Source organism: Halomonas marinisediminis, from assembly GCF_004347715.1.
Classification (GTDB): Bacteria; Pseudomonadota; Gammaproteobacteria; order Pseudomonadales; family Halomonadaceae; genus Halomonas; species Halomonas icarae.
In genome coordinates, this window is the sequence record NZ_SLTR01000009.1 from 57672 (window position 1) to 114728 (window position 57057).

A 57057-nucleotide genomic window follows, 5' to 3' on the forward strand; every position below is an offset into this window, starting at 1 on the left:
TACCCTCTTCGAGCGCTTCGAGGCCCAGCTGGAGAAATATCAGGGCAACCTGGTCAAGGCCGCCGTGGAGCTGGCCAAGGAGTGGCGCACCGACCGCGCCCTGCGCCGCCTGGAGGCGCTGCTCGCCGTGGCCAACAAGGACGCCTCGCTGATCATCACCGGCAACGGTGATGTGCTGGAACCCGAGGGCGGCATCATCGCCATCGGCTCCGGTGGCAATTTCGCCCTGGCCGCGGCGCGTGCCCTGATCGAGAACACCGACCTCGGAGCCCGCGAGATCACCGAGAAGTCGCTCGAGATCGCCGGCGATATCTGCGTGTTCACCAACCATAACGTCACCCTCGAGGAGCTGCCTGCCAAGGCGGGCTAAGGCCGACACCATGACCCAGATGACCCCCCGCGAGATCGTTCACGCCCTGGACCAGTTCATCATCGGCCAACAGGATGCCAAGCGCGCCGTGGCCATTGCCCTGCGCAATCGCTGGCGGCGCATGCAGCTCGACGGCGATCTTCGCCAGGAAGTGACGCCCAAGAACATTCTGATGATCGGTCCCACCGGCGTCGGCAAGACCGAGATCGCCCGCCGCCTGGCCAAGCTGGCCCGTGCCCCCTTCATCAAGGTCGAGGCCACCAAGTTCACCGAAGTGGGTTACGTGGGCCGCGACGTGGAGTCGATCGTGCGCGACCTTACCGAGGCGGCCATCAAGCTGGTTCGCGAACAGGCCAAGGAGGAGGTCGCGCATCGCGCCGAGGATGCCGCCGAAGAGCGCATCCTCGATGCCCTGCTGCCACCGCCCCGGGGCCAGGAAGACGAGCCCCGCCACGACAGCTCCACCCGCCAGATCTTCCGCAAGAAGCTTCGCGAAGGGCAGCTCGACGACAAGGAGATCGATATCGAGGTCTCCCAGCAGGGGCCCAATGTCGACATCATGACCCCGCCGGGCATGGAGGAGATGACCAGTCAGCTACAGAGCCTCTTCTCGGGCATGGGCAAGCAGAAGACCGAGACGCGCCGCATCGCGGTGAAGGATGCCTTCGCCGTGCTGCGCGACGAGGAGGCCGGCAAGCTGGTCAACGAGGAGGAGATCAAGGCCCGCGCCATCGAGTCGGTGGAACAGAATGGCATCGTCTTCCTCGACGAGATCGACAAGGTCTGCAAGGGCGGCGGCCAGTCCAGCGGTGGCGAAGTCTCCCGCGAGGGCGTGCAACGCGACCTGCTGCCGCTGATCGAGGGCTCCTCGGTCTCGACCAAGTACGGCATCGTGAAGACCGATCATGTGCTGTTTATCGCGTCCGGCGCCTTCCATCTGTCGCGCCCCTCGGACCTGATTCCTGAGCTGCAGGGCCGCCTGCCGATCCGCGTCGAGCTCAACGCCCTGACCCCGGATGACTTCAAGCGCATCCTCACCGAGCCCTCCGCAGCGCTGACCAAACAGTACCAGGCACTGCTGAACACCGAGGGGCTGGAGGTCGCCTTCACCGAAGACGGTATCGAGCGCATCGCCGAGATCGCCTGGAAGGTCAACGAGGGCACCGAGAACATCGGCGCACGCCGCCTGCACACCGTGATGGAGCGACTGCTGGAGGAGGCCTCCTTCCAGGGCAGCGATATCGGCACCCCGTTGACCATCGACGCGGCCTACGTCGACTCCCAGCTCGGCGAACTGGCGATGGACGAGGATCTGTCGCGGTATATTCTCTAACCCCCCAGCCGTAAGCAGTAAGCGATAAGCTGTAAGTACCCCCTCGATGGCGCAGCCCTGATAGCATTACGAGCACAGAGCTGCGCCACGGCAAGGCGTTACGAGCAGAAGCTGGACGAAGTCCACTTACAGCTTAAAGCTTAACGCTCCGGGCGAAGCCCGGTACCGGAGGTGCCCATGACCGCCCCTATTCCCGCGAATGTTCACTACCATCGCAAGGCCCGTGAGCTGGAGCTCGGCTATGCCGATGGCCAGAGTTACCGGCTCGCCATCGAGTACCTGAGGGTCTTCTCACCCTCCGCCGAGGTACGCGGCCATGGCAAGGGCCAGGAGACCCTGCAGACGGGCAAGCAGTTCGTCGGCCTCAAGGACATCACGCCTGCCGGTCGCTACGCCCTCAAGCTGCACTTCGATGATGGCCACGACAGTGGCCTGTTCAGCTGGGACTACCTGTGGTGGCTGATCAACCACCGCGAGGCCAACTGGGCCGACTATCTCCAGCGTCTGGAGGCGGCCGGCGCCAGCCGCGAGCCACTGGGCATAGAAATCAAGCAGCTGTAACCCGCGTCAAGACAATCGCCGCTGCAGGAGGCTACAATGGCGCCCATCCGAGGCCTTGACCTCTCCCATGCAGCGATTCGGGAGCCCCATCGCATGAGCGCCAACTCCAGCTCCAGGGACCAGCAGACCACCGATTTCGGCTACCAGGAAGTGCCTCTCGACGAGAAGGCCTCCCGGGTCGCCGATGTGTTTCACTCCGTGGCGGCTCGCTACGACGTCATGAACGACCTGATGTCGTTCGGCATCCACCGCCTCTGGAAGCGCCTGACCATCGAGCGTGCCGGCGTGCGCCCGGGGCACAGTGTGCTCGACATCGCCGGCGGCACCGGCGATCTGACGCTGAAGTTCTCGCGCACGGTGGGGCCTCGCGGACGTGTCGTCCTGGCCGATATCAACGAGTCGATGCTGCGCGTCGGCCGCGACAAGCTGCTCGACCACGGCGTGGGCGGCAATGTCGAGTATGTCCAGGCCAATGCCGAATGCCTGCCCTTTCCGGACAATACCTTCGACTGCATCACCATCGCCTTCGGCCTGCGCAACGTGACCGACAAGGATGCCGCCCTGCGCTCGATGGCCCGGGTACTCAAGCCGGGCGGCCGACTGCTGGTGCTGGAGTTCTCCAAGCCGCGCAACCCCCTGCTGACCCGTGCCTACGACGAGTACTCCTTCCGTCTGTTGCCGAGAATCGGGCAGGTGGTGGCCAGCGATGCCGACAGCTACCGCTACCTGGCCGAGTCGATCCGCATGCATCCCGACCAGGAGACACTCAAGTCGATGATGGAGGCGGCCGGCCTCGAGCGGGTGGAGTACACCAACATGACCGGGGGCATCGTGGCCCTGCACCGCGGCATAAAGCTCTGAGGTGGGCATGGCCGTGACCCCGACCCTGCTGCTCGCCGCCGCCGAGAGAACCCTGAACGCCCTGCTGGCCCGCGACCCGGCGGCGCCCTCACGCCTCGCCCGCCTTGCGGGCCAGCGCCTGCTGCTGCGCCTCGAGAACCCCGAGCTGGCACTCGCCATCCACTTCCATCCCGGTGGCCTCGACCTGCTGCGTGCCGAAGACGGCGCCGAGGAGGACCATGATGCCGTGGTCGAACTTGACGCCGAGAGCCTCGGTGCCCTGCTTGGCGGCGCTTCCATGGAACGCCTGATGTTCCAGGGACGGCTGGCGGTGCGTGGCCGCATCCCGCTGCTGGAAGCTACCCGCGACCTGTTGCTGGACCTCGACCTGGACTGGGAGGGGGAGCTGGCCCGCTGGCTCGGGGATATCCCGGCCCACAGCCTGGCCGAGGGTCTGCGCCGCCTGGGCCGCTTCGGGCTGCGCTCCCGCGACGAGTTCTATGCCGACCTCTCGGAGTACCTGGTCGAGGAGGCGCGCCTGCTGCCGGGCCGCCCTCAGCTCGAGGTGCTGCGCGACCACCTTACCGAGCTCGAGGTGGCCTCCGACCGCCTCGAGGCACGCCTGGCCCGCCTGCACCGGCGCCTGGCGGACAGGGTGACGGCATGATCCTGCTGCGTCTGCTGCGCATCCTGTGGGTGATCACCCGCTACCGTCTCGACACCCTGCTGCCCTTCGAGCGCCTTCCCTGGCCGCTGCGGACCCTGTTCAGGCTTTCGCCGCTGCGACTGGTCCCCATCGGTGAGCGCTCACGCGGGGAGCGCCTGCGCCTGGCCCTCGAGTCGCTGGGTCCCATCTTCATCAAGTTCGGCCAGGTACTCTCCACCCGCCGCGACCTGTTGCCCGAGGACGTGGCCGACGAGCTCAAGCGGCTACAGGACCAGGTCCCCCCCTTCCCCGGCCAACAGGCCCGAGAGGTGGTGGAAGCGGAGCTCGGGCTATCGGTGACCGAGGCCTTCGCCCGCTTCGACACCGAGCCGCTGGCCTCGGCCTCGATCGCCCAGGTACACGGTGCCCGGCTGCACGGCGGCGAGGAGGTCGTCGTCAAGATCATCCGCCCCGGCATCGAACGGGTGATGCGCCAGGACATGGCCCTGCTCTACCGTTTCGCGCGACTGCTGAGCCTCGTGCCCGAGGCGCGACGCCTGCGTCCGGTAGAGGTGGTGCGCGACTACGAGACCACCCTGTTCGACGAGCTCGACCTGCACAAGGAGGCCGCCAACACCTCCCAGCTCAAGCGCAATTTCAAGGACTCCCCACTGCTCTATGTGCCCGCCATTCACTGGGAGCTGACCCGCCAACGGGTGATGGTTCAGGAGCGTATCTATGGCGTGCCGGTCGCCGATATCGACGCACTCGAGGCCCAGGGCACCGACCTCAGGAAGCTTGCCGAGCGCGGCGTGGAGATCTTCTTCACCCAGGTGTTTCGTGACAACTTCTTCCACGCCGACATGCATCCGGGGAATATCTTCGTCTCCCGCAAGCACCCCCACGACCCCCAGTACATCGCGATCGACTGCGGCATCGTCGGCAGCCTGACCCGCGAGGATCAGGACTACCTCGCCCGCAACCTGCTGGCCTTCTTCCATCAGGACTACTACGAGGTAGCGGCGCTGCATATCGAATCGGGCTGGGTCGGCGAGCACACCCGCGCCAACGAGTTTGCCGCGGCGATTCGCACCGTGTGTGAGCCGATCCTCGAGAAACCGCTCAAGGACATCTCCTTCGGCCAGGTGCTTCTGGGCCTGTTCCAGACCGCCCGTCGCTTCGACATGGAGGTACAGCCCCAGCTGGTCCTGCTGCAGAAGACCCTGCTCAATATCGAAGGCCTGGGGCGTCAGCTCTATCCCGAGCTGGACCTGTGGCAGACCGCCAAGCCCTATCTGGAGCGCTGGATGCAGGAGCGCGCCGGGGTAAAGGGGCTATGGGCCTCTCTCAAGCGTCACGCCCCCGAGCTCAGCCACCAGTTGCCCGAGCTGCCAACCCTGGCCCACCAGGCGCTGGCTCAGGCCGAGCTGGAAAAGCGTCAGCGCCGGCGCCAGGGCGAGGCCCTGGGGGGCATCCAATATCAGCTGGAACGCCAGGGGAGGCGTCATCGCCGATTGCGACTGGGCCTGCTGCTGGTGGCGCTGGCCATGGCCTGGCAGCCTCTGGTCGAATGGGCCGATGGCCAACCCTGGCCGGCGCTGGTCGCCACTGCCATCGGGCTGCTACTGCTGGCCTGGTACTGACCCCGTTTCACGCCCCCCTTTTTTCACGGAGACGTCATCGATGAGCGATATTCTTGAGCGGCTTCAGGTTGTCCTGGATCAACGTCGCGAGGCCAATCCAGCAGACTCCTACGTCGCTGCCTTGCATCACAAGGGCTTGAACAAGATACTCGAGAAGGTCGGCGAAGAGGCTACCGAGACCCTGCTTGCGGCAAAGGACGCTGAGGACGGTGGTGACGCCGAACGTCAGGCATTGATCGCCGAAACCGCCGACCTGTGGTTTCATAGCCTGGTGATGCTGTCGCATCTCGGGCTCGAGCATGGTGCACTACTCGACGAACTGGCTCGTCGCTTCGGCATCTCCGGCCACGACGAGAAGGCCGCACGCGAGCCATAACCCGCTGGACACGACATCACTGGCCGTTCCGGGTGAGCCGGAACCCCCAACAAGAGGAAGCACTAATGTTAGGTGGCATCAGTATCTGGCAGCTGCTGATCGTACTCGGCATCATCATTCTGATCTTCGGCACCAAGAAGCTGCGCAACGTCGGCACCGATCTGGGTGGCGCCGTGAAAGGCTTCAAGAAGGCGATGAGCGAGGAAGAGAAGGGCGAGCAGGACGAGAAGAGCGGCGCCGAGAGCGAAGCACAGGCCCGCGTCGACCACAAGGAAGCGCCCAACACCTACGACGTTCAGGCCGAGCGAAAGCCCGAGGAACAAGAAGAGCGCAAATAAACCGCCATGTTCGATATCGGCTTTCTCGAACTCCTGCTGCTCGGCGTGGTAGGCCTGCTGGTGCTGGGACCGGAGCGGCTGCCCAAGGCGGCGCGCACCCTGGGCTTATGGATCGGCAAGATCAAGCGAACCGTTTCCGGCATGCAGCGCGAGATCAGCGCCCAGCTGGAGGCGGAGGAGCTGCGCCAGAAGCTCGACGAGCAGCAGAAGAAGCTGGACGACAGCGTCTCCCGGGTGAAACACGGCGTCGAGGGCCTCGCCAAGTCCGAGGATAGGACCCACGATGCCGTGAAGCCGCCTCAGCAGGCGCCCGCATCATCCCCGGAACAGCGCCTGGATGATGCCCTGGCACGCGCCCGCGAGGGTGCCGCCGACGCTGACGCCGCTCCCCAGCCCTCCCCCGTCGACAAGGACGCCCCACAACGATGAGCAACCCCGGTGACGGCCCGGAACAGCACCAGGCCCCGCTGATCGAGCACCTGATCGAGCTGCGCTCGCGTCTGTTGCGCGCGGTGGTGGCGGTGCTGGTGATCTTCCTCGGCCTCTACGCCTTCGCCAACGACATCTACCTCTTCGTGGCCCAGCCGCTGATGGCGCTGCTGCCGGAAGGATCACAGATGATCGCGACCGAAGTCGCCTCGCCCTTCCTGGCCCCCTTCAAGTTGACCCTGGTGGCGGCCGTGTTTATCGCCGTGCCCTATGTCCTGCATCAGGCATGGGCCTTCGTGGCCCCGGGCCTCTACGACAACGAGAAGGCCCTGGCCATCCCGATCCTGGCCTCCAGCGTGCTGCTGTTCTACGCCGGCGCGGCATTCGCCTATTACGCGGTCTTTCCGCTGCTGTTCGAGTTCTTCACCCAGACCGGGCCGGAGAACGTGACGGTGATGACCGATATCAATGCCTACCTCAACTTCGTTCTGAAGTTATTCTTCGCCTTTGGCATGGCCTTCGAGATCCCCATCGCCACCTTCCTGCTGATCGCCTCGGGCGCCACTACGGTGGAGAGCCTGTCGAAGAAGCGTCCCTATGTGGTGCTTGGCTGCTTCGTGGTCGGCATGCTGCTCACCCCACCGGATGTGATCTCCCAGAGCCTGCTGGCGATCCCCATGTATCTGCTCTACGAGGTGGGGCTGCTGTTCGGCCGACTGGCCCGACGCAAGAAGGAGCGGCGCGAGGTGGAGGACGACTCGTAAGCTGGAAGCTGGAAGCTGGAAGCTGGAAGCTGGAAGCTGGTCCGCAGCCTAGAACAGATCGCCCCCATGGCAACGCCATGGGGGCGATTTATCTTCCAGCTTCCAGGCGCGAAGCGCCGCTCTACAAGCTTACGGCTCCCGGCCCAGCTCGGTCAGAGGTCCATCAGCTCGTCGACCCTGTCGACCAGCTTGAAGATGCCGGTGGCGGCCTCGCTGATGCGGGTGGCGAGCATATAGGCCGGTGTGGTGACCACCCGGTGCTCGAAGTCGACCACGATATCCTCGACGCCGCAGCTGCGGTGCAGGCCCCCCATGGCGCTGATGGCACCCGACACTCCGGGATCCTGACCGATGGTGACGGCGATGCCTGTACCGAGCAGCTTGGGCACCATCACCGGGCTGATGCACATCAGCCCGATGGGCTTGCGCGCCTCATGGAAGCCCTGCAGCGTCTCCTTGAGCTCGTCGAGTACCCGCATCTCGGCGCCATCCAGGGCGAAGCTGGAAAGATTCTTGGCGGCACCGAAACCTCCGGGCAGAATCACCGCATCGAACTCGTCGGCGTCCAGTTCGTCCAGCGCCTGGATATCACCCCGCGCCAGGCGAGCCGACTCACTGAGCACATTGCGCGTCTCGCCTTCCACCTCCTCACCGCTTCGATGATCGATGACGTGATGCTGGGCAATATCCGGGGCAAAGCAGCGATAGCCCAGACCCAGCTGGTCGAGCCGCAGCAGCGTCAGGGTGGTCTCGTAGATCTCGGCGCCATCATGGACACCACAGCCCGAGAGGATCACCGCCACCTGTTTGCTCATGCCTATCTCCTTGCATAAGTCGCCTGCCAACGAGCGACAGGACCAATAATCGAATATGACACTCTAGAGCCATCCCTCGGGTGCGACAAGGCAAGCCTTTCGGCACCAGGCCACACTGATATACTCATGGGCCGTCCATTCCCATCCAAGTCATCAAAGAGCGCCGGACTTCCGTCGGTGGCGCCAGAGCCGGAGAGACGATCTTGAGCTTCACGACCCCACGCCACTTTCCCGCCACTCGCATGCGCCGCATGCGCCGCGATGCCTTCTCGCGCCGTCTGATGAGCGAGAATGTGCTGACGCCGGCCGACCTGATCTGGCCGGTCTTCGTCCTGGAGGGCGAGGGCCAGCGCGAACCGGTACCCTCCATGCCGGGTGTCGAGCGACTCTCGGTGGATCTGCTGATCGAGGAGGCCCGCGAAGCACTCGAGCTGGGCATTCCCGCCCTGGCCCTGTTCCCGGTCGTGGATGCCTCGCTGAAGAGCGAACTGGCCGAGGCGTCCTATAGTCCCGACGGCCTGGTGCAACGCAGCGTGCGGGCCCTCAAGGAGGCTCTCCCCGAGCTGGGCATCATCACCGATGTGGCCCTGGACCCCTACACCAGCCACGGCCAGGATGGCATCCTCGACGAGCAGGGCTATGTGCAGAATGACCGCACCGTGGAGACGCTGCTCAGGCAGGCGCTCTCCCACGCCGAGGCCGGTGCCGACGTGGTGGCACCCTCGGACATGATGGATGGCCGCATCGGCGAGATTCGTCAGGTGCTCGAGCAGGAACAGCGGGTCAATACCCGCATCATGGCCTACAGCGCCAAGTATGCCTCGCGCTACTACGGCCCCTTCCGCGATGCGGTGGGCTCCGCCGCCAACCTGGGCAAGGCCGACAAGAGCACCTACCAGATGGACCCGGCCAATGGCGACGAGGCCCTGCATGAGGTGGCCATGGACCTGAGCGAGGGTGCCGACATGGTGATGATAAAGCCCGGCATGCCCTACCTCGACGTGGTGCGTCGGGTGAAGGATGAGCTGAAGGTACCCACCTATGCCTATCAGGTCAGCGGCGAGTACGCCATGCATATGGCGGCTTTCGAGAACGGCTGGCTGGATGCCGATAGCGTGATCCTCGAATCCCTGCTGTGCTTCAAGCGCGCCGGCGCCGACGGCGTGCTGACCTACTTCGCCAAGCGGGCCGCACGACTGCTCACCGAGCAGTAGCGGCGTCAGGCGTCGGCCTCCGGGCAACACCCCCCGGCCGACGCCGATGACCTGCCGACTCGCGCTACACCGCGATCTGCCCGCCATCCTGCCTCTGAATCACCACGGTAGACGCCCGGGGCCGCACACTACCCTGGGCCTGCTCGGTGGCATCCTCCGAGGCCGGCCAGTTGCCTGGATGCTGGATATTGATAAACAGCGCCGTCCTGTCCGGGGTGGCGAAGATCCCGGTGACCTCGCAGCCATTGGGTCCCACCGCGAAGCGCTTGAGGTGCTGCTGGTTATCGGCAGTCATCACGGCCTGCTCGCCGCCCGTCCCCAGGGCCCCCGGCACCACCGCCAGCAGCTGATCATTGGTATGCTCGGCGACCCCGGCGTAGCCGTTATCGGTCTGGATCCACAGGATCCCCTGCCCATCACCACGGTCGTCGTACCAGAGGCCATCGGGGCTGGCGAACTGATTCATCTCGGTCAGCCCCGAGAGATTGTCGCTATCGGCGGCTGCCGCCCCGAAGACGAACACTTCCCATGCGAAGCGAGTCACTCCATCGCCCTCCCGCCAGCGGATGATATGTCCCGCACCGTTGTCGGGTCGCGGGTTGGCGGGGTTGGTCGGGGCGGTGGCAAACCCCACACCGGGCTCCTCGACCGCACCGCCGCCATTGGTGAAGGTCGCCTCGCTCCCCTCCCCGGTGCGCTGGCTGTTGTTGGTCAGGGTGATATAGACCTCGCCGGAGGCGGGGTCCACGCTGGCCCACTCGGGACGATCCATGGGCGTGGCCCCCATCAGATCGGCGGCGTCGCAGGTGTTGATGATGATGCCTGCCAGATCGTCGGCGGCCAGCCCCAGGGCCTGGTGGAGGCGGCGGCCGTCAACGGTCTGCGCCTCCGGGGTCAATGGCAACCACTCTCCTCGACCGTTGGCATCGAAGCGCGCGGCATACAGCACGCCGTGGTCCAGGTACTTGGCCCCGATGGTCAGCCGGTCGTAGGCCTCGCCTGGGCGGTTGGCATCGGCCGGTTCCCAGGCGGCGGCGGAGACGAACTTGTAGATATACTCGTTGCGTGCGTCATGGCCGGAGTAGAAGACCACCGGCTTGCCGGGCTCAAGCTTGCCGAGCCAGCAGCCCTCGTGGCGGAAGCGGCCAAGGGCGGTGCGCTTCACGGCGCGACGAGAGCCGTCGTAGGGATCGATCTCCACCTGATAGCCGAAGGTTCGCGCCTCGTTGCGATAGTCATCGCGAGCATCGGCGCCCCGCGGGGTGATATCGAAGCGGGCAAACTCGTCGTTCTGCTCGGAGGAGTCACCCGCCGAGGTCTCCCAACCATAGCGGGAGCGCTGTGTAGGGATTCCGATGCGAGCATCGTCCCGAAAGCGCTCGCCGGTATTGACGAAGATATTCGGCCAGTTCTCCTCGCAGGCCAGGTAGGTGCCCCAGGGCGTGAAGCCGTTGCCGCAATTGTTGTTGGTGCCGCGGGCAAGCCTGCCCTCCGGCGAGAAGCGCGTGCGCACATAGTCGCTGCCGGCGACCGGTCCGGCGAGTTCCATCACGGAAGCACTGGTAAGCCGACGGTTATAGGGAGAACCAGGCACATGGTGCCAGTGGCCATCGGCGGACGCCTCTACCTCCACCAGGGTCACCCCGTGGGCATTGATCTCGGTGCGCGACTCCTCGGCGGGGCGGACACCCTCCTCGGCATTGGTCGGGCCTCCCTCAGGCGCCCACAGCGCCTGCTGGTCGATATACTCGTTATTCAGCGCCAGCACGAAGCGCCGGGAGGCCGTCGACTCATCCAGCGCAAAGCCATGCATGCCATCATGGTGCATGCCCACGCTGGTGGCCTGACGCTCCGCGGTCATGGGCAGATCGTCATGCCACTCCTGGGTCTCTTCAGCGAGCGATGTGCCCCAGGGCACCAGCACCTGGGCAGTATAGCCCGGCGGCACCACCACGGCGTCGGTGCGCGAGCCGCGTACCGATTCGAAGGCCAGGGCCAGTGGCGTCTTCTGGTCGACACTCGAAGCCAGCACCCGAGCGGCCCCACCGAAACCCAGCATCGAGGCGGCCGCCAGCCCCAGGCCGCCACGCATCACGCTGCGCCGCGTGACATGACGCTCGAGAACGGAGGCGAAGGGCTCGTTGCCGCTGGGGTTCAGGACGCGGTGATCCTCGATTTCCTTGCTCATGCTGCTTTCCTCGTCGGATGGGGGAAGCGTCAGGCGCCTCCAGGGAACGAGGTCAGGCTAGGCGAACGGGGTGACAGTACGATGAACCGCCGATCGAGAGGTGACATCTTGGCCGCCTGACAGGCGGGCATGCTAGAGCTACCCCTTGCGGAAGGCAGCGAGGTCGTGGGGATCGAACCCCTCGACGCGCTCGGGCAGGCCCCGCTCTTCTCGGGCCTGACGCACCCTCATGCGCTCGGCAACGGCTTCGCCATCATCATCCAGGGTGCGACCGTTGAGGTCGGCGAGCTGCAGCATGCCTTGGTGGTAAAACGCGAGCAGATCCAGGGCGGTATCATTGCCCTCCTTGGAGGCACGCCGCAGCCCCGGCAGATAGCCGCTGACCCGAGCGAGGTGATGCTTGAGCTGCCACGCATAGCGTACTTCCGCCATCCAGGGGCGCTCACGCACCACGGCAAATACTAGGCTGGTCGATACCAGACCCAGCACCACCCCCAGCACATTGAGCCAGAAGCCGCCGTCGAAGGCGGCCTGCAGCAACTGGGAAAACAGCAGCCCGAAGACGACCAGCTGGGCCGCCATGGCCAGGCTGATCAGGCGCCCCTTGCGGCGGTAGGTTTCGGGGTCGTGCTCCTCGAAGTGAAACGACATGCTGGACTCCTGGTTGGCGAATCGGTGATGGCCGGCATTATCCCGTCATCGTTATCGGTGGTACAGCGTAAGCCGTCACCCATATCGCTCGGGGCCGATCCGGGGAAAGGCCCGCGAGGAGACGCTCTCAACGCAACCGCTCGGCGGCGGAGAGCAGCAGATGCTCGGTGGTCTCCCAACCGATGCAGGCATCGGTGACCGACACCCCGTGGCGCAAGCGCCCCGGCTCCAGCGCCTGCTTACCCTCGTGAAGATGGCTCTCCAGCATCACTCCAGTGATCGCCGTCTCGCCGGCCTGGCGCTGTGCCAGCACGTCGAGCAGCACCTCGCTCTGGCGGCGATGATCCTTGCGTGCGTTGGCGTGGCTGCAGTCCACCATCAGCCGCGGGGAGAGACCACCCTCCTCCAGGGCGCGACGAGCCGCCTGAACATGATGTGCCTGATAGTTGGGTTCGCCGTGACCGCCGCGCAGCACCAACTGGGTGTAAGGGTTGCCCTCGGTATCGCGGATCACCGGCCGCCCCTCGCTATCCATGCCGAAATGGCTATGGGGATGAGCCGCGGCACGCATGGCATCCAGGGCTACACCGATATCACCGCCGGTGGCATTCTTGAAGCCCACCGCCGCCGCGAGTCCACTGGCCAGCTCACGGTGCAGCTGGGATTCGGTGGTACGGGCGCCGATCGCCACCCAGGAGAGCAGATCCTCCAGATAGGGCGCCAGCATCGGCTGCAGAAGTTCGGTGGCCACCGGCAGGCCCAGTGCCGAAACATCGCGCATCAGCCGGCGCGAGACCTCGAGGCCGCGGGCCATGTCCCCCGTGCCGTCGAGGCCAGGATCATAGGCCAACCCCTTCCACCCCACGGTAGTACGCGGCTTCTCGACATAGACCCGCATGACAAGCAGCAGGCGGTCTTCCACTCGTGCCGATAATTCTGCCAGCCGCTGGGCATACTCCAGGGCCGCCCGGGGGTCGTGGATGGAGCAGGGGCCGACCACCACCAGCAGGCGATCATCGTGGCCGGCAAGAATATTGTGCACGGACTGGCGCTGGCTCTCGACGCGGCGCTTCAGGTCAGCGGAGAGCGGTAGCTCACGGCACAGGTCGCCGGGCGTGGGCAGCACTCGAGCGGGATGGGCGGCGGGGCGCAGGGAATCGTTCAGGGGGGCGGCGGCAAGAGTAGCATTCATGACGTCATCAACTCCGGGTAGCGGTCATACATCGTGTTTGTCGGATGCCACCGATTTCGCTACGGTCGGATGTGGCGGAGTGAGCCGACCGCAGCTCGCTAAATCGCCAGTAGCCGTAATAGCCCACGCAGCATAGGGTCTGGCGGATGGCGATGGATGCGGTCATGATTCTCTCCTCGATATCTACTGTGCTGTCGGGCGACGTGGCCGTGATGGTTTCGGGCACCCAGGAACGCAGAACCCCCGGGCGGGGCTGCCGTCCGGGGGTTCTGGTGGAGGCGGCCCTGGGGGGGTGTGCCTCCGGCGATGTCGTCTTTTGCGCGTTCAGGACATGGCCGCCGGCACACCGGTCATAAAGTAGCCATACCAGAAACCGCTTGTGGCCGCGCACAGCGATCCCACACGCTCGCTGGCGGCGTGATGGTGAAAGCGGTGAGTGGCGGATGCGGTCATGGGTCTCTCCTGTGCAGTCGCTTTATCGTGCCGCATCGCGGCAGGGCTGACAAGGCCCATCACACCAAAGGCCAAATGGTTCAGCTGGCGAACAACTGGTACCAGCCGATGGTGGCCGGCAGACAGCTCATGGCCACCAGCACTATCAGGCCCATGATGATGGACAGCAGGCCGCTGTTGTCGCTGAAGTTCTCGTCATGTCCCGCCATGTGTCGCTCCTTCGATTGCGTCAGGATATTGGGTCAGGGTAAGGCACTATTCTAGCGAAGATGACGACCACCGGCACGGCGCCGATGGTCGCACTCTGCTGATCCATGTGCAGGCTCAGCGCAGATGGCGACCGCCGTCCACCGGCAGGGTAGCGCCGGTGACATAGCGGTTGTCGAGCAGGTAGCGCAGGGTCTGATAGATGACCCCGGGGCCAGGCACCTTCCGCATCACCGACTTGGCGCGCGCCTTCTCGGCATAGGCCTCGTCGTCGTCCTCACCCAGCATGATCAGCGCCGGGGCGATGGCGTTGACCTGAATATCGGGGGCGTACATGGCGGCGAACGACAGGGTCAGATTATCGAGCCCCGCCTTGCTGGCGGCGTAGGCGGCGTGCTTCCGGGAGCCCTTCTGCACCACGTAATCGGTCATATGCACGATATCGCGCTGGGGCTCGCTGCACGCCTCGAGCAACCCGCGGGCGTGCAGGTTGATCAGATAGGGGGCCAGCATATGCACCCGGAACAGCCGCTCGAAGGTCGCCCCCGCCTCCTCCCCGCAGGAGTCGGGCGCCCAGTCGCTGGCGTTATGCACGATGGCACGCAGCGACGCTGTCTCGCGCTTGAGCCGCGCAAGGAAGTCGAGGATACCCGCCTCGCTGGAGAAGTCGGCCTGCAGGGTGACGATGTCTCGCTCGCGCAGCGCCTCGAGCTCGGGGCGCTCGCGACGATAGCTGATGATCACCGGATGGCCGTCGTTGATCAGCTGTTCGGCGCAGTGGCGACCCAGCCGCTGGGCGCCACCGGTGATCAGTATCGGTGAGGCACTCATGCACCGGCCTCACGCCGCAGGCTGCCCGCGGTGGGCACGATGGGGTCGCGGGGCGCATAGGCGAACACGTCGGAGAACACCCGCGAGGGCGACAGGCCCAGCGAGGCCAGCACATCGACGCAGGCGTAGACCATGCCCGGTGAGCCGGAGAGGTAGACATCATGGCCCGAGACATCCTCGAGCCCATTGGCCAGCGCCTGGTCGATGCGGCCGTGATGCCCCACTACTCGCTCGCCGGACCAGGGCAGCGCCGGGGTCACCTCGGTGACCGGATGGAAGTGAAAGTGGCGATGCGCCTCGGCCCATTCTCGGGGCAGGCTCTCCAGATAGAGATCACGCTCCTCGCGCGCCGCCCACCACAGGGCGATCTCGCGTTCGGAGTCGGCGACCAGCGCCCCCTCGACCAGCGCCTTCATCTGGGCAAAGCCGGTACCGGCGGCGATCAGGAGTAACGGCCGCCGACTGTCGGGGTCGAGCACGCAGTCACCGCCAGGCAGGCGCAGGGTCAGGCGGTTGGCCACCTTGACCATCTCGCGCAGCCGCACGGAGTTATCACGCTCCGGCCAGTGCTGGATATGCAGCTCGATCTCGCCGTCGCCACGCCAGGCATTGGCAATGGAGAACGGCACCCAGATCTCCTCGGCGAGCTTGAGCTCCAGGTATTGGCCAGGGTCGTGGGCGGCCGCCTCGGCGCGTCCGTCGAGCCGGACGCGAAATACGTCCTGGCTGAGGTCCTCGACCTCGGTGACCGGGCAGGTCAGGATCCTTGGCGTCATGAAATCCTCGTACGCATGTCAGGGGGTCTTGTTGTCGGGGGAGCGTGTATCAGGAAGCTAAATGCCCAGCTCGTTCCAGCGCTCGCTGACGCGGGCCTTGACGGCCTCGTCCATGACGATGGGCTCGCCCCACTCTCGGTCGGTTTCGCCGGGCCACTTGTTGGTGGCATCCAGGCCCATCTTGGAGCCCAGGCCCGAGACGGGCGAGGCGAAGTCCAGATAGTCGATGGGAGTGTTCTCCACCATCACGGTATCGCGGGCCGGGTCCATGCGCGTGGTGATGGCCCAGATCACATCTTTCCAGTCGCGGGCATCGATGTCGTCATCGAGCACCACCACGAACTTGGTGTACATGAACTGGCGCAGGAAGCTCCAGACCCCCATCATCACCCGCTTGGCATGACCGGGATACTGCTTCTTCATGGTCACGACGGCCATGCGATAGGAGCAGCCCTCCGGTGGCAGATAGAAGTCGACGATCTCGGGGAACTGTCGACGCAGGATCGGCACGAACACCTCGTTCAGCGCCAGGCCCAGGATCGCCGGCTCATCGGGGGGACGTCCGGTATAGGTGGAGTGATAGATGGCATTCTCGCGCATGGTCATGCGCGTCACCGTGAATACCGGGAAGCTGTCGACCTCGTTGTAGTAACCGGTATGGTCGCCATAGGGGCCTTCCGGCGCCATGTCATCGGGGTAGATGAAGCCCTCGAGGATGATCTCCGCCGAGGCCGGCACCTCCAGGTCGACATGGCCACACTTGACCAGCTCGGTGCGCGAGCCGCGCAGCAGCCCCGCGAAGGCGTATTCGGAGAGCGAGTCGGGCACCGGGGTCACCGCACCCAGGATGGTGGCCGGGTCGGCCCCCAGCGCCACCGCCACCGGGAAGGGCTCGCCGGGGTGTGCCTGCTGAAACTCCTGAAAGTCCAGCGCCCCACCGCGATGGGAGAGCCAGCGCATGATCAGCCGGTTCCTGCCGAGCTTCTGCTGCCGATAGATGCCCAGGTTCTGGCGCTTCTTGTGGGGCCCCCGAGTGATCACCAGCGGCCAGGTGACCAGTGGTGCGGCATCACCGGGCCAGCAGTGCTGAATCGGCAGACGGTCAAGATCGACCTCATCCCCCTCGTAGACCAGCGCCTGCACCGGAGCCGAGCGCACGCTCTTGGGCCCCATGCTCATCACCTGCTTGAAGATCGGCAGCTTGTCCCAGGCATCACGAAAGCCCTTGGGAGGCTCCGGCTCCTTGAGGAAGGCGAGCAGCTCGCCTACCTCACGCAGGGCGGCAACCGACTCCTGGCCCATGCCCAGGGCCACTCGGCGCGGCGTACCGAAGAGGTTGCCCAGCAGCGGCATATCATGGCCCTTGACGTTCTCGAACAGCAGGGCCGGCCCCCCCGCGCGCAGGGTGCGATCGCAGATCTCGGTGATCTCGAGGTAGGGGTCCACCTCGGCGCTGATGCGCCTGAGCTCTCCCTGAGCCTCCAGGGCAGCGATAAACTCGCGCAGATCCTTGTACTTCATTCGGACTTCCCGATCCCAGAATGACGAAAGGGGCAGCATAGCATGCTACCCCTTCGCTCACTGACTGATACGGCTAGCGGCGCTTCATTGCCTCGAAGAACTCGATGTTGGTCTTGGTATCCTTGAGGCGGTCAATCAGGAACTCGGTGGCCGCGGTATCCTCCATGGGATTGAGCAGCTTGCGCAGGATCCACATGCGCTGCATCTCGTCCTCGGAGGCCAGCAGATCCTCTCGACGTGTACCGGAACGGCGGATATTGATCGCCGGATAGACGCGACGCTCGGCCAGCTTGCGATCGAGGTGCGCCTCCATGTTGCCGGTACCCTTGAACTCCTCGAAGATCACCTCGTCCATCTTGGAGCCGGTGTCGACCAGTGCGGTGGCGATGATGGTCAGGCTACCGCCCTCCTCGATATTGCGCGCCGCACCGAAGAAGCGCTTGGGCTTCTCGAGGGCGTGGGCATCGACACCACCGGTGAGCACCTTGCCGGAGCTCGGCACCACGGTATTGTAGGCACGCGCCAGACGGGTGATGGAGTCGAGCAGGATCACCACGTCCTTCTTGTGCTCCACCAGGCGCTTGGCCTTCTCGATCACCATCTCGGCGACCTGCACATGCCGTGCCGGTGGCTCATCAAAGGTCGAAGCCACCACCTCGCCGCGCACGGTGCGTGACATCTCGGTCACCTCCTCCGGGCGCTCGTCGATCAGCAGCACGATCAGATGACACTCGGGGTTGTTGCGGGTGATCGAGGTGGCGATATTCTGCAGCATCAACGTCTTGCCCGCCTTGGGCGGAGACACCAGCAGGCCGCGCTGCCCCTTGCCGATGGGGGCCACCAGATCGATGATCCGAGCCGTGAGATCCTCGGTGGAGCCGTTGCCGATCTCCGTGCGCAGCCGCTCCTGAGGGAACAGCGGCGTGAGGTTCTCGAACAGGATCTTGTGCTTGGCGTTCTCCGGCCGATCGAAGTTGATCTGGCTGACCTTGAGCAGGGCGAAGTAGCGCTCTCCCTCCTTGGGCGGGCGAATCTTGCCGGAGATGGAGTCGCCCTTGCGCAGGTTGAAGCGGCGAATCTGTGACGGCGAGACATAGATGTCATCGGGCCCGGCCAGGTAGGAGCTGTCGGCGCTGCGCAGGAAGCCGAAGCCATCCTGAAGGATCTCCAGCACGCCATCGCCATAGATCGGCTCGCCACTCTTGGCGTGCTTCTTGAGGATGGCAAAGATGATGTCCTGCTTGCGAGAACGTGCCAGGTTGTCGATGCCCATCTCGCGGGCCATCTCCAGCAGTTCCGGCACGGGCTTTTGCTTGAGTTCGGTAAGATTCATCGGTGTGTTCAGACGTTGCTCTTGGTAAGCCGGGCGGCATGCGCCGTGAGGAAAAGCGACAGGAGGCGAGAAGAAGACGCCCTGTAGGTGCGTTCAGAGCCCGGACAGGCTACCTCTGGACATGATGCGTCGTATGGCCATGGGCGGTCGGCCGCACGGGGCTGCCGAACCGATAGCGAGAGCGAGGAAGCAGGTTCATTTCACCTGATCAGGGGTTCGGGGCCGCTAGGCCGGGAACACGATCTGATGCAGTGGGCTGTCTGACGACTTGGAAGTGACCGAGACGAATCGCCGGTTCGGTCGGAAAGCATTTGGAACAGGCGAACGCCTCGATACTAGACAAGCCCGCCGATGAACGCAAGCCCTGCCATCCGTGGCGATTGACAGCGCCGCGGCTTGGCAGCACCCTTTTTCGAGGCCCGTCGAAGGAAGATTCATGAACTCGCCACAGGACCCGGCTCCCCTCGCCCAGGATGGCACCAGCGCCCCCCGCCTGGCCGCCATCGACCTGGGCTCCAACAGCTTTCATCTGCTGGTGGCCGGCTACCGGAACCACCGCCTGCAGATTATCTCGCGCCTCGGCGAGAAGGTGCAGCTCGCCGCGGGTCTCGACGATAGCGGCACCCTCGACGACGCGAGCATGGCAAGAGGCCTGCGGTGCCTGGAACAGTTTGCCCCCCTGCTGGAGGGTGTCACGCCGCGCCACCTGCGCATCGTGGGTACCAGCGCCCTGCGCGAGGCCACCAACAGCGGGGCCTTTATCGAACTTGCCAGGTCCCGACTGGGGCACCAGATCGAGATCATCTCCGGCCACGAGGAGGCACGCCTGATCTACCTGGGCGCCGCCCATGCCCTCGCCGCCCGTGACCTCGACGACCAGGCTCTCGGATCAGCCAACAGACGACTGGTCACCGACATCGGCGGCGGATCCACCGAGGTCATCATCGGCGAAGGCTTCGCGCCACTGGCGCTGGAGAGTCTGAGCATGGGCTGCGTGACCTTTTCTCGCCGCTTCTTCGCCGACGGCGAGATCACCGAGCAGCGCATGCGCCGGGCTGAGCTGGCCGCCCTCTCCGAGCTGGCCGCGATCTGTCCGGCCTATCGAGAACTGGGGTGGCAGCAGGCGATTGGCACCAGTGGCACCCTCCAGGCCGCCGCCTCGGTGCTGGCGAAGAGTGGCGACTGCCGGGAAGGGCAGATCACCCGCGGGGGCTTGATCGAACTGCGCCGCCGGCTGATCGAGTTCAAGCATCTGGACAGGGTATCCCTGGAGGGGCTGAAGCCCGATCGTGCAAGGGTCTTCCCTGCGGGCATGGCGATACTTGGCGCCATCTTCGAGGCCTTCGGGCTCGAGCAGATGGACTACACCGATGGCGCCCTGCGCGAAGGTGTGCTCTACGACCTGGTGGGGCTACACGACTAGGGCGCGGCCGCCTGCCACCCCTCGGCCAGCGCCAGCCAGCGCCCGGTGTCCGGTACGAGGACCGCCACCGGCGTTTCCCCCGCCAGGATCACCACCAGCCGCTCGCGCTCCCAGGGCGGCACTTCCAGCTCCTGAAGCAGCCGTTTGAGGTCGCGTCGTCCACGCCCGGCCAGGCGCAGGCGCTCGCCACCGCGGCGCGGCATGGCCCTCAACGGCTGCCCGCCCCCCTCCGGCCCCGCCAGCGCGACCTCACAGTGACCGTAGGGCGTGACAAGCGGCGAGGCGCCATCCCACTCCACCTGCCATAAGGCCGAGAAAGGGTGCATCGACGCCATCAGATAAAGATGGCCTCTCCATATTCGCGCCTCGCCGCCAGGCCAGGTGATTCGCGTCTCGGCGTCTCGGCGCGCATGCAGCTGCGCCAGCAGACTCTCCAGGCGACGCGCCGGCGGTAGCACCAGCCCCAACCGCCCACAACAGTGACGCACCAGCAGGCGACGACGCGGCAACGACAGCCGAGTCAGGGCATCGAGGGGCAGACAGCCCGGATCGCCGTTCAGGGAGACCAGATCAAGCTCCGCCAGCTCCCCCAACAAGCCATCGGCCTCGCCACAGAGCGCTGCACTGCGCCCCAGCGATCGAGTGGCCTGGGGCCAACGCTCGGCGAGACGCGGCAGGATGGCATGGCGCAGATAATTACGGTCCTGATCGCTTGCCGCGTTGCTGGGATCTTCCGTCCAGGCGAGGCCACGGCGTGTCGCCTCGGCCTCGAGCCGCGCTCGGGAGATCTCCAGCAACGGGCGCAGCAGACGCCGACCCTGCCAGTCTCGCTCGGCAGGCATGCCGGCCAGGCCGCGAACCCCGCTCCCGCGCAGGGCGGCGAGCAGAAGCGTTTCCGCCTGATCATCGCGATGCTGGGCCAGCATCAGGCTCTCGCCTGGCGCCACATGCCGATCGAAGGCCGCGTAGCGCGCCTCTCGGGCGGCGCCCTCGAGCCCCTGGCCGGTGGCAAGGTCGACATCGACCCGCGCCACGCTGAGCGGCACCTCGAGGCGCTCGCACAGCCCCCGGCAGTGGGCCTCGAAGTCATCGGCGGCGGCCTGCAGGCCATGGTGAACATGAATCGCGCGAAGGGGACGGGGGTGACGCCGACAGGCATCGGCGGCCAGGGTCAGCAGCAGGGAGGAGTCCAGGCCACCGGAGAGGGCTACCCATACACAACGCCCCGGCGCAGTCTGCGCCAGGGCGTTGTCGATCAAGGTCTGCAGGTCCATGCCGGCACCCGGAGGCGAGCCGTTACGCCGGCGCCCCATAACTCATCAGGCGCTGATAGCGACGCTCCAGCAGGGCATCGGTATCCATGGCATCGAGACGCTCCAGGCTGGCCAGCAAGGCCTCCTTGACGCGCTCGGCGGTGGCTTCCGGCTGGCGGTGGGCGCCGCCCAGGGGCTCGGGGATCAGGGTATCGACCAGTCCCAGCTCCTTGAGGCGTTCGGCGGTGATCCCCATGGCCTGGGCCGCATCGGACGCCTTGTCGGCGCTCTTCCAAAGGATCGAGGCGCAGCCCTCGGGGGAGATCACCGAGTAGGTGGAGTACTGCAGCATGGCCAGCTCGTCGCAGACGCCGATGGCGAGCGCCCCGCCGGAGCCACCCTCGCCCACCACGGTGGCCAGCACCGGCGTGCGCAGGCGCGACATCACGCCCAGGTTGTAGGCGATGGCCTCCGACTGGCCCCGCTCCTCGGCGTCGATGCCGGGGTAGGCGCCGGGGGTGTCGATAAAGGTCAGCACCGGCATGCCGAAGCGCTCGGCCATCTCCATCAGTCGACACGCCTTGCGATACCCCTCGGGACGCGGCATCCCGAAGTTGCGACGTACCTTCTCGTGGACATCACGCCCCTTCTGGTGGCCGATCACCATGACCGGGCGGTCGTCGAGGCGTGCCACCCCGCCGACGATGGCGGCATCATCGGCGAAACGACGATCGCCGTGAAGCTCGTCGAAATCGCTGAAGACGTGCTCCAGGTAGTCCAGGGTGTAGGGGCGCTGGGGATGCCGAGAGAGCTGCGAGACCTGCCACGGGGTGAGGTCCTTGAAGATCGACTCGGTGAGCTTGCGGCTCTTCTCCTCGAGGCGCTCGATCTCGTCACTGAGGCTGACCTGGCTGTCGTTGCCGACCAGCCTGAGCTCCTCGATCTTGGCCTGGAGCTCGGCGATGGGCTGTTCGAAGTCGAGATAGTTGGGATTCATTGGCGGCTGGCCTTATGGTGTTCTGCCGGCCGCCACAAGCGGCACGACCGGCACGTATAAAGGAAAGTGACAGGCATTATCGCACCCTCAACGCGACACGCAAGGCGGCAGGAACAGGGGCGAGAAGCGTCGTGGACAGCTGCGAGCCCGGCACCTTTCGGCGTCAGCGATATTTCAGCCGCACCCCATCCTGGCCTTGGACCTCGCGCAGGCCGATCAACAGCTCATCGGTCGGGGCCACCCTCCACTCCTCGGCCAGCTCCAGCCAGCCGGTGGCCTGGGCATTGCGATAGCGTAGCCGAACCGGTAGCCCCTCGGCATCGCGATGAGGGTCGAGGCTTGCACGTAGCGAGTCGACCAGTCGCCCGTTGACAGCCGAGCCGTCCAGAGAGAGCTCCACCGCCTGACCGTAACGGGTCCGTGCGGCGACCATGGGGGTGATCTCCTTGCCACGCAGGCGAAGCCCTCCCGAATAGTCGTCACTGGAGACCTCACCCTCGACGATCAGCACCTGGTCGGTCTCGAGCTGGCCACGCACCTGGTCGAAGAGTTCGCCGAACAGCGACGCCTCGATGCGGCCGGTGCGATCATCCAGGGTCAGGAAGGCCATGGTGTCGCCACGCTTGGACTTCATGGTTCTCACCCCCACGACCAGCCCCGCGACACGCTGAGGCTCCCGAGAGGGCTTGAGGTCGGCGATACGGGTGGAGACGAAGCGCTCCAGCTCCTTCTCGTACTCGTCGATGGGGTGGCCGGTAAGGTAGAGACCCAGCGTGTCCTTCTCACCCGAGAGACGCTGCTTGTCGCTCCATTCGCGCACTCCGCGATACTCCGCGTAGGTGTCACCCTCCTCGGAGGGCTCGGCAAAGGCCTCCCCGAACATGTCGATCATGCCCAGGCTCTGGTTGGTCTGGGTCTGGGCCGCGGCCTTGAGGGCATCGTCCAGGGCGGCGGTGAGCACCGCACGATTGGGCCCCAGGGTATCCAGGGCGCCGGAGCGAATCAGCGCCTCGAGCGTGCGCTTGTTCATGCGCTTGGGATCGATACGGCGGCAGAAGTCGAAGAGATCAGTGAAGGGCCCCCCGGCCTCGCGAGCCTCGACGATGGCGCCGATGGGCCCCTCGCCCACACCGCGAATCGCTCCCAGGCCGTAGATCACTCGCGCCTGTTCATCGACGCTAAACTTGTAGCTGCCGACATTGACGTCCGGTGGCGTCACGGTCAGCCCAAGGTTGCGACACTCCTCGATCAGCGGCACCACCTTGTCGAGGTTATCCATCTCGGTGGAGATCACCGCCGCCATGAAGGGGCCGGGATAGTGCGCCTTCAGCCACGCCGTCTGGTAGGAGACCAGTGCGTAGGCCGCCGAATGAGACTTGTTGAAGCCATAACCGGCAAACTTCTCCACCAGGTCGAAGATATTGCCTGCAAGATCCGCATCTATACCGTTGGCTTCGCACCCCTCCATGAAACCGGCGCGCTGCTTGGCCATCTCCTCGGGCTTCTTCTTGCCCATGGCCCGTCGCAGCATGTCGGCTTGCCCCAGGCTGTAGCCGGCCATCACCTGAGCGATCTGCATCACCTGCTCCTGGTAGAGGATGATGCCGTAGGTGGGGGCAAGCACCGGCTCGAGCAGTTCATGCTGGTAGTCCGGGTGAGGGTAGGAGATTTCGGCCCGGCCATGCTTGCGGTTGATGAAGTCGTCAACCATGCCGGACTGCAGGGGCCCCGGACGGAACAGCGCCACCAGGGCGATCATGTCCTCGAGGGAGTCAGGCAGCAGACGCTTGATCAGCTCCTTCATTCCGCGGGATTCGAGCTGGAACACCGCCGTGGTCTCGGCACGCTTGAGCATCTCGAAGGTGGGCGCGTCGTCCAACGGAATGGTGTCGATGTTCAGCGGCCCCTGTCCCTCGACGGCCCGCACCTTGTCGACCATCTCCAACGCCCAATCGATGATGGTCAGGGTGCGCAGGCCGAGGAAGTCGAACTTGACCAGGCCAGCATCCTCGATGTCGTTCTTGTCGAACTGCACCACCAGACCCGAGCCGTCCTCGTCGCAGAGCAGTGGCGAGAAGTCGGTGAGCTTGGTCGGTGCGATCACCACGCCACCGGCATGCTTGCCGGTGCCCCGAGTGATGCCCTCCAGCTTGAGGGCCATTTCCCAGATCTCGGCGGCTTCCTCGTCGTTGTCGAGGAACTCCTTGAGCGCCGGCTCGGCCTCGATCGCCTTGGCCAGCGTCATGCCGACCTCGAAGGGGATCAGCTTGGAGAGCTTGTCGCCCAGCGAGTAGGGCTTGCCCTGGGCACGTGCCACATCACGCACCACCGCCTTGGCGGCCATGGTGCCGAAGGTGACGATCTGAGAGACGGCGTCGCGGCCGTAACGATCCGCCACATAGTCGATCACCCGGTCGCGCTTCTCCATGCAGAAGTCGACGTCGAAGTCGGGCATCGAGACCCGCTCGGGGTTAAGGAAGCGCTCGAAGAGCAGATCGTAACCGATGGGATCGAGATCGGTGATCTTCTGGGCATAGGCGACCAGCGACCCGGCACCGGAGCCACGTCCGGGGCCTACCGGCACATCGTTGTCCTTGGCCCACTGGATGAAGTCCATCACGATCAGGAAGTAGCCGGGAAAGCCCATCTGGATGATGATCTCGAGCTCGAAGTCGAGCCGCTGGCGATAGCGGGCATCGATCTCGGCGTACTCGGCACCATCCCGTGGATACTGCTCGGGCGGAAAGAGGAAATCCAGGCGCTCGGTGAGGCCGTCGTGGGAGACCTTGCGGAAATAGTCGTCCTGGGTCAGCCCGTCGGGGATCTCGAACTCGGGCAGGAAGATCTCGCCCAGGCGCACCTCGACACTGCAGCGGGCAGCGATCATCACGCTGTTGGTCAGCGCCTCGGGGACGTCGGCAAACAGCGCCGCCATCTCCTCGGGGCTCTTCAGGTACTGCTCCTCGGTGTATTTCTTTTCGCGACGCCGGTCATCCAGCGCCTTGCCCTCGCCGATGGCCACGCGAGTCTCGTGGGCCCAGAAGTCCTCCTTCTCGAGAAAACGCACGTCATTGGTGGCGACCACAGGGGTACCGGTCTCGGCGGCCAGCGCCACCGAAAGGTGCAGGCACTCCTCTTCGCCCGGGCGACCGGTGCGCATCAGCTCCAGATAGAAGCGCCCAGGGAAGGCCTCATTCCACTGCGCCAGAATCTCTCGAGCCTCATCGGGATGGTCGCTGAGCAGGTGGCGGCCCACCTCCCCCTCACGCCCACCGGAGAGCGCGATCAGTCCTTCGCTACGCTCCAGCACCCAGTCACGCTGGAGCAACGCCTGGCCCAGCCGCTGCCCCTCCATCCAGCCCCGGGAGATCAGCTCGGTCAGATGCCGGTAGCCCACCTCGTTCATGGCCAGTAGGGTCACCCGATAGGGGTGAGCGTCATCATGAGGGTTGGTCAGCCACAGGTCGGCACCGATGATCGGCTTGAGACCGGCGCCCTGGGCGGCCGTATAGAACTTGACCAGTCCGAAGAGGTTGGCCTCGTCGGTAACGGCCAGTGCCGGCATGCCCAGCCCGGCCGCCTGCTTGACCAGCGGCTTGAGGCGTAGCAGGCCATCGACCAGGGAGTATTCGGTATGGACGCGCAGATGGACAAAGGGCGTGGTCATAAAAGGCTCGGGGCTTGGCGGTATAAAGATCTGTCGGAAAGCCAGGCTATCGGATCTGGCACATGACGTGGAAATCGCACTCTGCTCCGCTCGGAGCTGATCCGGGGACAGACCTCGGACCTCCCCTTCGACCTGTCCCCGGCGCTCCTCGCTTCCTGCTGTTCTCGGAGCCCTCGAGAAGGTCAGAACAGCGCCAGCTGGCGCTTGACTGGGCCAAAGGAGCGGCGGTGCTCGGGCAGCGGCCCCAGGCGTTCCAGGGCGGCCAGGTGCTCGCGGGTCGGATAGCCCTTGTGGCGGGCGAAACCGTAGTCGGGGTGGCGGGTATCGAGGGCCAGCATCTGGGCGTCGCGCGCGACCTTGGCCAGTATCGAGGCCGCGCCGATCGCCGGATGACGGGCGTCGCCCTTGACCACCGCCTGGCCGGGCACATGATGCCCGGGCAGACGATTGCCGTCCACCAGCAGATATTCGGCCGCCGGGGCCAGGGCATCGATGGCACGGCGCATGGCCAGATGAGTGGCGTGGTAGATATTGAGTTCATCCACTTCGATGGCGGAAGCCTCTGCCACCGCGAAGGCCAGGGCCTGCTCGCGAATCTCGGCGTCAAGCGCCTCCCGGCGTTTCGCCGTCAGCGCCTTGGAATCGGTCAGCCCCTTGATCGGCCGCGCCGGATCGAGGATCACCGCGGCGGCCACGACGCTGCCGACCAGGGGGCCACGGCCGACCTCATCGACCCCGGCCAGCCGCTCCCCGCGGTAGTCGACCACCAGCGGCGGCAGGTCACTCTTCTGCCTGGCATTCGCCGCTTTCGTCCGGGTCAAGACGCCGCCTCCTCGCCGCGTGCGGGGGCGACACTGGCCGGCAACGGCTTCCCCGCCACCAGCGCCTCGATGGTCTCCGCGGCACGGCGGCTGGCATCGCGCTGCAGGCCGGCATGCATCGCGGCGAAGCGCGCCTCAAGGGCTTCACGCCCCGGTGCGTCGTCGAGCATCTCGCCTAACCGCTCGGAGATCGTCTCCGGGTTCGCCTCCTCCTGGATCAGTTCCGGCACCAGGCTCTCCCGGGCAATCAGGTTGGGCAGCGAGATCCACTCGGTCTTGACCAGCTTCTTCGCCAGCCAGTGAGTGGCCGGCGCCATGCGGTAGGCCACCAGCATCGGCCGGTGGCAGAGCATCGCCTCCAGGGCCGCGGTACCCGAGGCCAGCAGCACGGCATCCGCGGCCACCATGGCTTTCCGGGCCTTGCCGTCGACCAGCGTCAGGCGCCCGGCGAGAGCGGGATGGGCGGTGAGCAGAGCCTCGAGTTCATCGCGTCGCTGGGGGGTCGCAGCCGGAATCACCACGCGCAGCTCGGGCCGAGCGGCACACAGCCGTTCGGCGGCGGCGAGGAAGGTCTCGCCCAGGAAGCGAATCTCGCTCGCCCTAGAGCCGGGCAGCACGGCGAGCACCGGGGCGGTGGTCGCCACCCCGAGTGCCGCGCGAGCGGCAGCGCGATCGTTCTCCAACGGCAGCTCATCGGCCAGTGGGTGGCCGACGAAGGCCACCGGGACACGGTGGCGGGCATAGAAGGCGGCTTCGAAGGGCAGGAAGGTGAGCATGGCGTCGACGGAGCGTGCGATCCTCTTGACTCGCCCCTGGCGCCACGCCCATACGGAGGGGCTGACATAGTGGGCGGTGGTCACCCCGGCCTCGCGCAGCTGGCGCTCCAGGCCGAGATTGAAGTCGGGGGCATCGATGCCGATCATGATATCGGGCTGCCAGGCCAGGGCATCGCGCCTGAGCTCGCGGCGCACACCGACCAGCCGCGGCAGATGCCTGAGCACCTCGACCAGCCCCATCACCGACAGGGTCTCCAGGGGAAAGCGGCTCTCGATGCCCTCCTTGATCATGCGCGGCCCACCGATACCGCGGAACTCGACATCAGGATGACGCGCCTTGAGCGCGCGCATCAGGCCGGCACCGAGGATATCGCCGGAGAGCTCGCCGGCCACCAGGTAGATACGCTGCACGGCGCTTCCCTTTCCCTCGTCGCCGTCCATGACTAGCGGACGATGCCGCGGGTCGAGGCCTCAATGGAGGCGGCGAAGGCCTCGGTCTCGACAGCCTGAAAGCGGCGACGAATCTCGACCAGCGCCTGGTCGACGGTAAGCCCCTGGCGATAGACCAGCTTGTAGGCCTCGCCCAGCGCCTTGAGGGCGTCACGGGAGAAACCGCGGCGCTTGAGCCCGACCAGGTTGAGACCGTGTACCTGGGCGGGGTTGCCGTTGATCATCACGAAGGCCGGAGTGTCCTTGGTGATGATGGAGCCGCCGCCGGCCATGGCGTGAGTGCCGAAGTGGCAGAACTGGTGCACCGCGGAGAGCCCACCGATAATCGCGAAGTCTCCCATCTTGACGTGGCCGGCCAGGGTCACCTGGTTGGCCAGGATGCAGTCGCTGCCGATCACGCAGTCGTGGCCCACATGTACATAGGCCATGAACAGGTTGCGCGAGCCGATGGTCGTCTCGCCACGATCCTGAATGGTGCCGCGATGCAGGGTGACGCCCTCGCGGACCACATTGTCATCGCCCATCACCAGGCGTGTCGGCTCACCGTTATATTTCTTGTCCTGGCAATCCTCGCCCACCGAGGCGAACTGGAAGATACGCGTGCGTGCGCCGAGCACCGTAGGCCCCTTGATCACGACATGGGGGCCGATGCGTGAACCCGGCCCGATCTCGACATCGGGACCGACCACCGTAAAGGGGCCGATCTCGACGTCATCAGCCAGCCTGGCGGTGGGGTCAATAAGGGCGGTGGGATGAATCAAGCAACCTTCCTCTCGGCGCAGATGATATCGGCCTCGCAGGCCAGTTCACCGGCCACGCTGGCCTTGCAGGCAAACTTCCAGATCCCACGCTTCTCGCGCACCACATCGGCACGCAGGTCGAGCTTGTCTCCGGGCATGACCGGGCGCTTGAAGCGCACGTTGTCACTGCCCACCAGGTAGTAGACATAGCCATCGGCCGGCAGCTTGTTGACGGTCTTGAAGCCGAGGATGCCACACGCCTGGGCCAGCGCCTCGATCACCAGTACCCCCGGCATGATCGGGTGGTGGGGAAAGTGGCCATTGAAGAATGGCTCATTGATGCTGACATTCTTGTAGGCAACGATGGTCTCGCCCAGGGCCAGCTCGGTGACCCGGTCCACCAGCAGAAAAGGATACCGGTGGGGCAGATACTCACGGATCTCGTTGATGTCCATTACCATCGTCACAACCTCTGAAGTCTCGGGGTGCCTGCCGTCCCGACAGGCGAGAGCCGGCGATCATGCCGGTCAGGCGGGGATTATAGCGCCCCTCGCGGAGCCCTCAAGCGCCACGCCCCTTCTCGAGTCGGGCGAGCCGCTTGGCCATATCATCCAAGTGCTTGAAACGCACTGCATTCTTTCGCCACTGAGCATTGCTCATGGCGCCGGTGCCCGAGGAATAGACCCCCGGCTCATGAATCGAGTTGGTAACCAGGCTCATGCCCGTCACCTGAACGCCATCGCAGAGGGTCAGGTGACCGGCCAGCCCCACGCCACCACCCAGCATGCAGTGGCGCCCCACCTTCGTCGAGCCGGCGATGCCCACGCAACCGGCCAGCGCACTATGCTCGCCGATCTGCACGTTGTGGGCGATCTGTACCTGACTGTCGATCTTGACGTCATTTCCGATCAGGGTGTCGCCCAGCGCGCCACGATCGATGCTCGAGCAGCTGCCTACCTCGACGTCATCCCCGAGCACCACCCCGCCGAGCTGGGCGATCTTGTGCCAGCGACTACCATCGTGGGCGAAGCCAAAGCCGTCGCCGCCCACCACGCAACCACTGTGCAGGACCGCACGCCGACCGATCACCACGCCGTGATAGACCGTGACATTGGCATGCAGTCGGGACTCGGCACCGATGGTGGTGTCGGCTCCCACCACCGAGCCGGGGCCAACGATGACATCGTCGCCCAGGCAGGCGCCGGCCTCGACCACCGCCAGCGGCCCGATCTCGACTCGGGCGCCCAGGGTGGCCGTGGGATCCACCACCGCCGAGGGGTGAATACCGGCCGGCTCACGGCCGACCAGCGGGTCGAACAGCCGCGACGCCGCGGCATAGCCCAGATAGGGGTTGTCGAGCTCGAGACGATCCACCGGGCAGTTCTCGGCATGCTGGGGGTGCAGCAGCACCGCCGCGGCGCGTGTGCCGGGAAGGTCCTTGAGATAGGCTCGGTTGGCCAGAAAGGCCACCTGTCCCGGCTCGGCGGCATTGAGCGTCGCCAGGCCACTGACTTCCCGCCCGGCATCGCCAACCAGGCGCGCCCCGAGTCGTTCGGCCAGGTCGCCCAGGGTCATCTTGGGGGTAGCGCTTCGCGTCATGGCAAGGTTCCGCCGCGGTTACAACATGCTGTTAAGGATCTCGGTCACCTCGGCGGTGACGTTCTGCAGGTCGCTCTCGGCATGCAGCACCCCCTGGGGCTCCACCAACACCTGAATGCTGTGGCGGGCGATGATCTGCTCCACCGCCTGCTGCAGCTTGGGTTCGGCACGCTGCAGCAAAGCCTGCTCCGACTCCTGCCGCGCCTGCATGACCTCTCCCATCAGACGATTGAGCTCGGCGACCTTCTGGTTGGCCTGCTGGCGCTCGCTGTCAGTCAGGCTGTCGGCGCGCTGCTGCAGCTGGTTGAGCTCCTGTTCGAGCGCCTGGGCACGCTGCTGCTGGCTGCCGACACGACTCTCCAGGTCACTCATGGAGCGCTGGGCCGCGTCGGTTTCCATCAAGGCACGACGCCAGTCCAGCACCGCCACGTCGTCGGCCAGGGCCGGCAAGGCAGCGGTGGACAGCAGCAGGATGAGGGCAATGGTCAACTTGCGCATGGTGGGACTCCTGTTGGGGCCGCCGATGGCGGCCAGGGGTAAAGGGAGTACGTCTCCGGATCAGAAGGTCTGCCCGAGGGAGAACTGGAAGAACTGGGTATCATCACCGCTCTTGTCATTGAGCGGTTCGGCGATACTGAAGGTCAAGGGGCCCACCGGGGTCAGCCAGGAGAGGCCCAGGCCGACGCTGTAGCGCAGATCACCGAGGTCGACCCCCGAGCTGCAGCTGGAGCTCGCGTCCGTCTCCACGGGATAGCAGTCGGTCAAGAAGGTATTGCCGCCGTCGATGAACAGCGAGCTCTGCACCGAGCGCTGATCGCTCACGAAGGGGGTCGGGAAGATCAGCTCGGCACTGCCCTGGACCAGCACGTTACCCCCCAGGGTGCGATCACGGGTGGAGTTGCCCGACGGCGTGGTGGGCTGGCCCAGAGTATTGCCGGTGAAGCCGCGCACCGAGCCCAGGCCTCCGGCATAGAAGTTCTCGTAGAACGGATAGGGGTCGCTACCCCCCAGGGTATCGGCATAGCCCAGCTCGCCCTTGAACTTCAGCGCCCAGTCATGGTTGTCATCCAGCGCGAAGAGCTGGCGAGCCTGGGCGCGCAACTTGGCATACTCCGCATCGCTGCCCGGCACCGCGGTCTCCAGTGACAGGCGCTGGTAGCTGCCGTCGGTGGGCATGATGCCGCGGTTAAGGTTGTTGCGGGTCCAGCTGGCGGTCAGCTTCAGCGCCTGGGCATCGCTACCCTGATCATCGACGTAGCGCTTGATCTCGGACGCCGTATCGTTGTAGGTCTTGATGCTCAGGTCTTCCACCGCGGTGCCGAAGTTCAGCCGCGTGATCTCGTTGATCGGATAACCGAAGTTGATCCCCGCCCCGTAGGCATCGGTGGAGTAGGTCGAGATATCGGAATCCTCGTAGTCGGACTCGCGATAATAGAGGTTATAGCCCCGTGAGATGCCATCCATGGTCCAGTAGGGGTCGGTGAAGCCGAAGTTGAGGCTGGTGAAGGTATCACTGCGCTGGGCGCCAATATTCACCCGGTTGCCGGTACCCAGAAAGTTGCTCTGCGAGAGGCCCACGCCGTAGATCACCCCGGCACTCTGGGAGAAGCCGATGCTCGCCGAGATCGACCCGGAGGGCTGCTCCTCGACGCTGTAGGTAACGTCGAGCTTGTCGGGCTCGCCGGCCACCGGCTGGGTCTCGACCTCGACCTGCTTGAAGAAGCCCAGGCGTTCGAGGCGCTGCTGGGACTTGCTGATCGCCTCGGTGGAGGCCGGCGCCCCCTCCATCTGGACCATCTCGCGGCGCAGCACCTCATCCATGGTGGTGGTATTGCCGACAAACTCGATGCGCCGCACATAGGCGCGACGGCCCGGGTCGACCCGGAACACCAGGTCGACGGTCTCGCCGTCGGCGCCTGTCTCGGGAATGCCATCGACGCTGGCGAAGGCGAAGCCGTCGGCCCCCAGGCGTGCACGCAGCGCCTCGCTGGAGGCGGTCACCTCGCTGCGGGAGAAGGTCTCCCCGGGCGTGACCTTCAGCAGCTCACGCGCCTCACGCTCACTGATCGTCAGGTCGCCCACGAAGCGCACGTCGCCCAGGCGGTACTCGGCGCCTTCGTCGACATTGATGGTGACGAAGATCTCGGACTTGTCGGGACTGATCGAGACCTGGGTCGACTCGATGTTGAAGTTGACATAGCCGCGATCCAGATAGAATGAGCGAAGGCGCTCGAGGTCACCGGCCAGGGCCTCCCGCGAATACTCATCCTTGGAGAACCAGCCGAAGATGCGACCGGGGCGATCGTTGAGCTCGAACACCTCACGCAGGGTCGCATCATCGAAGGCCCGATTGCCGACGATATTGATCTGGCGGATCTTGGCCACCGCCCCTTCATTGATCTCGATATCGACCTGCACCCGCCCCTCGTCGATCTCGCGCACGCTGGTCTCGATACTGGCGCTGTAACGGCCCTGGGCCTGATAGACGCCCTCGAGCTCACGCTCGATCTCCTCCAGGGTGGAGAGCTGCAGGACCTGCCCCTCGTCGAGGCCCGCCTCGCGCAGGCCCTGGCGTAGCTGGTCATCGTCGAGCTGGCGGTTGCCGTCGATGTTGAGGCGGCTGATGGTCGGGCGTTCGACCACCTGAATGATCAGGACATCGCCCTCGCGAGCCAGCCTGACATCCTCGAACAGGCCGGTGGCGAAGAGTTCGCGAGCGGCCTCGGCGAGTTCACGCTCGTCGACGCGATCACGGGCGGTGACAGGAAAGGCGTTGAAGACGGAGGCGGCAGAGATGCGCTGCAGACCCTCTACCCGAATGTCGGCAACGTCGAAAGGTTCCGCCTGGGCCACGCTGGCCCCGGCGAGCAGCAGCGCCGCCAGTCCGATGGTCTTGATTTTCATGCAATCGATTCGCTCGCGTTGATCTGCCAAACCTGTCCAGACAGGCACCTTATACATTTGTGCAGTCTACTGACAAGGCGAGGGAGTGCCTACCAGAGCCGCATCAGATCGAAATAGATCGCCATCAACATCAGGCCACCTACCAGGGCCAGGCCGATGCGTAGCCCAATGGCCTGAGTGCGCTCCGAAACCGGCCGGCCGCGAACCAGTTCCATGGCATAGTAGAGCAGGTGGCCGCCATCCAGCACCGGAATCGGCAATAGATTGAGCACCCCCAGACTGATCGACAGGTAGGCCAGGAAACTGACAAAGCTCTCCAGGCCGGCACGCGCCGAGTCGCCGGAGATCTGGGCGATGGTGATCGGCCCCGAGAGATTGGAGGGTGAGATCAGCCCCACCAGCATCTTGCGCACCGCATCGAAGGTGAGCAGGATCATCTCGCCGGTTCGCGAGAAGGCCTCGCCCACCGCGGCCACCGGCCCGTAGCGGATCTCGCGACGGTACTCCTCGGGCCACTCCACCGGCACCACCCCGGCACCGACATAACCGATGCTGACGCCCTCATCCAGCTCGCGGCGGCCTGGCGTGACGGTCAGCGTCAGCCGCCGCCCCTCCCGACTCACCTCGAGCTCGAGCGGCTCACCGGGGTGGGCGCGCACGCTCTCGACGAAGTCGCGCCAGCCATCCACCGGCTGGCCGTCCACGCGGAGGATCTCGTCCCCCGCCTCGAGGCCCGCCAGCGCCGCGGCCTCGCCCGCAACCACCTGATCCAGCACCGCCGGTATCGGCGGCCGCCAGGGTGTCACGCCAAGCGTGGCCAGAGGCTGGGGCGGATCCTGACGCACCAGCCAGTTGTCTACCGGCACTCGGTGCTCGCGCGGCTCGGCGTTGGCATTCGGCCGGGTGGCGATGGAGAGTGCCTCGGGCTCGCCGATGGCCGCCACCAGCTTGAGATTGATCTCCTCCCAGGAACGCACGGCCTCACCCTGAACAGCGGTGATCTCATGATCGACCCTCAACCCGCCCCGCTCGGCGGGGGAGCCTGGCGTCACCTCGCCGATCACCGGCGCCACCGTTACCGTGCCGGCAACGAACAGCATCCAGTACGCCACCAGGGCCAGCAGGAAGTTGGCCAGAGGCCCGGCGGCCACGATGGCGATACGCTGCCAGACACTCTTGCGATTGAAGGCGCGGTCGAGCTCGTCGGGGGGCACATCGCCCTCGCGCTCGTCGAGCATCTTGACGTAGCCACCCAACGGGATGGCGGCGATGGCGTACTCGGTGCCGTGGCGATCATGCCGCGACCAGATCGGCGTGCCGAAGCCTACCGAAAAACGCAGCACCTTCACACCACAGCGCCGTGCCACCCAGAAGTGGCCGAACTCGTGAAAGGTCACCAGCAGGCCCAGCACCACGACCACGGCCAGGATATTCTGGATCACGCCCAAGTCACTCTCCTCCTGACATCGTAGACGCCATGACGTTTCGGCCTCGCCTCACAGGCGTGCCAGATGCCTCTCGGCGGCACGCCGCGCCTGGGCATCGGCCGCGAGAATCGCTTCAAGCTCGGTGGCCGGCTGCACCGGCTCGGCATCGCGCACCCTCGCCACCAGCTCGGCGATGCCGGTGAAGGGCAGCCTGCCGGCCAGAAAGGCCGCCACCGCCACCTCGTTGGCGGCATTGAGCACCGCCGGCGCCGTCCCTCCCGCCGCCATGGCGTCACGCGCCAGTCGCAGGCAGGGAAAGGCCGCCTCGTCGGGCGGCTCGAAATCGAGGCGCGCCACGGAAAACAGGTCCAGCGACTGGACGCCGGCATCGATGCGCTCGGGCCAGGCCAGTCCATAGGCGATGGGCGTGCGCATATCGGGGTTGCCGAGCTGGGCGATTACCGAGCCATCGCTGTAGGCCGCCATGGAGTGGATCACGCTCTGCGGATGCACCACCACCTGAACCTGGTCGGGGGAGGCATCGAACAGCCAGCACGCCTCGATCAGCTCGAGCCCCTTGTTCATCAGGGTGGCGCTGTCCACCGAGATCTTCTGCCCCATGCTCCAGTTGGGATGAGCACAGGCCTGGGCCGGGGTGACCTCGGCCAGGGCCTCGGCCGCCCACCCCCGAAAGGGGCCTCCGGAGGCGGTCAGCAGCAGCTGAGTCACCCCATGACGAGCCAGGCCGCCGCGATGCTCCTGAGGTAGACACTGGTAGATGGCATTATGTTCGGAGTCGATGGGCAGCAGAGTCGCGCCATGCTGCACCACCGCCTCCATGAACAGCGCCCCGGACATCACCAGGGCCTCCTTGTTGGCCAGCAACACCCGCTTGCCGGACCGCACCGCGGCGAGCGTCGGCAGCAGACCCGCGGCGCCGACGATGGCCGACATCACCACGTCGGCCTCGCCGGCCTCGGCGACCTCCACCAGCGCCTCGGGTCCGCTGCGCACCTCGGTGGAGAGGCCTGCCTCGGCCAGACGCTCGCGGAGCCAACAGGCATCGCTTTCGCGTTCGAGCACCGCCACCGCCGGCCGATGGTGCCGGCATAGCGCCAGCATCGGCTCCCGGGAACGGTGGGCGGTCAGGGCATGGACCCGATATCGCTCCGGGTGCCTCGCGATCACATCCAGGGTGCTGGTGCCGATGGAGCCGGTGGCGCCCAGCACGGTAACCCCCTGGCGACGCTGGCGGGTGTCGCTGCCCATGCTAGATCACCCCCGGTGCAAGAAGGGCGAACAGCGGCAGGGCTGCGGTCAGGCTGTCGATACGGTCAAGCACGCCACCATGGCCGGGCAGCAGGGCACTGGAATCCTTGATGCCACGATGGCGCTTGAGCATGCTCTCGAGCAGGTCACCCAGCACCGAGACAAGCGTTACCGCCAGGGTGGTCAGCACCAGCAGGACGGCGTCGACCGGCGTCAGTGACTGAGCGAAGGCGAATATCAGGGCCAGTACCAGCGTGGCCGCCATGCCCCCCAGCACGCCCTCCCAGCTCTTGCCGGGGCTGACCCGCGGCGCCAGCTTCTGTCGGCCGAAGGCGCGGCCGGCGAAGTAGGCACCGATATCCGCACTCCACACCAGCAGCATCACGAACAGCAGCCAGATGCCACCGGTCTCGCGCAGCACATTGAGCCCCACCCAGGCCGGCAGCAGCACCCACAGGCCCATGGCCAGGCGCCGCGCAGATGAGGCCCACTGACGCGTGTGATCGGGATAGTGGGTGACCCAGTAGAGGTTGAGCCCCCAGCCGGCCAGACCCAGCCACAGCGGCCAGACGGCCTGAGCACCGCCGCTACCCCAAAGCAGCGCCATGGTCAGGGCCAGAAGTCCGACAACGCCCAGCCGCCGAGCACGCCCGGCGATACCGGCCAGGTTGGTCCACTCCCAGCCCCCCAACAGCACGATGGCTGCGGTAAAGCCCGCGAAGGCGCCCCCCGAGAGGCCGAACAGGCCGGCCAGCACCAGCGGTGCCAGCCAGGCGGCGGTAATAATGCGCTGTCTAAGCACCCTGGGCCTCGTCAATCTGGTCATCGGTCATGCCGAAACGCCGTTTGCGCCGCCGGAAGTCCTCCAGCGCGGCATCGAAGGCATCGGCGTCGAAATCGGGCCACAGACGCTGCGTGAAATGGAGCTCGGCATAGGCCAGCTCCCAGAGCACGAAGTTGGAGATGCGCTGCTCACCACTGGTACGGATGCAGAGATCCACTGGCGTCACGCCGGCAAGGTTCAGCTCTGCGGCCAGGGCCGCCTCGTCGATGGCCTCCGGGGCGAGCTCGCCGGCGGCGACCCGCTCCCCCAGGCGGCGCGCCGCCTGGGCGAGGTCCCACTGACCGCCATAGTTGGCGGCGATCACCAGATGCAGGCGAGTGTTGTCGCGGGTCTTGGCCTCGGCGCGAGCGATATGCGCCTGAATCGCCTCGGAGAAACCGCTGCGATCACCGATGACCGTGAGGCGGATGCCGTTGGCATGGAGCTTGTTCACCTCGCGCTTGAGCGCCAGCAGGAACAGCTCCATCAACGCGCTCACCTCGGCCTTGGGGCGTTTCCAGTTCTCGCTGGAGAAGGCGAACAGGGTGAGGACCTCGACCCCGCGCTCGGCGGCACGTCGAATCGTGGCCCGCACGGCTTCGACGCCGGCGTGGTGGCCGCGTACGCCGGAGAGGCCACGGGCCTTCGCCCAGCGGTTGTTGCCATCCATGATGATCGCCACGTGGCGCGGCAGACCGGGCTCGGTGGCGGTGGAAGTGCCGACAGGGGTGCCGGCGCTGGGGGGGAGCGGTGACGTCATGGGGTCTCGCTTTGGGTGTGTCGCCACGCCCGGCCGCGAGCGGGCCGGGCGGATGTCCTCAGACCTGCATCAGGTCGCGTTCCTTGGACTCCAGGGTCTTGTCAATCTCGGCGATGTACTTGTCGGTCAGCTTCTGGATCGCCTCTTCGGCCTGGCGCTGCTCGTCCTCGCTGATCTCCTTCTCCTTGAGCAGGGACTTGATATCACCGTTGGCATCACGACGCACGTTGCGCACGGCCACCCGGGAGTTCTCGGCCTCGTGGCGCGCCTGCTTGATGTAGCCCTTGCGGGTCTCCTCGGTGAGCATGGGCAGCGGCACGCGGATATTGTTGCCGGCGGTCGACGGGTTCAGCCCAAGGTCGGAGGTCATGATCGCCTTCTCGACCTTGGGCACCATGCTCTGCTCCCAGGGCACGACCGAGAGGGTACGAGCATCTTCGGTATTGATGTTCGCCACCTGGTTCAGGGGCACCTGGCTGCCGTAGTACTCGACGGTGACCGAATCCAGGATGCTGGCGTGGGCCCGCCCGGTACGAATCTTGTTCAGGTTGCCGTGGAGCGCCTCGACGCTCTTCTTCATGCGGCTCTCTGCGTCCTTCTTGATGTCATTGATCACGATATCAGCCTCTGTCTATCAGCGTGCCTTCCTCGCCGCCCACCACCAGGTTGAGCAGGGCGCCAGGCTTGTTCATGTTGAAGACGCGTACCGGCATGTCATGGTCCCGCACCAGGCAGATGGCGGTCAAATCCATGACACCGAGCTTCTGGTCCAGCGCATCATCGTAGCTGAGCTGGTCATACTTCACCGCGTCCGAATACTTGACCGGGTCCTTGTCATACACCCCGTCCACCTTGGTGGCCTTGATCACCACATCGGCATCGATCTCGATGCCGCGCAGGCAGGCCGCCGAGTCGGTAGTAAAGAACGGATTGCCCGTCCCCGCGGAGAACAGCACCACGTCGCCGGAGGTCAGGTAGCGAATGGCGGTACGCCGATCATAGTGCTCCACCACGCCGCTCATGGGAATCGCCGACATCACCCGCGAACGGATATTGGAGCGCTCCAGGGCGTCGCGCATGGCCAGGGCATTCATCACCGTGGCCAACATGCCCATGTGGTCACCGGTGACTCGCTCCATGCCGGCCTCGTGCAGGGCGGCACCTCGGAACAGGTTGCCACCTCCAACCACGATACCCACCTGGACACCGATGCCGACCAGCTGCCCGATCTCCAGCGCCATGCGGTCGAGCACCTTGGGATCGATGCCGAACTCGGCATCCCCGGTCAACGCCTCACCGGAGAGCTTGAGCAGGATACGCTTGTACTTCGACTTCTGAGAGCGTGGCTTGGCGGGGGCTTCGAGGTGTTCGGCGGTGGACATGGCAACATCTCCTGGCATCTGGGGTGGCATGACGGGGTGGCCGGTTCGACCGGCCGGATACGCGAAGGCGTGCGCTCGCGCGCACGCCATCACTGTAGCGGAACTTCTGACCTCAGCTGCGCTTGGCCTGTTCCATCACTTCCTTGGCGAAGTCGACCTCTTCCTTCTCGATGCCCTCACCCACCTCGAAGCGGGTAAAGCCGATCACCTCGCCGCCGGCGGCCTTGACGAACTCGGCCACGCTCTGGTCCGGGTTCTTGACGAAAGGCTGCTCGGTCAGGCTGTTCTCGGCCAGGTACTTCTTGAGGCGACCCTGGACCATCTTCTCGGCGATCTGCTCGGGCTTGCCGGCCATATCGGGCTGCGCCAGGATGATCGCCTTCTCGGCGTCCAGCTGCTCCTGGGGCATGTCCTCGGGGCGTGCCACGGCCGGGTTGATGGCGGCGACGTGCATGGCAACGTCCTTGGCCGCCTCGGCGCTGCCGCCCTTGAGCTTGGTCAGCACGCCGATACGGCCACCGTGGACGTATTCACCGACCAGGTTGCCGTCGCCGGCCTCGACCACCACGCTGCGACGCACATCGATGTTCTCACCGATCTTCTGGACCAGCTGCTCGCGAGCGGTCTCCAGGTCGCCTGCCATCACGGCGGCCACGTCCTCGCTCTTGGCGGCGAAGAAGGCATCGGCGATCTTCGCGGCGAAGGCCGTGAAGTTGTCATCACGAGCGACGAAGTCGGTCTCGGAGTTGATCTCGATCATCACCCCGTAGCTGCCGTCTTCGGCCACGCGAGTCACCACGACGCCTTCGGCGGCGGTGCGGTCGGCCTTCTTGGCGGCCTTGAGGCCTGAGTTCTTGCGCAGGTTCTCGATCGCCTGCTCGATATCACCGCCGGTCTCGGTGAGGGCCTTCTTGCACTCCATCATGCCGAGCCCGGTACGCTCGCGCAGTTCCTTGACCTGTGAGGCGCTGATAGCTGCCATGGGTGTCACCTCTGAATATCTCGGGTAGTGGGCCGAAACCCCCGTGGCGGAGATTTCGAAAATTCGGAGAAGAAAGGGGGCCGCGGCCCCCCTTCTCGTCCAACCAACAGCGCTGTCAGCAGCATGACTGGCCGACGGCCGCCGTCGATCAGACGGGCCGCGATCACTCGGCGGCGCTGTCGCTTTCCTGAGCGGCGGCCTCTTCGGTCACCTCGACGAACTCGTCGGGACGACCTTCCTTGGCACGCGCGCAGGCATCGGCGATGGACTTGACGTAGATCTGGATGGCGCGGATGGAGTCATCGTTGCCGGGGATCACATAGTCGACGCCATCCGGGTCGGAGTTGGTATCCACCACACCGATGACCGGGATGCCCAGCTTGTTCGCCTCGTTGATGGCGATGCGCTCATGGTCGACATCGATCACGAACAGGGCGTCGGGCAGACCACCCATCTCCTTGATACCACCCACGGACCGCTCGAGCTTCTCCTGCTCGCGGGTCGCCATCAGCACTTCCTTCTTGGTCAGCTTGTCGAAGGTGCCGTCCTCGTGCATGGCCTCGAGGTCACGCAGACGCTTGATGGAGACGCGAATGGTCTTGTAGTTGGTCAGCATGCCGCCAAGCCAGCGATGGTTGACGAACGGCTGACCGGCGCGAGTGGCCTCTTCCTTGATGATCTTGCTCGCGCTGCGCTTGGTGCCGACGAACAGGATCTTGTTGTTCGCCGCCGCCATCTTCTCGACCACATCGATGGCCTCGTTGAGCGCCGGCAGGGTGTGCTCGAGGTTGATGATGTGGATCTTGTTGCGTGCACCGAAGATGAACTTGCTCATCTTCGGGTTCCAGTACTTGGTCTGGTGACCGAAGTGGGCACCTGCCTTGAGCAGGTCACGCATATTGACGTGTGCCATGGATGACTCCTGAAATATCGGGTTAGGCCTCCATGCACCCCATGGATCCGACCGCTACCCCTCCAGGAAGAGACGCTGCGGCACCCGGGACCATGTGCCGGTGCATGTGTGTTTTCAAGGCGTTATGTTGATTGGCACCTTCGCTATCGAAGATTTCCGGCACGGCTGGGCGATCCGAGGATCACAAGACACGCTGCCACGAAGGCTCGACGATTGCAGGAAGGCGCGCAGCTTTATACCATGGAATAAGCCCGAGATGAAGCAGTCCGCGCGCGTGAATGGCTATCGCGGACGCCCTCCACCCCCAAATCCGAGACCCCATGAACGTACCCATCAAGACGCCCGACGAGATCGAGAAGATGCGTGAGGCGGGCCGCCAGGCTGCCCGTGTGATCGAGATGATCACCCCCTATATCAAGGCCGGCATCTCCACCGGCGAGATCGACCGCCTGTGTCACGACTTTATCGTCGAAGAGCTGGGATCGACCCCCGCCCCTCTCGATTACCATGGCTTTCCCAAGTCGGTGTGCACCTCGATCAATCACGTGGTGTGTCACGGCATCCCCGACGACGCCAAGAAGCTCAAGAACGGCGACATCATGAACCTGGATATCACCGTGAAGACCGCCGATGGCTATCATGGCGACTCCAGCGTGATGTACGTGGTCGGCGAGAACATCCAGGGCGAGCGCCTGTGCCGCATCACCCAGGAGTGTCTCTACAAGAGCATGGCGCTGATGCGCCCCGGCGTGCGCCTCTCGGAGCTTGCCCGCGCCATCCAGAAGCATGCCGAAGCCAACGGCTACTCCGTGGTGCGCGACTTCTGCGGCCACGGCATCGGCGCCAGCTTCCACGAGGACCCGCAGGTGCTGCACTACGATGGCTATGCCCCCGAGGCAGATATCGAACTCGCCGCCGGCATGTGCCTGACCGTCGAGCCGATGATCAACGTGGGAGGCTACCGCACCAAGGTGTTGCGTGATGGCTGGACCGCCGTGACCCGCGACCGCAGCCTCTCCGCTCAGTGGGAGCACACCCTGCTGGTCACCGAGTCCGGCGTCGAGGTGCTCACCGCGCGCAGCGACGAAGACCTCTCCTTCCTCGAGCCCTGAGCCAATGCTGCTCCACCACTACCGCTTCACGCCGGACGAGTCTCTGTTCGACGTCGACGGTTTCCGGGCGGAGCTCTCCGCCAGCCACTCGCTGATCGCGCCATTCAAGGCCGCTCTTCGCGAGATCCAGGCGCGCCTCGACGAGCGGTTTCGCGCCGGAGCCGATATTCGCGACCTCGTCCATGGTCGCGCCTGGTGCCTGGATCGGCTGCTGGCGGTGGCCTGGGAACACCACGCCTGGCCCGATGACGGCGTGGCCCTGCTCGCCGTGGGCGGCTATGGCCGCGGCGAGCTGCACCCCTACTCCGATGTCGACCTCCTGCTGCTGCTCCAGCACGACGACGACGCACCCTATCGCGAGCCGCTGACGGCCTTTATCACCTTCCTGTGGGACATCGGCCTGGAGATCGGGCACAGCGTGCGCTCGCTGGACGACTGCGAACGCGAGGCCAGGGCCGACCTCACGGTCATCACCAACCTGCTCGAGAGCCGCACCGTCGCCGGCCCCGAACGGCTGCGCGAGTCGATGAAGGCACGCCTGGCCGCCGATCGCGTGTGGCCGGCGAAGCACTTCTTCGAGGCCAAGTGGCAGGAGCAGATCAGCCGCCACCAGCGCCACAACAACTCCGAGTACCACCTGGAGCCCAATATCAAGAGCGCGCCCGGCGGGCTACGCGATATCCAGATGATCGGCTGGGTCGCCAAGCGACATTTCGGCAGCGAACGCTACAGCGACCTGGTGGCCGCCGGCTTCATGAACGACGCCGAGCTGCGTATCCTGAGCCAGGGTCAGGCCTTCCTGTGGCAGGTGCGCTACGCCCTGCACATGCTTGCCGGCCGGGCCGAGGACCGCCTGCTGTTCGACCACCAGCGTACCATCGCCGAACTGTTCGGCTTTCGTGACACGCCGGAGCGTCTCGCCGTCGAGCAGTTCATGAAGCGCTACTACCGCCATATCACGGCCCTGGCGGGCCTCAACGACATGCTGCTGCAGCATTTCGACGAGGCGATCCTGCATGCCGGCGAGGTACTGCCGGTCGAACCACTCAATGAGCGCTTCGAGGTCAAGGATGGCTTTATCCAGGCGCGCTCGCGAACCGTCTTCCGCGACCGCCCCTCGGCCCTGCTCGAGCTCTTCCTGCTGATGGCCGAGCACCCCGGCATCGAAGGGGTACGTGCCGACACCATCCGCCAGATCCGTGATCACCGCCACCTGATCGATGACCTCTACCGCGATGACGTGCGCCACCAGAGCCTGTTCATGGAGCTGTTGCGCTCCGGTGGCAACGTGGCGCGTCAGCTACGGCGCATGAACCGTTATGGCGTGCTGGGCAAGTACCTGCCGGAGTTCGGCCGTGCCATTGGCCTGATGCAGCATGATCTGTTCCATATCTACACCGTGGACGCCCACACCCTGCACCTGCTGAAGTTTATCCACGGCTTCCGCAAGCCCGAGGCCCGCGAGACCTTCCCGGTGGCCGCCAATATCATCCACCAGCTGCCCAAGCTGGAGCTGCTGTGGATCGCCGGGCTCTACCACGATATCGGCAAGGGCCGCGGCGGCGACCACTCGATCCTCGGCGCCCGGGACGTAGAGGCCTTCGCCGAGCGCCATGGCCTCTCCCCGCGGGATACCCGCCTGGTAAGCTGGCTGGTGGAGCAGCATCTGACCATGTCGATGGTGGCCCAGAAGCGCGATATCACCGACCCGGACGTGATCGCCGACTTCGCCCGCCTGGTCGGCGACGAGACGCGCCTCGACTACCTGTACGTGCTGACCGTTGCCGATATCAATGCCACCAACCCCAGCCTGTGGAACGGCTGGCGCGCCTCGCTGCTGCGCCAACTTCATGCCGAGACCAAGCGCGCCCTGCGTCGCGGCCTGGAGAACCCCCTGGAGCGCAACGACTGGGTCAACGAGACCCGCGACGAGGCCCTCTCGCTGCTTGCAGCGGTGGGGGCCGACATGGACCGAGTGCAGCGCCTGTGGGAGTCGCTGGGCGAGGAGTACTTCCTGCAGTACGCCCCCAGCGAGATCGCCTGGCAGTCCCAGGGCATCCTCGCCCACGGGGCGAGCCAGCTGCCGCTGATCCTGCTCAGCGCCCCGGCAGACGGCATGGTCGAGGGCGGCACCAAGGTGTTTATCCACACCCGCTCGGTGGATGACCTCTTCGCCGCCACCGCCGCCGCCCTCGACCAGCTCGGCCTCTCCATCCACGATGCGCGCATCGCCACCTCCAGCAACGACTGGACACTGAACACCTTTATCGTGCTCGACGACCAGGGGCGCCCCATTCGCGACCCGGTGCGCCTGGAGGAGATTCGCGCCCATCTGGTCGAGGAGCTCGACGATCCCGACGACTACCCGCAGATCGTCACCCGTCACACCCCGCGTCAGCTCAGGCACTTCAAGGTCCACACCCAAGTAATCATCGAGCAGGACCCGGCCAACGAGCGCACCCTGCTGGAGTTGATCGCCCCGGACCGCCCCGGCCTGCTGGCTCGAGTCGGCCGCATCTTCATGGAGCAGGACATCGCCCTCTCCGCGGCCAAGATCGCCACCCTGGGCGAGAAGGTAGAGGACGTCTTCTTCATCACCGACAAGACCGGCCGCCCCCTCACCGACCCCGAGCGCCAGGCGCGCCTGCGCGAGCGCCTGGAGGAGGTGCTGGATGTCTCAGGCTAGCCGCGTTTGAGGCCTTCCCTGGCCTTCCCTATAATCGAGCCTCCTGCGTTCACCCCGCGACACATCATAACGACGACGCCTGCGGCCACGGCCCAAGAGGCGCGCCTGGACACCCATGAACCCTGATCTCGACGCCCTCAAGCCCTACCCCTTCGAGCGGCTGGCCGCCCTCAGGGCCGGCGTGACGCCTCCCGCGGAGCTCGCGCCTATTTCGCTGACCATCGGCGAGCCCCAGCACGCCCCCTATGCCGGCGCCCTCGAGGCGCTGCAGGCGAGTCAGGCCGACTTCGCTCGCTACCCGGCCACCGCCGGCAGTGCCGAGCTTCGTCAGGCCATCGCCGACTGGGCCAGGCACCGTTTCGGCCTTGACGGCCTCGATCCCGACACCCAGGTGTTGCCGGTCAACGGCACCCGCGAGGCGCTGTTTGCCTTCGTTCAGGCGGCGCTGGACCGCACCCGTCCGGCGAAGGTGGCCATGCCCAACCCCTTCTACCAGATCTACGAGGGCGCCACCCTGCTCGCCGGTGGCGAGCCCTACTACCTCGACTGCAACACCGAAAGCGGCTTTCGTCCCGACATCGAGGCCGTGCCCGCCGACGTCTGGCGCCAGGTACAGATCGTCTTTCTCTGCTCGCCCGGCAATCCGACGGGGGCGGTCACGCCACTGGCCGAGTTCCAGCGACTGATCGAGCTCGCCGACGAACACGACTTCCTTATCGCCTCGGACGAGTGCTACTCGGAACTCTATCTGGACGAGACATCCCCACCCCCCGGGCTGCTCGAGGCCTGCGCGGCCCTGGGGCGTCACGACTATCGACGCTGCCTGGTCTTCCACTCCCTCTCGAAACGCTCCAACCTGCCCGGGCTGCGCTCGGGTTTCGTGGCCGGCGACGCCGGGCTGATCGCCCCCTTCAGGCGCTATCGCACCTACCACGGTAGCGCCATGGCGCTACCGGTGCAGCACGCCTCGATCGCCGCCTGGCGCGACGAGAGCCATGTGCGCGCCAATCGCGACGCCTACCGCGAGAAGTTCGACGCCGTGACCCGCATTCTCGCCCCGGTGATGGCGTTCCCCACCCCGGAGGCAAGCTTCTACCTGTGGCCGGCGGTACCCGGCGGTGACGACGAGGGCTTTACCCGGGAGCTGCTGCGCCATGCCAACGTGAGCGTACTTCCCGGCAGCTATATGGGCCGCCCCGCACCCGACGGCCCCAACGCTGGCATCAACCCCGGCAGCGGCCGCCTGCGGCTGGCGCTGGTCGCCGAGCCCCAGGCCACCGCCGAGGCGGCGCGCCGCATCCGCGACTTCATCGAGAGGAGGCTGTGATGTTTACCCTGTACGGCATCAAGAACTGCGACACCTGTCGCCGTGCGCGCAAGGCGATGGACAATTCCGGCGTTCCCTACCAGTTCCACGACCTGCGCGAGGATGGCCTCTCCGCGCCACTGCTCGAACATATCCTCGAAAAGGTGCCGGTGCTGACGGCGCTCAACAAGCGCAGCACCACCTGGCGCAACCTGTCCGACGAGGAGAAGCGGGAGGTGGATGCCAACAGCGCCCGCGAGCTGCTGCTCGCCCACCCCACCCTGCTCAAGCGCCCCCTGCTGGATACCGGCGATGACATCCGCGTGGGCTATCGCGACGGCGACTACGACGACCTTCAGGGCTAAGCGCCCCCTCTGAACACACGATTCGACTCTACAAGGACTCTCGATATGCTGAGCTTTGCACTCGGAACCGGCACCCAGAACACCCAGGGCGACTGGCTGGAGATCTACTACCCCACCCCCCTCCTCGAGCCCAATGCCGACCTGATCGCGGCGGTCAAGCGGGTGCTGGACGTCCCGGAGGGTAACGCTGCGGTCAGCTTCCTGCCCGAGCAGTGTGGCGAGCTGGCCGGCGCCCTCAAGGCCGCCGGCCACGCCGAGCAGGCACAGCTGGCCGAGACCCTCGCCGCGGCCACTCGCCCGCTGGTGGCAATGTTTATCGCCGAGGACTTGCCCCCGCAGAGCGTCCCCGAGGTCTACCTCAAGCTGCACCTGCTGTCTCACCGCCTGGTCAAGCCCCACGGCCTCGACCTTACCGGCATGTTCGGCCTGCTGCGCAATATCGCCTGGACCAACGAGGGCGCCATCGACGTCCAGGAGCTGCCCGCCCGCCGTCTCAAGGCGCGCCTGGAGGGCCGAGCCCTCTCCGTGGACTGTGTCGACAAGTTCCCCAAGATGACCGACTACGTGGTTCCCGGCGGCGTGCGTATCGGCGACACCGCCCGGGTTCGCCTGGGTGCCTACCTCGGCGAGGGCACCACCGTGATGCACGAGGGCTTCGTCAACTTCAACGCGGGCACCGAAGGACCGGGCATGATCGAGGGTCGAATCTCGGCCGGGGTAATGGTCGGCAAGGGCTCCGACCTCGGCGGCGGCTGCTCCACCATGGGCACGCTCTCGGGAGGCGGCAATATCGTGATCAAGGTCGGCGAAGGCTGCCTGATCGGTGCCAATGCCGGCATCGGCATCCCGCTGGGGGACCGCTGCACCGTGGAGGCGGGCCTCTACCTTACCGCCGGTGCCAAGGTCACCCTGCTCGACGACCAGGGCCAGGAGGCCGGTACCGTGGCCGCCCGCGAGCTGGCCAACCAGGACGACCTGCTGCTGCGCCGCAACTCCCAGAACGGCCGCATCGAGTGCCTGACCAACAAGAGCGCCATCGCGCTCAACGAGGCACTGCATGCCCATAACTGATCCTGCTGGCCTCTCGCCCACCCTGCGGCTCGCCTTCGACCTGTTGGCACGCCCATCGGTGACGCCGGACGACCTGGGGTGTCAGGAACTGATGATCGAGCGCCTCGCGGCGCTCGGTTTCCATATCGAACGCCTGCCCTACGGCGATGTCGAGAACTTCTGGGCCACCCGTGGTCACCACGGTCCATTGCTGGCCTTCGCCGGCCACACCGATGTGGTGCCCAGTGGCCCTCACACCCACTGGGACACCCCCCCCTTCACGCCGTGCATCGATGACGACGGCATGCTGCGAGGCCGAGGTGCCGCCGACATGAAGGGCAGCCTGGCGGCCATGATCACCGCGGTGGAGCGCTTTATCGCCGACCACCCCGATCACCACGGCCGACTGGGGTTTTTGATCACCTCCGATGAGGAGGGCCCGGCCAGGGACGGGACGCGCGCCGTGGTGGAGCATCTGCGTGAACGCCACGAGCGGCTCGACTACTGTATCGTCGGCGAGCCCTCCTCCACCGCTCGACTGGGGGATGTGGTCAAGAACGGTCGCCGTGGCTCACTCGGTGGCGTGCTGCATATCAAGGGAGTACAAGGCCATGTGGCCTACCCTCACCTGGCACGCAATCCCATCCATCAGGCCATGCCCGCGCTGGACGCGCTGACCCGGGAGCACTGGGACGACGGCAACGACTTCTTCCCCGCGACCAGCTTCCAGATCTCCAACTTTCGCTCGGGTACCGGCGCCACCAACGTCATCCCCGGCGAGGTGGAGGTCGTGTTCAACTTCCGCTTCTCCACCGAGGTGACCCAGGAGCAGCTCAAGTCGCGCACCGCGGCGATTCTCGATGCCCACGGCCTGGACTACGAACTGGACTGGACTCTCAACGGCGAGCCCTTCCTCACCGCCGAGGGCGAACTCGTGGAGGCCAGCGTGCGCGGTGTCGAGGAGATCACCGGACAGACCCCCGAGCTCTCCACCAGCGGTGGCACCTCGGATGGACGCTTTATCGCTACCCTGGGCAGCCAGGTAGTGGAGCTGGGTCCCCTCAATGCCACCATCCATCAGGTCAACGAGCGGGTGCGGGCCAGCGACCTGGACGAGCTGAGCCGCATCTATGAAGCGATCATGAAGCACCTGTTCATCAACGGCAGTGCCCGACCCTGAGGCTTGCATGACAGCTGACAGCGAACCCCGTTATCCCGATATCGAGATCTACCTGGCCAAGGCCCCTGTTGAGGCGCTGAATACGTGGCTGGGCGAGGCCATCGGAGCCGATCCTCTGGCCCCGGCCGGCAAGGGCAAGTGGCGCGCCCGTGGCCGGCTTGCCGGCAACGAGATCCCGGTGCTGCTGGTGGAGCGTGCCGCCGACGGCTTCGCCAGCCTCTGGTTCGATAGCGCCCAGACCCCCTGGTCGAATGACGCGGCCTGCGCGCGCTCCGCCGCCCGTCACCTGGGCGGCGAGGTGCGCTGCTCGCTGGGCGGCTGGCAACCCGGCGACGAGCCCGACCGCTTTCTGCAGGTGCTTCCCGACGGGCGTGAAACAGAGATCCACTGGCCCGACTCCGGCCGGTAGCCCAAAACGACATCGCCCCGCGGCTGCGGGGCGATGTTCAAAGGCGTAAGCACCAAAGGCTTGAGTACTACAGGTGTGAGTACAGGGCGCCCCGGAGCCAGCCGATGACGCTGCGATTCAGGTAATCACCGTGACATCGTCGGCCTGTAGCCCCTTTTCGTTCTCCACCACGTAATAGCGGACCTTCTGGCCCTCGGCCAGGGTGCGGTGACCGCGGCCACGAATGGCCCGGAAGTGAACGAAGACATCCTCGCCGCTGTCGCGAGTGATAAAACCATACCCCTTGTTGACGTTGAACCACTTCACCTCACCGAGTTCACGATCATCGCTCTCGATCTCGGCCAGGTTGACCAGCTGGGGACTAAGGGCATTGACTGCCAGAGTGGCGACCAGCAGCACCAGGAAAACCGCCAGGGCCGCGGCAGCATAGACCACGGCGACACCGCCTAGCTGGAGGCTGTCGAACAGCGCCTCGGACAGGGCGCCGCCGGCCAGGTGAATAAACAGGGCGATCAGCAACGGCGCCGGGGCAGCTAGCAGCAGACTGATCAGACTACAGCGAAACATGAGCTTGCGATTCATGGGCTCGAATGACTCTCTAGTTGGCAATGAACGATATTGATAACCACGAGGAAGGTGCCACGATGAACGGTGGCACGCAGCGCAAGGATTCTAGCATGAGCACGACCCACACGTCCGACACCCTTGACGAGCGCCTCACCGCCCTGGAGAGCCGTATCGCCTACCAGGAACACTGGCTGGACACCCTGGACCAGGCGGTCGCCGCCCAGGAGACGCGTCTGACCAGGCTGGAGCGCATCAATGACTTGATGCAGCGGAAGATTCGCGAGCAGCAGCAGGCACTGCAGGAGGGAGATGCGGCGGCACCAAGCGCCGAGGACGAGCTACCGCCGCACTATTAGCCTCAAGGGGCAAGGAAAGCGTAGCGCCACCACAGGGTGAGCGGCGCAACCGGGTTATAGCTCGTCGAGGTAGCGCTCGGCATCCAGGGCGGCCATGCAGCCGCTGCCGGCGGAGGTGACCGCCTGGCGATAGACATGGTCCATGACGTCGCCGGCGGCGAACACGCCCGGCACGCTGGTGGCGGTGGCGTTGCCGTCGAGGCCCGAGCGGACCCGAATATAACCACCATTCATCTCCAGCTGCCCCTCGAAGATGCCGGTATTGGGGCTGTGGCCGATGGCGATAAACACGCCCGGTGCCGCGAGCTCCTTGGTCTCGCCGGTCGTGGTGGAGGCCAGACGCACACCGGTCACGCCGCTGTTGTCGCCCAGCACCTCCTCCAGTGTGTGGTTCCACTCCAGCACCACCTTGCCCTCCTCGGCCTTCTGGAACAGCTTGTCCTGAAGGATCTTCTCGGCACGCAGGCTGTCACGACGGTGCACCAGGGTAACCTTCGAGGCGATATTGGCCAAATACAGGGCCTCCTCCACGGCGGTATTGCCGCCACCGACCACGACCACCTCCTGGTTGCGGTAGAAGAAGCCATCGCAGGTAGCACAGGCCGACACGCCCTGGCCCATCAGCTTCTGCTCGGACTCCAGCCCCAGATAGCGGGCGCTGGCGCCGGTGGCGATGATCAGTGCATCGCAGGTATAGGTGCCGTTGTCGCCCTTCAGGGTGAAGGGGCGCTCACGCAGTTCCACCTCGTGGATATGGTCGAACAACACCTCGGTATCGAAGCGTTCGGCGTGGCGCTTCATGCGCTCCATCAGCTCGGGTCCCTGTACGCCGGCATCATCGCCGGGCCAGTTGTCCACATCGGTGGTGGTGGTCAGCTGCCCTCCCGCCTGCATGCCGGTGATCAGCAGCGGCTTGAGGTTGGCGCGGGCCGCATAGACGGCGGCGGTATACCCCGCCGGACCGGAACCGAGAATGATCAGGCGCTCATGACGCACATCGCTCATGGAAAGACCTCGTGCAGTAACGTTCGGAATAGAGTGGCGCCATTGTAACAGCCACGCCGCCTCATAGGGTCGGTGCGCCCCGATCGAGGCAGCCCTGTCGCGCGTCGCTAGAGCACCTCGTCGTCGCGGCCCAGCACCACCGTCAGCACCTCGGGATCGCCGGGGTCGGCCTCGATGCGCACCTGGATAGGCGCACAGCAGACGTGGCAGTCCTCCCAGGTGATCTGGCTGCCCTGGGAGGCATCCAGCAGCAGATCGAAGGGTGCATCGCAGTAGGGGCAACGCACCCGCCGCGGGGTCAATGCCTCTTCATGCATGGGAACTCCCCGGCCGTGCTCGGCCTGTCTTGAAAGCATGGGTTGGCGCATGGCTTTCCGGCGCTTGAGCAACGCTGACACAGATGAAAAGAGATGGCGACACTCGGCTAACATTTCAAGCACCTCCGAGCAACAGTTGAAAAGCCTGCCTATCATGACCATATACATTAAGGCGTACCAGGAAGGTTCGTTCACACTCCGATGGGAGGATTTCGATGAGCACCGACTCTTTTTCCGATACTCTGCAGAGCCTCGAGGCCGCAGGCCGTACCTACCACTACTACAGCCTGCCCAAGGCAGCCGAGGCGCTGGGAGGCATCGAACGCCTGCCCAAGACCCTCAAGATCCTGCTCGAGAATCAGCTGCGCTTTGCCGATGACGAAAGCGTGTCCCGGGAGGACATGCAGGCACTGGTGGACTGGCAGCAGGAGGGACGCTCCGACCGCGAAATCGGCTACCGGCCGGCTCGTGTGTTGATGCAGGACTTCACCGGCGTGCCGGGGGTGGTCGACCTCGCCTCCATGCGTGCGGCCGTCGAGCGCCTGGGCGAGGATCCGGCACGGATCAACCCGCTCTCCCCGGTGGACCTGGTCATCGACCACTCGGTGATGGTCGACAAGTTCGGCAACCCCTCCGCGTTCAAGGACAACGTGGCCATAGAGATGGAGCGCAACCGCGAACGCTACGAGTTCCTGCGCTGGGGTCAGGAGGCCTTCGACAACTTCCGTGTGGTGCCACCGGGCACCGGCATCTGTCACCAGGTCAACCTCGAGTATCTGGGCAGAACGGTGTGGACCAAGGAACAGGACGGCAAGACCCTCGCCTACCCCGACACCCTGGTAGGTACCGACTCTCACACCACCATGATCAACGGCCTGGGCGTACTCGGCTGGGGCGTGGGGGGTATCGAGGCCGAAGCCGCCATGCTGGGTCAGCCGGTCTCGATGCTGATTCCCGAGGTGGTCGGCTTCAAGCTCAGCGGCAAGCTGCGCGAGGGAATCACCGCGACCGACCTGGTGCTCACGGTGACCCAGATGCTGCGCAATCACGGCGTGGTGGGCAAGTTCGTGGAGTTCTACGGTGATGGCCTCAAGGACCTCCCGCTGGCGGATCGCGCCACCATTGCCAACATGGCACCGGAATATGGCGCCACCTGTGGCTTCTTCCCGGTAGACGACGAGACGCTGACCTATATGCGCCTCACCGGCCGCGACGATGCTCAGATCGCCCTGGTGGAGGCGTACAGCAAGGCCCAGGGTCTGTGGCGCGAGCCCGGCGAGGAGCCAGTGTTCAGCGACACCCTGGCGCTGGACATGACCGAGGTCGAAGCCAGCCTGGCCGGCCCCAAGCGCCCGCAGGATCGCGTGGCCCTCTCCGACATGAAGTCGACCTTCGAGGCGCTGCTCGAGGACGACACGGAGGCCAGAACCACCAAGCCGGGTGTCAAGCAGGCCGCATCCGTGGAGAAGGGGCGCCTGTTCTCCGAAGGCGGGCAGACCGCGGTGGGCGTCGAACGCAGCTTCGAGCATGCCGACAGCCAGGACGTCGACCTCGACGGCGAGCAGTTCAAGCTCAACCCGGGTGATGTGGTGATTGCCGCCATCACCTCCTGTACCAACACCTCCAACCCCAGCGTGATGATGGCTGCCGGCCTGCTGGCCCGCAAGGCCCGCGAGCAGGGGCTATCCACCAAACCGTGGGTGAAGACCTCACTGGCGCCGGGTTCCAAGGTGGTCACCGACTACCTGGCCGCCGGTGGCGTGCAGGAGGACCTCGATGCCCTAGGCTTCAACCTGGTGGGGTATGGCTGCACCACCTGCATCGGTAACTCAGGTCCCCTGGCGGAGCCCATCGAGCAGGCCATCAATACGGCCGACCTCACCGTGGCCTCGGTCCTCTCGGGTAACCGCAACTTCGAGGGTCGCGTGCACCCGCTGGTCAAGACCAACTGGCTGGCTTCACCGCCTCTGGTCGTGGCCTATGCCCTGGCCGGCAACGTCCAGCTCGACCTGACCCAGGAACCGCTGGGCACCGGCAAGGACGGCAAGCCGATCTACCTCAAGGATATCTGGCCCAGCCAGGCGGAAATCGCCGAAGCGGTGGAGCGGGTCAACACCGAGATGTTCCGCAAGCAGTATGCCGAGGTCTTCGACGGCGACGAGGTCTGGAAGGCCATCGAGGTGCCCCAGAGCAAGGTCTATCAGTGGTCGACGGACTCCACCTATATCCAGCATCCGCCCTTCTTCGACGGCATGGGACGAGAACCCGATGTCGTGGAGGACGTCAAGGACGCCCGTATCCTGGCCATGCTGGGTGACTCGGTAACTACCGACCATATCTCGCCGGCCGGCGCCATCAAGCCCGACAGTCCCGCCGGTCGCTACCTGCAGGAGCACGGGGTCAAGCCGGTGGACTTCAACTCCTACGGTTCACGGCGCGGCAACCATGAAGTGATGATGCGCGGTACCTTCGCCAACGTCCGCATCAAGAACGAGATGCTCGACGGCGTGGTGGGCGGTGAGACACGCCACGTGCCCTCCGGCGAACAAATGGCGATCTATGACGCCGCCATGAAGTACCAGCAGGAGAACACTCCGCTGGTGGTGGTGGCCGGCAAGGAGTACGGCACCGGCTCCAGTCGTGACTGGGCCGCCAAGGGGACGCGCCTGCTTGGCGTCCGCGCGGTACTGGCCGAGTCCTACGAGCGTATCCACCGCTCCAACCTGATCGGCATGGGCGTGGTACCGCTGCAGTTCCCCGAGGGCGAGAGTCGTCAGTCGTTGGGGCTCACCGGCGATGAGCAGATCTCCATCGAAGGGCTCTCCGAGCTCACCCCGGGCAGCAGCGTCAAGGTGACCATCAAGAGCGACAAGGGCGAGAAGAACATCGAGGCGCTGTGCCGCATCGATACCGCCAACGAGCTGGAGTACTACCGCCATGGCGGCATCCTGCACTATGTGCTGCGCAAGATGATCGGTTCGGCCTGACCCCCTTCGGCCGACTCAACCGCACCAGCAACAGCCCCGCCGGGATATCCGGCGGGGCTGCTTGGTTTGGAGCGTCAGATGTCGAACTACCTAACCTCTTGGCGCAGAGCGCTTGACTCGTCGCTTCTGGCCTAGAAGGAGCGGCGGCGATAGCGCCGATACTCCGGGGTCCAGCTGTTGCGCTCGATGGCCTCGCGCAGCTTGATGCCGTTGGTCTTCAGCGCCATGCCCTCGCCCTGGGCCTGGCCGGCCACATCGAAGGCGATCGCCTTGGAAAGCTCGCGGATCTTGCTCAGCGGTGGCAGTAGCGCGCCCTTGCCCTCCTTGACGATAGGCGCCTCTCGCGCCAGCGCTCGCGATGCCGCCATCAACATGTCATCGGTCACTCGCCGAGCCTCGGCGGCGATCACCCCAAGGCCGATCCCCGGGAAGATATAGGCATTGTTGCACTGGGCGATGGGAATGGTGCGCCCCTCGTACTCCACCGGGGCGAAGGGACTGCCGGTCGCGACCAACGCCGCCCCGTCGGTCCAGCGGATCACATCCTCGGGCACGGCTTCGGCCTGGGAGGTGGGGTTGGAGAGAGGCATGATGACCGGCGTCTCGCAGCTGGCGTGCATGGTACGCACCACCTCCTCGGTAAAGATGCCCGGCCGCCCGCACACCCCGATCAGCACCGTCGGCTTGACCTGTCGTACCGTCTCGACCAGGTCCTGGCCGTTCCAGCCCTCGGTAAGGGCCGCGTCGTGGGCCAGACGGCTCTGGAAATCGCGCAACCAATCCTGGTCGTCGGTGACCAGCCCCTCCCGGTCGACCATGTAGATACGGTCGCGAGCCTCCCGTTCGGAGAGCCCCTCCGCCTGCATGGCCACCACCACCTGCTCGGCGATGCCGCAGCCGGCGGAGCCCGCTCCCACGAACACCACTCGCTGCTGAGTGATCCCCTCACCACGGGCCTTGCAGGCCGCCATCAGGGTGCCTACCACCACCGCGGCGGTCCCCTGAACATCGTCGTTGAAGCAGCACAGCTCATCGCGATAGCGCGTCAGCAGCGGCACGGCATTGGCCTGGGCAAAGTCCTCGAACTGCAACAGCACCCCTGGCCAGCGTCGCTTCACCGCCACGATGAACGCTTCGATAAAGGCATCATACTCTTCCTGGGAGATCCGCGGGTGGCGCCACCCCATGTACATCGGGTCATCGAGCAGCGCCTGATTGTTGGTCCCCACATCGAGCATGATCGGCTGGGTATAGGCAGGACTGATACCACCACAGGCGGTGTACAGCGACAGCTTACCGATCGGAATGCCCATGCCACCGATACCCTGATCCCCCAGGCCAAGAATGCGCTCACCATCGGTGACCACGATCACCTTGACCTTCTCCTTGGTGGAGGAGCGCAGGATGTCATCCAGCCGGTCACGATCGGGATAGCTAATGAACAGCCCCCGGTGATTGCGATAGATATTGGAGAACTCCTGACACGCCTTGCCCACCGTGGGCGTATAGATGATGGGCAGCATCTCCTCGAGGTGCTCCGAGACCAGTCGATAATAGAGGGTCTCGTTATCATCCTGAATGGCGCGCAGGTAGATATGCTTGTCGAGATCGGTCTGGCACTGTTGGTACTGTCGGTAGGCCCGCTCCAGCTGCTCCTCGATGGTCTCCACACACTGCGGCAACAGGCCGATCAGGTTGAACTCGATGCGCTCTTCCTGACTGAAGGCGCTGCCCTTGTTGAGCAGCGGCATCTCCAGCAGCGGCGGACCGGCATAGGGAATATACAAGGGGCGCTTGGATTCGGTGGTCATCTCAGCTCTCGATCGGTTGACGGGAACAGGCCTGGGGCACCCTATCGGCACCCCTCGAATACTCTACCATGCACGAAACGGCAGCGCCCCGGCCAAGACCGGGGCGCTCGATGCCGGGTTACTAATCCCGGGCGACCAGCCTGGGCCTCAGTCGAGGTCGTCGAGGGTTACCACCAGGTCGCGACGCGATACATCGACATCCCAGAAGGTGTAGGAGTCGCCGTCCGAGTCGACCAGCTTGATGTCAAAGTAGGGGCTCTTGTACCCCGTGAGCGTGACCCGACGCGAGGCACCATCGAGCATGACTTCATCTCCCAATACATCCTCTTCCCATGAGGTCGACTTCCCGGGGCTGACATAGAGGTAGTAGATGGTGTAGCCGGTGTCATTGGTGATATCGACATAGTAGTCCCGCGCCTGTGCGGTCACCGCGAACAGGATCAGGAAGAGTGCCAGCAGCCAGCGTTGAATCGGCATCGTCGGTTCCTTTCATTAGAGTGGCGCACTAGCCACGGGAGTCATTATTGTTAATTTAGAATAATCACACTCATGGCAGAGTGCCAACCCCTTTCGGGTCACCGCACCTGATGAGAGAAGACCATCTCGACGCAACCACCGCTCCCCACTCATAAAACCCACTCCGAAAGCGTCTGGCGAGGTGCTGTCAGCTACCCTTGACTGGCGCGATGGATGAGGCCGATGCCTTGAAGAAGAATGGCCGCAGTTTCACCCCGAGCATATTGCCGGCGAAGGCCGCCACCAGCCACACCCAGCCATGCAGGCTGCCGGAGGCGATACCGCTGAAGTAGGCGCCGATATTGCAGCCGAAGGCCAGACGAGCACCATAGCCGAGCATAATGCCACCGACCACGGCAGCCAACACCGAGCGCAGGGGAATGCGAAAGCTGGGGGCGAAACGGCCGGCCAGCGAGGCGGCGATCAAGGCACCGAGCATCAGGCCGATGTTCATGACACTGGTGATATCACGCCAGATCGTGGCCTCCAGGGCGGCAGCATTCCACGAGGACTGCCAGTAACCCCACTGGCTGACATCTCCCCCCAATGCCGTGAAGCCCTTGGCGCCCCACAGGGCGAAGGCGGAGGTGATGCCCCAGGGGCGGCCGGCCAGGGCCAGGGTGGCGAAATTCAGCAGCGCCAGGGCCACGGCCCCCGCCAGCAGTGGCCAGGGACCGACAAGCCAGCGCCGATTGCCGACATCGATCTTCGCTGCCCGTTCAA

The 57057-nt window shown here is 65.3% G+C and carries 54 protein-coding genes and 1 pseudogene (2 of these 55 running past the window's edge); 21 read left to right on the forward strand and 34 right to left on the reverse strand.

From position 1 onward, the window contains the following. The 10 genes from hslV to tatC form a co-directional block, all read left to right on the forward strand. On the forward strand, positions 1–370 hold the 3' portion of the coding sequence (gene hslV / locus E0702_RS08440) for an ATP-dependent protease subunit HslV (RefSeq protein WP_132042789.1). It extends 164 nt beyond the left edge of the window; only the last 370 of its 534 coding nucleotides appear in the window; its start codon lies off the left edge, out of view; its stop codon occupies positions 368–370. 10 nt (positions 371–380) lie between these two features. Next, on the forward strand, positions 381–1703 hold the full coding sequence (hslU, locus tag E0702_RS08445) for an ATP-dependent protease ATPase subunit HslU (protein WP_132042791.1): 1323 nt from the start codon (positions 381–383) through the stop codon (positions 1701–1703). A 177-nt stretch (positions 1704–1880) separates the two neighbouring features. Then, entirely contained in the window at positions 1881–2264 is a 384-nt protein-coding gene (locus E0702_RS08450; protein WP_132042793.1) for a gamma-butyrobetaine hydroxylase-like domain-containing protein, read from the forward strand. 93 nt (positions 2265–2357) lie between these two features. Continuing rightward, positions 2358–3125, forward strand: a complete 768-nt coding sequence (ubiE, locus tag E0702_RS08455; RefSeq protein ID WP_132042919.1) for a bifunctional demethylmenaquinone methyltransferase/2-methoxy-6-polyprenyl-1,4-benzoquinol methylase UbiE — start codon at positions 2358–2360, stop codon at positions 3123–3125. A gap of 7 nt (positions 3126–3132) precedes the next feature. Then, entirely contained in the window at positions 3133–3771 is a 639-nt protein-coding gene (locus E0702_RS08460) for a ubiquinone biosynthesis accessory factor UbiJ (protein WP_132042795.1), read from the forward strand. After that, positions 3771–5393 carry a ubiquinone biosynthesis regulatory protein kinase UbiB gene (ubiB, locus tag E0702_RS08465; RefSeq protein WP_132042921.1) on the forward strand — a complete coding sequence of 541 codons (1623 nt, stop codon included), beginning with the start codon at positions 3771–3773 and terminating at the stop codon, positions 5391–5393. Before E0702_RS08460 ends, ubiB begins: the two co-directional genes overlap by 1 nt. A gap of 40 nt (positions 5394–5433) precedes the next feature. Then, complete coding sequence (locus E0702_RS08470; RefSeq protein WP_132042797.1) at positions 5434–5769, forward strand: phosphoribosyl-ATP diphosphatase; 336 nt, start codon at positions 5434–5436, stop codon at positions 5767–5769. A 65-nt stretch (positions 5770–5834) separates the two neighbouring features. Further along, positions 5835–6107, forward strand: a complete 273-nt coding sequence (gene tatA, locus E0702_RS08475; protein WP_132042799.1) for a Sec-independent protein translocase subunit TatA — start codon at positions 5835–5837, stop codon at positions 6105–6107. 6 nt (positions 6108–6113) lie between these two features. Beyond that, positions 6114–6536, forward strand: coding sequence for a Sec-independent protein translocase protein TatB (gene tatB / locus E0702_RS08480; RefSeq protein ID WP_132042801.1), 423 nt, complete (start codon positions 6114–6116; stop codon positions 6534–6536). Continuing rightward, a complete protein-coding gene (gene tatC, locus E0702_RS08485; protein ID WP_132042803.1) occupies positions 6533–7300 on the forward strand; it encodes a twin-arginine translocase subunit TatC in 768 nt (255 codons plus the stop codon). Before tatB ends, tatC begins: the two co-directional genes overlap by 4 nt. 152 nt (positions 7301–7452) lie before the next feature. Here tatC and elbB read toward each other — a convergent pair whose 3' ends face one another. Then, entirely contained in the window at positions 7453–8115 is a 663-nt protein-coding gene (gene elbB, locus E0702_RS08490; RefSeq protein ID WP_132042805.1) for an isoprenoid biosynthesis glyoxalase ElbB, read from the reverse strand. 203 nt (positions 8116–8318) lie between these two features. On the opposite strand from elbB, the gene hemB reads away from it, so the two are divergent. Further along, complete coding sequence (gene hemB, locus E0702_RS08495; RefSeq protein WP_132042807.1) at positions 8319–9329, forward strand: porphobilinogen synthase; 1011 nt, start codon at positions 8319–8321, stop codon at positions 9327–9329. Between the two features lie 64 nt (positions 9330–9393). On the opposite strand, the gene E0702_RS08500 is transcribed toward hemB, so the two are convergent. The 9 genes from E0702_RS08500 to rho form a co-directional block, all read right to left on the reverse strand. Further along, positions 9394–11517 (reverse strand): PhoX family protein, encoded by a 2124-nt coding sequence (locus E0702_RS08500; RefSeq protein ID WP_132042809.1) that lies wholly within the window; start codon positions 11515–11517, stop codon positions 9394–9396. Positions 11518–11655: 138 nt separating this feature from the next. After that, positions 11656–12168 carry a DUF3087 family protein gene (locus tag E0702_RS08505; protein ID WP_132042811.1) on the reverse strand — a complete coding sequence of 171 codons (513 nt, stop codon included), beginning with the start codon at positions 12166–12168 and terminating at the stop codon, positions 11656–11658. A gap of 127 nt (positions 12169–12295) precedes the next feature. Continuing rightward, positions 12296–13360, reverse strand: coding sequence for a 3-deoxy-7-phosphoheptulonate synthase (locus E0702_RS08510; protein WP_132042813.1), 1065 nt, complete (start codon positions 13358–13360; stop codon positions 12296–12298). A 324-nt stretch (positions 13361–13684) separates the two neighbouring features. Further along, positions 13685–13813 (reverse strand): hypothetical protein, encoded by a 129-nt coding sequence (locus E0702_RS20045; RefSeq protein WP_272922911.1) that lies wholly within the window; start codon positions 13811–13813, stop codon positions 13685–13687. 80 nt (positions 13814–13893) lie between these two features. Further along, entirely contained in the window at positions 13894–14022 is a 129-nt protein-coding gene (locus E0702_RS20050; protein ID WP_272922912.1) for a hypothetical protein, read from the reverse strand. Between the two features lie 115 nt (positions 14023–14137). Then, the gene (gene folM, locus E0702_RS08515) at positions 14138–14851 is read right to left on the reverse strand and encodes a dihydromonapterin reductase (RefSeq protein ID WP_132042815.1); all 714 of its coding nucleotides are present in this window, start codon (positions 14849–14851) and stop codon (positions 14138–14140) included. Further along, positions 14848–15627, reverse strand: a complete 780-nt coding sequence (locus tag E0702_RS08520; RefSeq protein ID WP_132042817.1) for an NAD(P)H-flavin reductase — start codon at positions 15625–15627, stop codon at positions 14848–14850. The genes folM and E0702_RS08520 overlap by 4 nt, the downstream gene beginning before the upstream one ends. A 57-nt stretch (positions 15628–15684) precedes the next feature. Continuing rightward, positions 15685–17148: a 4-hydroxy-3-polyprenylbenzoate decarboxylase gene (gene ubiD / locus E0702_RS08525; protein ID WP_132042819.1), complete on the reverse strand. Its 1464-nt coding sequence runs from the start codon at positions 17146–17148 to the stop codon at positions 15685–15687. Between the two features lie 73 nt (positions 17149–17221). Continuing rightward, positions 17222–18481 carry a transcription termination factor Rho gene (rho, locus tag E0702_RS08530; RefSeq protein WP_132042821.1) on the reverse strand — a complete coding sequence of 420 codons (1260 nt, stop codon included), beginning with the start codon at positions 18479–18481 and terminating at the stop codon, positions 17222–17224. Between the two features lie 436 nt (positions 18482–18917). On the opposite strand from rho, the pseudogene E0702_RS08535 reads away from it, so the two are divergent. Continuing rightward, positions 18918–19892 (forward strand): annotated as a pseudogene (locus tag E0702_RS08535) (Ppx/GppA phosphatase family protein); the annotation flags it as partial. An 8-nt stretch (positions 19893–19900) separates the two neighbouring features. Here the strand turns inward: E0702_RS08535 and tilS are convergent. The 18 genes from tilS to rpsB form a co-directional block, all read right to left on the reverse strand. Beyond that, on the reverse strand, positions 19901–21178 hold the full coding sequence (gene tilS / locus E0702_RS08540; RefSeq protein ID WP_132042825.1) for a tRNA lysidine(34) synthetase TilS: 1278 nt from the start codon (positions 21176–21178) through the stop codon (positions 19901–19903). A 22-nt stretch (positions 21179–21200) separates the two neighbouring features. Then, positions 21201–22154, reverse strand: coding sequence for an acetyl-CoA carboxylase carboxyl transferase subunit alpha (accA, locus tag E0702_RS08545; protein WP_132042827.1), 954 nt, complete (start codon positions 22152–22154; stop codon positions 21201–21203). 163 nt (positions 22155–22317) lie between these two features. Beyond that, positions 22318–25821, reverse strand: a complete 3504-nt coding sequence (dnaE, locus tag E0702_RS08550; RefSeq protein WP_132042829.1) for a DNA polymerase III subunit alpha — start codon at positions 25819–25821, stop codon at positions 22318–22320. 182 nt (positions 25822–26003) lie between these two features. After that, positions 26004–26642, reverse strand: coding sequence for a ribonuclease HII (gene rnhB, locus E0702_RS08555; protein ID WP_132042831.1), 639 nt, complete (start codon positions 26640–26642; stop codon positions 26004–26006). Beyond that, on the reverse strand, positions 26639–27859 hold the full coding sequence (gene lpxB / locus E0702_RS08560) for a lipid-A-disaccharide synthase (protein ID WP_132042833.1): 1221 nt from the start codon (positions 27857–27859) through the stop codon (positions 26639–26641). Before lpxB ends, rnhB begins: the two co-directional genes overlap by 4 nt. A 2-nt stretch (positions 27860–27861) precedes the next feature. After that, on the reverse strand, positions 27862–28629 hold the full coding sequence (gene lpxA / locus E0702_RS08565) for an acyl-ACP--UDP-N-acetylglucosamine O-acyltransferase (RefSeq protein ID WP_132042835.1): 768 nt from the start codon (positions 28627–28629) through the stop codon (positions 27862–27864). Then, entirely contained in the window at positions 28626–29069 is a 444-nt protein-coding gene (gene fabZ, locus E0702_RS08570; protein ID WP_132042837.1) for a 3-hydroxyacyl-ACP dehydratase FabZ, read from the reverse strand. The genes lpxA and fabZ overlap by 4 nt, the downstream gene beginning before the upstream one ends. Positions 29070–29169: 100 nt before the next feature. Further along, a complete protein-coding gene (gene lpxD, locus E0702_RS08575; RefSeq protein WP_132042839.1) occupies positions 29170–30207 on the reverse strand; it encodes a UDP-3-O-(3-hydroxymyristoyl)glucosamine N-acyltransferase in 1038 nt (345 codons plus the stop codon). 18 nt (positions 30208–30225) lie between these two features. Next, positions 30226–30705 carry an OmpH family outer membrane protein gene (locus E0702_RS08580; protein ID WP_132042841.1) on the reverse strand — a complete coding sequence of 160 codons (480 nt, stop codon included), beginning with the start codon at positions 30703–30705 and terminating at the stop codon, positions 30226–30228. Positions 30706–30765: 60 nt separating this feature from the next. After that, the gene (gene bamA, locus E0702_RS08585) at positions 30766–33111 is read right to left on the reverse strand and encodes an outer membrane protein assembly factor BamA (RefSeq protein WP_240721700.1); all 2346 of its coding nucleotides are present in this window, start codon (positions 33109–33111) and stop codon (positions 30766–30768) included. Between the two features lie 89 nt (positions 33112–33200). Beyond that, complete coding sequence (rseP, locus tag E0702_RS08590) at positions 33201–34559, reverse strand: RIP metalloprotease RseP (RefSeq protein ID WP_132042843.1); 1359 nt, start codon at positions 34557–34559, stop codon at positions 33201–33203. 48 nt (positions 34560–34607) lie between these two features. Next, entirely contained in the window at positions 34608–35807 is a 1200-nt protein-coding gene (gene ispC / locus E0702_RS08595; RefSeq protein WP_132042845.1) for a 1-deoxy-D-xylulose-5-phosphate reductoisomerase, read from the reverse strand. A 1-nt stretch (position 35808) separates the two neighbouring features. Beyond that, complete coding sequence (locus E0702_RS08600; RefSeq protein WP_132042847.1) at positions 35809–36609, reverse strand: phosphatidate cytidylyltransferase; 801 nt, start codon at positions 36607–36609, stop codon at positions 35809–35811. Beyond that, positions 36602–37390, reverse strand: a complete 789-nt coding sequence (uppS, locus tag E0702_RS08605) for a polyprenyl diphosphate synthase (protein WP_132042849.1) — start codon at positions 37388–37390, stop codon at positions 36602–36604. The genes E0702_RS08600 and uppS overlap by 8 nt, the downstream gene beginning before the upstream one ends. 58 nt (positions 37391–37448) lie before the next feature. After that, on the reverse strand, positions 37449–38006 hold the full coding sequence (frr, locus tag E0702_RS08610) for a ribosome recycling factor (protein ID WP_132042851.1): 558 nt from the start codon (positions 38004–38006) through the stop codon (positions 37449–37451). A gap of 4 nt (positions 38007–38010) precedes the next feature. After that, positions 38011–38772 carry a UMP kinase gene (gene pyrH, locus E0702_RS08615; protein ID WP_132042853.1) on the reverse strand — a complete coding sequence of 254 codons (762 nt, stop codon included), beginning with the start codon at positions 38770–38772 and terminating at the stop codon, positions 38011–38013. Between the two features lie 112 nt (positions 38773–38884). After that, positions 38885–39754 (reverse strand): translation elongation factor Ts, encoded by an 870-nt coding sequence (tsf, locus tag E0702_RS08620; RefSeq protein WP_132042855.1) that lies wholly within the window; start codon positions 39752–39754, stop codon positions 38885–38887. A 163-nt stretch (positions 39755–39917) separates the two neighbouring features. Beyond that, positions 39918–40667 carry a 30S ribosomal protein S2 gene (gene rpsB, locus E0702_RS08625; protein ID WP_132042857.1) on the reverse strand — a complete coding sequence of 250 codons (750 nt, stop codon included), beginning with the start codon at positions 40665–40667 and terminating at the stop codon, positions 39918–39920. A 320-nt stretch (positions 40668–40987) separates the two neighbouring features. Here rpsB and map point away from each other — a divergent pair, with 320 nt between their 5' ends. From map to E0702_RS08660, 7 genes are all read left to right on the forward strand, one after another. Further along, positions 40988–41779, forward strand: a complete 792-nt coding sequence (gene map, locus E0702_RS08630) for a type I methionyl aminopeptidase (RefSeq protein WP_132042859.1) — start codon at positions 40988–40990, stop codon at positions 41777–41779. A gap of 4 nt (positions 41780–41783) precedes the next feature. After that, entirely contained in the window at positions 41784–44465 is a 2682-nt protein-coding gene (locus E0702_RS08635) for a [protein-PII] uridylyltransferase (protein WP_132042861.1), read from the forward strand. A 115-nt stretch (positions 44466–44580) separates the two neighbouring features. Beyond that, on the forward strand, positions 44581–45792 hold the full coding sequence (dapC, locus tag E0702_RS08640) for a succinyldiaminopimelate transaminase (RefSeq protein ID WP_132042863.1): 1212 nt from the start codon (positions 44581–44583) through the stop codon (positions 45790–45792). Beyond that, the gene (locus E0702_RS08645) at positions 45792–46136 is read left to right on the forward strand and encodes an arsenate reductase (RefSeq protein ID WP_132042865.1); all 345 of its coding nucleotides are present in this window, start codon (positions 45792–45794) and stop codon (positions 46134–46136) included. Before dapC ends, E0702_RS08645 begins: the two co-directional genes overlap by 1 nt. 45 nt (positions 46137–46181) lie before the next feature. Beyond that, positions 46182–47207: a 2,3,4,5-tetrahydropyridine-2,6-dicarboxylate N-succinyltransferase gene (dapD, locus tag E0702_RS08650; protein WP_132042867.1), complete on the forward strand. Its 1026-nt coding sequence runs from the start codon at positions 46182–46184 to the stop codon at positions 47205–47207. Beyond that, positions 47194–48366, forward strand: coding sequence for a succinyl-diaminopimelate desuccinylase (gene dapE, locus E0702_RS08655; protein WP_132042869.1), 1173 nt, complete (start codon positions 47194–47196; stop codon positions 48364–48366). The genes dapD and dapE overlap by 14 nt, the downstream gene beginning before the upstream one ends. Before the next feature lie 7 nt (positions 48367–48373). After that, complete coding sequence (locus E0702_RS08660; RefSeq protein WP_132042871.1) at positions 48374–48775, forward strand: hypothetical protein; 402 nt, start codon at positions 48374–48376, stop codon at positions 48773–48775. Positions 48776–48892: 117 nt separating this feature from the next. Here E0702_RS08660 and E0702_RS20055 read toward each other — a convergent pair whose 3' ends face one another. After that, positions 48893–49357 carry a cold-shock protein gene (locus E0702_RS20055; RefSeq protein ID WP_272922913.1) on the reverse strand — a complete coding sequence of 155 codons (465 nt, stop codon included), beginning with the start codon at positions 49355–49357 and terminating at the stop codon, positions 48893–48895. 95 nt (positions 49358–49452) lie between these two features. Between E0702_RS20055 and E0702_RS08670 the strand changes: the two genes are divergently transcribed. After that, positions 49453–49698 carry a SlyX family protein gene (locus tag E0702_RS08670; RefSeq protein ID WP_229332961.1) on the forward strand — a complete coding sequence of 82 codons (246 nt, stop codon included), beginning with the start codon at positions 49453–49455 and terminating at the stop codon, positions 49696–49698. Between the two features lie 54 nt (positions 49699–49752). On the opposite strand, the gene trxB is transcribed toward E0702_RS08670, so the two are convergent. Together trxB and E0702_RS08680 are read right to left on the reverse strand one after the other, a co-directional pair. Then, a complete protein-coding gene (gene trxB / locus E0702_RS08675; protein ID WP_132042875.1) occupies positions 49753–50703 on the reverse strand; it encodes a thioredoxin-disulfide reductase in 951 nt (316 codons plus the stop codon). Between the two features lie 107 nt (positions 50704–50810). After that, the gene (locus tag E0702_RS08680; protein WP_132042877.1) at positions 50811–51020 is read right to left on the reverse strand and encodes a CPXCG motif-containing cysteine-rich protein; all 210 of its coding nucleotides are present in this window, start codon (positions 51018–51020) and stop codon (positions 50811–50813) included. 215 nt (positions 51021–51235) lie between these two features. Here E0702_RS08680 and acnA point away from each other — a divergent pair, with 215 nt between their 5' ends. Beyond that, positions 51236–54007: an aconitate hydratase AcnA gene (gene acnA, locus E0702_RS08685; RefSeq protein ID WP_132042879.1), complete on the forward strand. Its 2772-nt coding sequence runs from the start codon at positions 51236–51238 to the stop codon at positions 54005–54007. 131 nt (positions 54008–54138) lie between these two features. On the opposite strand, the gene E0702_RS08690 is transcribed toward acnA, so the two are convergent. From E0702_RS08690 to E0702_RS08700, 3 genes are all read right to left on the reverse strand, one after another. After that, positions 54139–55818, reverse strand: a complete 1680-nt coding sequence (locus E0702_RS08690; protein ID WP_132042881.1) for an NAD-dependent malic enzyme — start codon at positions 55816–55818, stop codon at positions 54139–54141. A 147-nt stretch (positions 55819–55965) separates the two neighbouring features. Beyond that, the gene (locus E0702_RS08695; protein WP_132042883.1) at positions 55966–56295 is read right to left on the reverse strand and encodes a hypothetical protein; all 330 of its coding nucleotides are present in this window, start codon (positions 56293–56295) and stop codon (positions 55966–55968) included. Between the two features lie 187 nt (positions 56296–56482). Further along, positions 56483–57057, reverse strand: partial view of a YeeE/YedE family protein gene (locus E0702_RS08700; protein ID WP_132042885.1) — the 3' portion only. The gene runs 634 nt beyond the window's last position; the window shows 575 of its 1209 coding nt (coding positions 635–1209); its start codon lies beyond the right edge, outside the window; its stop codon occupies positions 56483–56485.

What these genes read in the sequence shown, in the direction of transcription:
- E0702_RS08520 (WP_132042817.1), bottom strand. Translation starts at nt 15,627, where the DNA reads ATGACGCCAAGGATCCTGACCTGCCCGGTCACCGAGGTCGAGGACCTC.
- E0702_RS08470 (WP_132042797.1), top strand. Translation starts at nt 5,434, where the DNA reads ATGAGCGATATTCTTGAGCGGCTTCAGGTTGTCCTGGATCAACGTCGC.
- tilS (WP_132042825.1), bottom strand. Translation starts at nt 21,178, where the DNA reads ATGGACCTGCAGACCTTGATCGACAACGCCCTGGCGCAGACTGCGCCG.
- E0702_RS08695 (WP_132042883.1), bottom strand. Translation starts at nt 56,295, where the DNA reads ATGCCGATTCAACGCTGGCTGCTGGCACTCTTCCTGATCCTGTTCGCG.
- tatC (WP_132042803.1), top strand. Translation starts at nt 6,533, where the DNA reads ATGAGCAACCCCGGTGACGGCCCGGAACAGCACCAGGCCCCGCTGATC.
- E0702_RS08500 (WP_132042809.1), bottom strand. Translation starts at nt 11,517, where the DNA reads ATGAGCAAGGAAATCGAGGATCACCGCGTCCTGAACCCCAGCGGCAAC.
- E0702_RS08690 (WP_132042881.1), bottom strand. Translation starts at nt 55,818, where the DNA reads ATGACCACCGAATCCAAGCGCCCCTTGTATATTCCCTATGCCGGTCCG.
- trxB (WP_132042875.1), bottom strand. Translation starts at nt 50,703, where the DNA reads ATGAGCGATGTGCGTCATGAGCGCCTGATCATTCTCGGTTCCGGTCCG.
- dapE (WP_132042869.1), top strand. Translation starts at nt 47,194, where the DNA reads ATGCCCATAACTGATCCTGCTGGCCTCTCGCCCACCCTGCGGCTCGCC.
- E0702_RS08460 (WP_132042795.1), top strand. Translation starts at nt 3,133, where the DNA reads ATGGCCGTGACCCCGACCCTGCTGCTCGCCGCCGCCGAGAGAACCCTG.
- uppS (WP_132042849.1), bottom strand. Translation starts at nt 37,390, where the DNA reads ATGACGTCACCGCTCCCCCCCAGCGCCGGCACCCCTGTCGGCACTTCC.
- tatB (WP_132042801.1), top strand. Translation starts at nt 6,114, where the DNA reads ATGTTCGATATCGGCTTTCTCGAACTCCTGCTGCTCGGCGTGGTAGGC.
- ubiD (WP_132042819.1), bottom strand. Translation starts at nt 17,148, where the DNA reads ATGAAGTACAAGGATCTGCGCGAGTTTATCGCTGCCCTGGAGGCTCAG.
- dnaE (WP_132042829.1), bottom strand. Translation starts at nt 25,821, where the DNA reads ATGACCACGCCCTTTGTCCATCTGCGCGTCCATACCGAATACTCCCTG.
- lpxD (WP_132042839.1), bottom strand. Translation starts at nt 30,207, where the DNA reads ATGACGCGAAGCGCTACCCCCAAGATGACCCTGGGCGACCTGGCCGAA.
- dapD (WP_132042867.1), top strand. Translation starts at nt 46,182, where the DNA reads ATGCTGAGCTTTGCACTCGGAACCGGCACCCAGAACACCCAGGGCGAC.
- E0702_RS08635 (WP_132042861.1), top strand. Translation starts at nt 41,784, where the DNA reads ATGCTGCTCCACCACTACCGCTTCACGCCGGACGAGTCTCTGTTCGAC.
- pyrH (WP_132042853.1), bottom strand. Translation starts at nt 38,772, where the DNA reads ATGTCCACCGCCGAACACCTCGAAGCCCCCGCCAAGCCACGCTCTCAG.
- E0702_RS08580 (WP_132042841.1), bottom strand. Translation starts at nt 30,705, where the DNA reads ATGCGCAAGTTGACCATTGCCCTCATCCTGCTGCTGTCCACCGCTGCC.
- ubiE (WP_132042919.1), top strand. Translation starts at nt 2,358, where the DNA reads ATGAGCGCCAACTCCAGCTCCAGGGACCAGCAGACCACCGATTTCGGC.
- map (WP_132042859.1), top strand. Translation starts at nt 40,988, where the DNA reads ATGAACGTACCCATCAAGACGCCCGACGAGATCGAGAAGATGCGTGAG.
- dapC (WP_132042863.1), top strand. Translation starts at nt 44,581, where the DNA reads ATGAACCCTGATCTCGACGCCCTCAAGCCCTACCCCTTCGAGCGGCTG.
- E0702_RS08660 (WP_132042871.1), top strand. Translation starts at nt 48,374, where the DNA reads ATGACAGCTGACAGCGAACCCCGTTATCCCGATATCGAGATCTACCTG.
- E0702_RS20045 (WP_272922911.1), bottom strand. Translation starts at nt 13,813, where the DNA reads ATGACCGCATCCGCCACTCACCGCTTTCACCATCACGCCGCCAGCGAG.
- E0702_RS20050 (WP_272922912.1), bottom strand. Translation starts at nt 14,022, where the DNA reads ATGGCGGGACATGACGAGAACTTCAGCGACAACAGCGGCCTGCTGTCC.
- accA (WP_132042827.1), bottom strand. Translation starts at nt 22,154, where the DNA reads ATGAATCCCAACTATCTCGACTTCGAACAGCCCATCGCCGAGCTCCAG.
- E0702_RS08680 (WP_132042877.1), bottom strand. Translation starts at nt 51,020, where the DNA reads ATGCATGAAGAGGCATTGACCCCGCGGCGGGTGCGTTGCCCCTACTGC.
- hslU (WP_132042791.1), top strand. Translation starts at nt 381, where the DNA reads ATGACCCAGATGACCCCCCGCGAGATCGTTCACGCCCTGGACCAGTTC.
- E0702_RS20055 (WP_272922913.1), bottom strand. Translation starts at nt 49,357, where the DNA reads ATGAATCGCAAGCTCATGTTTCGCTGTAGTCTGATCAGTCTGCTGCTA.
- tatA (WP_132042799.1), top strand. Translation starts at nt 5,835, where the DNA reads ATGTTAGGTGGCATCAGTATCTGGCAGCTGCTGATCGTACTCGGCATC.
- lpxB (WP_132042833.1), bottom strand. Translation starts at nt 27,859, where the DNA reads ATGGACGGCGACGAGGGAAAGGGAAGCGCCGTGCAGCGTATCTACCTG.
- E0702_RS08670 (WP_229332961.1), top strand. Translation starts at nt 49,453, where the DNA reads ATGAGCACGACCCACACGTCCGACACCCTTGACGAGCGCCTCACCGCC.
- E0702_RS08450 (WP_132042793.1), top strand. Translation starts at nt 1,881, where the DNA reads ATGACCGCCCCTATTCCCGCGAATGTTCACTACCATCGCAAGGCCCGT.
- rho (WP_132042821.1), bottom strand. Translation starts at nt 18,481, where the DNA reads ATGAATCTTACCGAACTCAAGCAAAAGCCCGTGCCGGAACTGCTGGAG.
- ispC (WP_132042845.1), bottom strand. Translation starts at nt 35,807, where the DNA reads ATGGGCAGCGACACCCGCCAGCGTCGCCAGGGGGTTACCGTGCTGGGC.
- tsf (WP_132042855.1), bottom strand. Translation starts at nt 39,754, where the DNA reads ATGGCAGCTATCAGCGCCTCACAGGTCAAGGAACTGCGCGAGCGTACC.
- E0702_RS08645 (WP_132042865.1), top strand. Translation starts at nt 45,792, where the DNA reads ATGTTTACCCTGTACGGCATCAAGAACTGCGACACCTGTCGCCGTGCG.
- folM (WP_132042815.1), bottom strand. Translation starts at nt 14,851, where the DNA reads ATGAGTGCCTCACCGATACTGATCACCGGTGGCGCCCAGCGGCTGGGT.
- elbB (WP_132042805.1), bottom strand. Translation starts at nt 8,115, where the DNA reads ATGAGCAAACAGGTGGCGGTGATCCTCTCGGGCTGTGGTGTCCATGAT.
- E0702_RS08510 (WP_132042813.1), bottom strand. Translation starts at nt 13,360, where the DNA reads ATGAATGCTACTCTTGCCGCCGCCCCCCTGAACGATTCCCTGCGCCCC.
- E0702_RS08505 (WP_132042811.1), bottom strand. Translation starts at nt 12,168, where the DNA reads ATGTCGTTTCACTTCGAGGAGCACGACCCCGAAACCTACCGCCGCAAG.
- bamA (WP_240721700.1), bottom strand. Translation starts at nt 33,111, where the DNA reads ATGAAAATCAAGACCATCGGACTGGCGGCGCTGCTGCTCGCCGGGGCC.
- acnA (WP_132042879.1), top strand. Translation starts at nt 51,236, where the DNA reads ATGAGCACCGACTCTTTTTCCGATACTCTGCAGAGCCTCGAGGCCGCA.
- fabZ (WP_132042837.1), bottom strand. Translation starts at nt 29,069, where the DNA reads ATGGTAATGGACATCAACGAGATCCGTGAGTATCTGCCCCACCGGTAT.
- rpsB (WP_132042857.1), bottom strand. Translation starts at nt 40,667, where the DNA reads ATGGCACACGTCAATATGCGTGACCTGCTCAAGGCAGGTGCCCACTTC.